The following is a 56,158-nucleotide window of genomic DNA, read 5'->3' as shown; positions in this document are numbered from 1 at the left end:
GGCCGTTCTTCGGCGTCTGGTCGAGCAGGCGGCGTACGCCGGGCAGGAAGCCCAGGTCGGCCATGTGGTCGGCCTCGTCGAGCACGGTGACCTCGACGGCGCCGAGGTCGCAGTGACCCTGCCCGATGAGGTCCTCGAGCCGGCCGGGGCAGGCGAGGACGATGTCGACGCCGCGCCGCAGGCCCTGGACCTGCGGGTTCTGGCCGACGCCGCCGAAGACGGTGCGCGTGGTCAGGCCGGCCGCCTGCGCGAGCGGGGCGAGGGACTCCTCGATCTGGCCGACCAGCTCACGGGTCGGGGCGAGCACCAGCGCCCGCGGGCGGCGCGGCTGGGCCCGACCGCCGGAGGCGACGAGGCGCGCGACGAGCGGCACGAGGAAGGCGTAGGTCTTGCCCGAGCCGGTGCGGCCGCGGCCGAGCACGTCGCGCCCGGCGAGCGAGTCCGGCAGCGTCGCGGCCTGGATCGGGGTGGGAGTGGTGATGCCGCGGGTCGCGAGGACGGCGGCGAGGTCAGCGGGCACGCCGAGGTCGGCGAAGCCCGCAGAGGGCATGGAGGACAAAGAGAATCGCTAACTGCTGGGGGTGTCTCGCCAGCATGAAGTCCGAGATGGCGCTGGAGCGGTGCTCCGCGCGGGCCCGAGGCAAGACAGGACGGGCTACGAAGACCATCCTACGGGGTCGGTCCGGAATTCAACGAAACGTCAGGACGCCGTCGTCGAGGGGGTCGTGGTTGATCGAGCGCGCGTCCTTGAGGAAGTTCTGCCGCAGCTTCCACGGCTCCCGGTCGCCCTGCTTCGGGAGCTCGTCGAGCGCGCGGAGGATGTAGCCCGAGCTGAACGTGATCAACCTCTCCTCGCCGACCGACGGGTCGCGCGGCGCCACGGCGCGGCGTACGCCGTGCTCGTCCATGTACGTGAGCAGCCGGCACACGAAGTCCGCGACGAGGTCGGCCTTCAGCGTCCACGAGGCGTTGGTGTAGCCGATCGTGAAGACGAAGTTCGGGACGTCGCTGAGCATCAGCGCCTTGTAGGTCAGCGTGTCCTGCATCTTGACCTCCGCGCCGTCGACGGTGAGGCGCATGCCGCCCATCGCCTTCAGCTTCAGGCCGGTGGCGGTCACGATGACGTCGGCCTCGAGCTCCTCGCCCGAGCGCAGCCGGATGCCGCGCTCGGTGAACGTCTCGACGTGGTCGGTGACCACCGACGCGGAGCCGGCGCGGAGCGCCTTGAACAGGTCGCCGTCCGGGACGAAGCACAGGCGCTGGTCCCACGGGTTGTACGCCGGCTTGAAGTGCGTGTCGACGTCGATGCCCGGCGGCAGCTGCTTGGCGACCGCCGCGCGGATCGCCTTCTTGGCCAGGTCCGGTCGGCGCTGGGCGAGCTGGAAGGTGAGGACCGCGAGCAGGATCGCCTTGGCGCGGACGATCCGGTAGCGCAGCGCGCTCGGCAGCCAGCGCAGGCGGGTGGCGATCGGGTCGCGGCCGGGCAGCGAGAGGACGTACGTCGGCGAGCGCTGGAGCATCGTCACGTGCTCCGCACCGGTGTTGGCCATGGCGGGCACCAGCGTCACCGCGGTCGCGCCCGAGCCGATCACCACGACCTTCTTGTCCGCGTGGTCGAGGTCCTCGGGCCAGTGCTGCGGGTGCACGACCGGACCGCGGAAGTCGGCCTGGCCGGGGAACTCCGGCGCGTAGCCCCCGTCGTAGTCGTAGTAGCCGCCGCAGGCCCAGAGCAAATTCGTGGTGAAGGTGAGCGTCTCGCCCTCGTGGTCGACCTCGACGGTCCACAGGTTGGTCGTGGAGTCCCAGCTGGCGCCGAGGACCCGGTGGCGGTAGCGGATCAGCCGGTCGACGCCGTACTCCCGCGAGACCGTGCGGAGGTACTCCAGGATCGACGCGCCGTCGGCGAGCGCGACGTCGCCCTCCCAGTGCCGCCACTTGAAGCCGAAGGTGAACATGTCGGAGTCGGAGCGGATGCCGGGGTAGCGGAACAGGTCCCAGGTGCCGCCGCTGACGTCGCGGGCCTCGAGCACCGCGACGGTGCGGCCGGGGTGCTCGGTGCGCAGGCGCGCGGCGGCGCCGATGCCCGAGAGCCCGGCTCCGACGATGAGGACGTCGACGTGCTCGGTCATGTCCGGCACCTTACTGAATATCTGTCAACAGGCATAGAGCTCGACGAATCTCGCCAGGATCCGCGTCGGGTGCTCGACGTGGCTGGCACGGGCCATCGCCTGGAGGTGCTCGGCCTCCGACGGGTCGAAGTAGCCGTGGTGGCGGTAGGTCTCGATGCGCAGGCAGATGCCCTCGACGTCGAGCTCGGGGTGGAACTGGGTGGCGTAGACGTGCTGCCCGATGCGGAAGGCCTGCACCGGGCAGGTCGCGCTGCCGGCCAGCCGGACCGCGCCGTCCGGGAGGCGGCTGATCGCCTCCTTGTGGCCGAGGAACGCGTCGAACTCCCGGGGCAGGACGCCGAGCAGCGGGTCGCGCACGCCCTCGTCGGTCAGGGTGACCGCGACCGCCGAGATCGGCTCGGACCACTGCCGGTCGACGACGCCGCCGGGCAGCCCGCCGAGCACGCCGATGCCGTAGCAGGCGCCGAGGAAGGGGAAGTCGCGCTCGACGACCTGGCGCGCGAGCGCGTGCAGCTCCGCCTCGGCGCGACGCTGGACCGGGCTCTTGACCTCCTCGGGGTCGCTGGCGTTGAACGGCCCGCCACCGAGGACGATTCCGGACCAGCGGTCGAGGTCGACCGGTCCCAGCGGACCGGCCTCGACCCGGACGCGCACGAGCTGGTGCTCCTCCAGCCCGGACCCGGCGAGCACGGCGGCGTACTCACTGTCCGCGGCGGCGTCCTCCGCGCGGGTGCCCAGGAAGAGGAACGGCTTCACTGGTCTCTGTCGGCTTGGACGGCGGCGCCGCTCTCGATCAGCGCGTCGATGTCGGCGACGCCCCACGCGGCGAGCGCCTCGCGGGTGCTGTCGCCGGCGCTCTCGGCGGGCCGGCCGATGGTGGCCTCCGTGCGGGAGAAGCGCGGCGCGGGCGCGGGCTGGAGGTAGCCGTCCTGGTGGACGAGGGTCCCGCGGGCCTTGATGTGCGGGTGCTCGGCGGCCTCGGTGAGGGGGATGATGCCCGCGACGCAGGCGTCGGTGCCCTCGAAGACCGCGACCCACTCGGCCTGGGTGCGCTGCTGGAACTTCTCGGTGATCAGCGCGCGGAGGGCGTCGGCCTGCGCGGGGTCCCAGCGGTCCGGGGCGGTGTCCGCGATGCCGAGAAGGTCGAGGAAGGCGTCGTAGAACTGCGGCTCGAGCGCGCCGACCGACATGTGCTTGCCGTCGGAGGTCTCGTAGACGTCGTAGTAGGGCACGCCGCCGTCGAGCATGTTGGAGGCGCGCTCCTCCTTGAACCCGCCGCTCGCCAGGAAGGCCGTGGTCATCGTGTTGAGGTGCGCGGTGCCGTCGACGATGGCGGCGTCGACGACCTGGCCCTGGCCGCTCGTCCTGGCCTCGAGCAGCGCGGCGAGGATGCCGATGACGAGGTAGGTCGACCCGCCGCCGAAGTCGCCGACCAGGTTGGCCGGGAAGTGCGGCCGGCTCTTGTCCTGGCCGAGCCCGTGGAGCGCGCCGGTGATCGCGATGTAGTTCATGTCGTGGCCGGCCGCCTGGGCGAACGGGCCGTCCTGGCCCCAGCCGGTCATCCGGCCGTAGACGAGGCGCTCGTTCCGCTTCCGGCAGTCCTCCGGCCCGAAGCCCAGCCGCTCGGCCACGCCGGGTCGCATGCCCTCGACGAGGACGTCGGCATCCTCGACGAGCCGCAGGACGGTCTCGACGGCCTCGGGCCGCTTGAGGTCGAGCGCCACGCTCGGCCGGCCTCGGTTGAGCAGCATGTGCGGCCCGCCGCCGGCCAGCGCCTGCCCGCCCGGCCGCTCGACCCGGATCACGTCCGCGCCCAGGTCGGCCAGGATCATGCACGCGTGCGGCCCCGGCCCGATCCCGGCGATCTCGACGACCTTCACGCCCCGCAGCGGCCCCGCGCCCTGGCCGAGTTCGATGCTCATGAGCCGATGATGACAGAACCGCTGTCAGCGTTCCTGTGGAGGGACGGTCGCGCCTCTGCGCGGGTTGGCGTGGACTGGAGAGGTGAAGCCGATCCCGCCCGAGCTGTTGCGCGGCCCGTTCACGCGGGCGCGTGCGCTGGAGCTCGGGGTGACGTCACGGATGCTCGAGGGCAGTCGCTTCGTGCGGGTCTTCCCGCGCGTCCACCGGTACGTCGCGCACGTGATGACCCGCGACGACTGGGTGACCGCCGCTGGCTCGTCGCTGCCCGACGATGCCCACCTCACGGGCCTCTCGCGACTCCAGCGACTCGGACTGGACCTCGGTCCCCGGTGGCCGATCCGCTTCGTGGTCGGCTCCGACCTGCACCTCGTGCTGCCCGGGATCTTCCTGCACCGCACGAAGCAGCTGGCCCCGGTCGACGCGACCGGCGTCGTACCGGCGGGCGCCTTCATCGCCTACTGCGCGCGGGCGCGGGTGATCGACGCGATCAAGGTCGGCGACTGGTTGCTGCAGGGAGGCCACCTGACCGTCGGCGCGGTCGAGGCCCTGGCGTTGTCGGCGACCTGGCGGGACGGCGCTCACGAGGCCTTGTGGGTGCTCGACCACCTGGACCCTCGGTCCCGGTCGCTCAAGGAGAGCGAGACCCGAGCGATCCTCTCGTTCGCCGGCCTCCCCCGCCCTGAGGTGAACGTCGCAGTTGACGTCGAGGAGAACGTCGAGGTGATCGGGGACCTCGTCTACCGCGCGCACGGCGGACTGGTCGTCGAGTACGAGGGCGCACAGCATCAGGAGGAGCGGACCGTCTACGTCGCGGACCTCGACCGATACGGACTGATGCGAGCGGCGGGCGTCCCGTACGTCCAGGTGACCAAGGAGAAGCTCCACCGTCCGAAGACACTGGTGGGCGAGGTGTACCGCGCGCTCCTCGCCCAGGGCTACCGCGGCCCGGTCCCACACTTCGGCGAGCACTGGCGAACCCTCTTCCTCCCGATCTCCACGGCCGTCGGTCCTCGGCGGAGCCGGCTCAGCGGGCGAGCGGTGGGTTAGCCACCTTCCTCGTGGCGCAGACGGTGGCTAGGTCACCGCCCGCGCAGGTCGACTCGCCCCGGCGGTGGGCTAGCCACCGTTCTGCCGGCACAAACGGTGGCCAAGTCACCGCCAGCCCACGCCGGCCCGCGTCACAGCACGCGCCGCAGGAACTGCCGGGTCCGCTCCTCACGGGGGGCGGTGAAGATCTCCGACGGCGGGCCCTGCTCGAGGATCCGGCCCTCGTGGAGGAAGCACACCGAGGTGGCGACGTCGCGAGCGAAGGCCATCTCGTGGGTGGCGATGACCATCGTGGTGCCGGCCTCGGCCTCGGCCCGCACGATCGACAGCACCTCCCCGACCAGCTCGGGGTCGAGGGCGGCGGTGATCTCGTCGAGGAGCAGCAGGGTCGGCGAGGTGCACAGCGCGCGGACCAGGGCGGCGCGCTGCTGCTGGCCACCGGACAGCCGGTCGGGGTGCTTGTGGGCGTGCTCGGCCAGCCCGAACCGCTCGAGCAGGTCGAGCGCGCGGGACTCGGCCGCGGCGCGGGAGACGCCGTGGACGCGGCGCGGCGCGAGCGTGCAGTTGTCGACGACCGTCATGTGCGGGAACAGGTTGTAGGCCTGGAAGACCATGCCCATCCGGGCCCGCACCTTGCGCGCGTCGACCCTCGGGTCGGAGATCTCGCGGCCCTCGAACTCGATCACGCCGTCGTCGATGTCCTCGAGCAGGTTCAGGCAGCGCAGCAGCGTGGACTTGCCCGAGCCGGACGAGCCGATCAGGCAGACCACGTCGTGCGGCTCGACGGACAGCGAGACGTCGTCGAGGACCACGCGGTCGCCGTACGACTTCCGGAGACCGGACACGGACAGGAGGCTCACCGGGCACCCGCCAGCTCACGTCGCCGCATCCGCGCGGTCAGCCAGTCGCACAGCCGGGCCAGCGGCACGGTCATCAGGATGAAGAAGCAGGCGACGACGACCAGCGGCGTGTAGTTGAAGTTGAAGTTGCCGTAGTCGCGCGCGACGAACACGGCCTCGAAGACGGCGGCCGCCGACGCGAGCGCGGTGTCCTTCTGGAGCGAGACGAAGTCGTTGAGCAGCGGCGGTACGACGCGGCGTACCCCCTGCGGGACCACGACGTGCCGCAGGGTCTGGCCGCGGGACAGGCCGAGGGCCTGCGCGCTCGCCCACTGTGACGGGTGGACGGACTCGATGCCCGAGCGGAACACCTCGGCGACGTACGCGCTGTAGGAGACGATCAAGGCCACCGTCGCCCAGAAGAACGTGCTGCTGGGCAGCCCCTGGAGCCGCAGCGCCGGCATGCCGAACGCGAGCAGGTAGACCAGCAGGATCGTCGGGATGCCGCGGACGACGTCGGTGTAGACGACCGCCGTGATCCGCAGCGGCGCGAGCCACGGCGAGCGGCTGACCCGGGCCAGCGCGATCAGCATCGCGAAGACCAGGATGAAGACCTCGGCGATGAGGAACATCTTCACGTTCAGCCAGAGCGCGTCCCAGATGCCCGGGAGCGCCTCACGCGCGTCGTCCCAGCTGAAGAAGAGCGCCTTGACGCTCGGCCAGCCCGGCGAGCCGGTGAGGACCAGCGCGCCGGTCACGAAGACGGCGACGGTCATCGCCGTCGCGATCAGCGCCGACCGCGTCTGCTCCCGCTTCCGGACCCGCCGGCGGTCGAGCTCGTGCTGGCTCGGTGACCAGTCGCTCACTGGAGCTCGGGCACGTCCACGACGTCGGAGAGCCACTGCTGCTCGATCTCGTCGAGCGTGCCGTCCTCGCGCAGCGCCGCGAGCGCCTGGTTCACGCACGGCACGAGCTCGCTGCCCTTCTCGAACAGCATGCCGAACTCCTCCTGCTCGCCGGTCTCCGGCTGGAACTGCCCGACCAGCACGCTCTTCGGGATCTCGACCGCGGAGATGTAGAAGGCCGTCGGCAGGTCCGCGAGGATCGCGTCGACCTGGTCGTTCTGGAGCGCCTGCTTGGCGACGTTGGTGTCCTCGAACACGACGGCGTCGGTGTCGGGCTGGATCACGTCGCGGATCGCGGTGAGCGAGGTGGTGCCGGTCTGGGCGCCCAGGCGCAGGCCCTGGAGGTCCTCGAGGCTGGTGGCCTCGGCACCGTCGGTGCCCTCGAGCGCGATCACCGCCTGCGACGCCTGGTAGTAGCCGTCGGAGAAGTCGACCGCCTCGGCACGCTTGGGGTTGATCGAGATCTGGTTGATGTCGAAGTCGAAGTTCTTCGGGCCCGGCGCGTACGACGAGTTGAACGGCACCTTGACCCACTCGACCTGGTCGGCGGAGAAGCCGAGCTGCTCGGCGACCGCGTAGGCGACGGCGGACTCGTAGCCCTTCCCGTTGGTCGGGTCGTTGTCGACGAACCAGGGCTCGTACGCCGGCGAGTCGGTGCCGACGGTCAGCTGACCGGCCGTGCGCAGCGGGAGCGTGTCCGTGGCGCAGGCGTCGGCGGACTCGGAGCCGGTGGGCGTGAGGTCATCCGCGGACGAGGACGAGTCCTCCTCCGGAGCACAGGCCGAGACGGCGAGGATCACGGGGACGACGGCCGCAGCCGCCAGGGTTCGACGCAGGCGCATGAAGGACAGGCTAGGGCCCACCGGCGGCGGCGTACCGTCGTTCCATGAGGAGAGCGGTGGTGGGCTCCATCACGGCGGGCGTGCTCCTGACCGCCGGCTGCTCCGACGCCCCGGTCGTCGACTCCAAGCAGCCGACGCCGACGACGTCCGCCCCGATGCCCACGTCCCCCTCGATGCCCACGTCCGCGGCGCCCACGATCGTCCCGAAGACCTTCGAGGCCGAGCGGGCGATGGCGACGGTGCGGCTGCTCGCCGGTCGCGGACCGCGCCTGGCCACCGAGCCGGAGTACGCCGCCGCCGCGGACCTCCTCCAGCCACGCCTCGAGAGCGCGGGGTACGACGTGCGCCGGCAGCGCTTCCGGGTGCCGGCCGGCGACTCGTGGGGCGTGCCGGCCGCGGCGGGCATGTCGTTCAACGTGGTCGCCGAGCCACCCGCCTTCGACCCCGAGCGACCCCACACGGTGGTCGGGGCGCACCTCGACACGATCGCGGTCTCCCCCGGCGCGGAGGACAACGCGTCCGGCGTCGCGGTGGTGATGGAGCTCGCGCGGGTGCTGGCGGGCGAGCCGCAGGTGGTGCTGGTGCTGTTCGGCGGCGAGGAGCCGCGCGGGGCCGGCGACCTCCACCACTTCGGGTCGAAGCGGTACGTCGAGGACGCGGGCGACGTGACCGCGATGGTCTCCCTCGACCGGGTGGGCGTCGGCACGCGCGTGCCGATCGGCTTCTTCCCCGGCACCGACCTGGGGCCGGCCGAGGACCTCGCGGCGGCCGCGAAGCGGGCGAAGGTGCCCGTGGTCGTCGCGGCCAACACGACCAGCGACCACGAGTCGTTCGCGGTCGCGGGGGTGCCCGCGGCCCGGCTGGGCAGCACCGACTACGACGAGTACCACTCCGCCGACGACCTGCCGCGGGTCGTCGACCCCGCTCAGCTCGGGCGCGTCGGGCGGGTGCTCATGGCCTGGCTCCGGGCGAGCTGAACTCCCGGAACCCGGCCAGCACCCGCTCCGCCTCGCTCACCGGCACGACCCGCGGCGCGTGGTCGCTTCCCATCCGATAGGGCACGAGCTCGGCCGACACCAGCCGGTCGTCCCAGAAGGTCGCCTCCAGCGCGAGCCCCTCGTTCGTCTCCGGGGTGGTCATGTCGAAGACGAAGTTCCCGAGCGAGTGGACGACCAGGGCGTCACCGATCAGCGACGCGCCCTGCACCCAGTGCGGGTGCCCGCCGACGACGAGGTCCGCGCCCGCGTCCACCAGCGCGCGGGCGACCCGCCGCTGCTCGGGCACGGGCTCGTAGGTGTACTGGTCGCCCCAGTGCGGCAGCACCACGACGACGTCGACCCGCCGGTCGAGGCGGCGCACGTCGCCGAGCACCCGGTCGAGCTCGCCGGCGTCGAGCGGTCCCGTCCGCGGCGGCATGCTCACCGACAGCGCACCCGGCTGCCCCGGGCCGGCCTCGTGCGTCTCACCGATCGCGTTGAACCCGGTGAAGCCGAAGCTGATCCCGTTGCGGCGTACGACGGCCGGCTCGCGCGCCACCCGCAGGTCCGGTCCCGCGCCGAACGTCGCGAACCCGGCCTCGCGCAGCAGCGACACCGTCGAGACGAGCGAGGCGTCGCCGTAGTCGCCGGTGTGGTTGTTGGCCAGGCTCAGCACGTCGAACCCCGCCTGCCGCAGGTCGCCGCGCACCGACGGTGGCGCGTGGAAGTGGTCGCCGGTGTCCTGGTCGGGGCTCGGCGGGCCGAGCGTGGCCAGGGTGCTCTCGAGGTTGCCGACGGTGATGTCGGCGGCCGCGAGTCGCTCGGCCATCGGCGCGAGCGCCGGCTGCCCGGTCACGCGGCGGCCGAGCATGATGTCGCCGACGATCGTCAGCGTGGTGACCTCACCCGCCGGCTCGCCGAGGTCCAGCGGGTCCGGGTCGGTGTTCGCGTCGACGACCGGGCGCCGGGGAGCCGGGTCGATCGTGTCCGCAGGCTCGATCGGAGCCGGTGTCGTCGAGCGGGGCGCCGCGGGTGTCGGTGGAGGGTCCGGCTCCGACGTGCAGGCGGTGAGCAGCCCGGCGACGACCACACCGGCCAGGCCGAGCACCCACTTCATCCCGTCACGGTAGCCGGGCGGGGTTGAATGGGCCGGTGATCCGCGACCTCACCGACGGCCAGGCCCGCGCCGCCTTCCCGCTCAAGTGGGACGTCGAGCCGGGCGTGATCCCGGCCTGGGTGGCCGAGATGGACTTCCGGCTCGCCGAGCCGATCGAGGAGGCGCTGGTCCGCAGCGTCCGGACCGGCGCGGTCGGCTATCCGCCGTACGGCGACGGCGGGCTGGGTACGGCGTTCTCCGGGTTCGCCGCGCGGCACTGGTCGTGGGACGTGCCGGCCGACGCGGTCGTCCCGGCCGGCTCGGTGATGGCCGGGATGCGGATCGCCCTCGAGGCGCTCTGTCCGCCGGGCCCGGTCGTGGTGCCGCTGCCCTGCTACCCGCCGTTCCGCGACGTGGTGGCCGTGACCGGCCGGGAGCTCGTCCCGGTGGCGCTCGACCCGGACGCGGCCGAGGCGACCCTCGACCTCGACGCGGTCGAGCGGGCCTTCGCAGCCGGCGCCCGCACCCTCCTGCTGTGCAACCCGCACAACCCGCTCGGCCGGGCCTGGACGCGCGACGAGCTGGCCGCGCTCGCCGAGGTGGCGCGCCGCCACGGCGTGCGCGTGGTCGCCGACGAGATCCACGGGCCGCTCACGCTGCCGGGCGCCACCTTCACGCCGTACCTCACGGTCGACGAGCGCGCGGTGCTGGTCACCAGCGCGTCGAAGTCGTTCAACATGCCCGGCACCCACAACGCTCACCTGGTGCTGCTCGACGAGGCCGACCGCGCGACCGCGCGGGCCCTTCCCATCCCGACGCAGAACGCGTGGTCGTCGCTCGGCATCGTCGCCGGCACCACGGCCTGGCGCGAGGGCGACGCCTGGCTGGCCGCGCTCGTCGATCGGCTCGACGGCAACCGCACGCTGCTCACCGAGCGGCTGGCCGAGCGGCTCCCGCAGGCGCGGATGCGGCCGCTCGAGGCGACCTACCTGGCCTGGCTCGACCTGCGGGCCTACCGCGTCGACCCGGCGGCGGCCGCGCTGCGGCACGGCCTGCGGCTCAGCCCCGGGTCGGACTACCAGCCCGGGCTCGACGGCCACGCCCGCCTCAACCTGGCCACCAGCCCGGAGCGGGTCGACCGCATGGTTCACCGGCTGGCCACCGCGCTGACGTCGCCCGACTCCTAGACTCGCGGGCGTGAAGGTCACGGTCATCGGTTGCGGCTACCTCGGCGCGACCCACGCAGCCAGCATGGCGGAGCTCGGGTACGACGTCCTCGGCGTCGAGATCGACCCGCAGAAGCGGGAGTCGCTGGCGGCGGGCAAGGTCCCGTTCTACGAGCCGGGGCTCGAGGACCTGCTCGCCAAGCACGTGGCCTCCGGCAAGCTGCGCTTCACCGACTCCTTCGCCGAGGCGGGCGCGTTCGGCGACCTCCACTTCGTCTGCGTCGGCACCCCGCAGCGCAGCGACGGGCTCGGCGCCGACGTGTCGTACGTCGACAGCGCGGTCGAGTCGCTGGCGCCGTACCTCTCCGAGACGGCGCTGGTCGTCGGCAAGTCCACCGTCCCGGTCGGCACGGCCGAGCGGCTGTCCGGGCTGCTGACCAATGGCGCCGAGCTGGCGTGGAACCCGGAGTTCCTGCGCGAGGGCTTCGCGGTCGAGGACACCCTCGAGCCGGACCGGCTGGTCTTCGGCGTCGCGTCGGAGCGTGCCGAGCGGGTGCTGCGGGAGTTCTACGTGCCGATCGTCGCGGCCGGCACGCCGGTCGTCGTCACCGACTTCGCCACGGCCGAGCTGGTGAAGGTGTCCGCGAACGCCTTCCTGGCCACGAAGATCTCCTTCATCAACGCGGTCGCCGAGGTGTGCGAGGCCGCCGGCGGCGACGTCGTCGACCTGGCCGACGCGATCGGCCACGACGACCGGATCGGGCGGAAGTTCCTCAACGCCGGCGTCGGCTTCGGCGGCGGCTGCCTGCCCAAGGACATCCGGGCCTTCCTGTCGCGGGCGGGCGAGCTGGGCGTCGAGGACACCATGTCGTTCCTGCGCCAGGTCGACGACATCAACCTGCGCCAGCGCAACCGGGTCGTGCAGATCGCGACCGCGATGCTCGGCGGCAGCGTCTCCCGCACCCGCATCGGCGTGTGGGGCGCGGCGTTCAAGCCGCACAGCGACGACGTGCGCGACTCTCCCGCCCTCGCCATCGCCGGCCAGCTCCACCTGCGCGGCGCCCGGGTCTCGGTCTACGACCCGAAGGCCAACGAGACCGCCCGCGCGATGTTCCCGACGCTCGACTACGCCGAGTCGGCGCTCGCCGCCGCCCGCGACGCCGACCTGATCCTGCACCTGACGGAGTGGCCGGAGTTCCGCGAGATCTCCCTCGACGAGCTGGGCGAGGTTGTGCGCCGCAAGCAGGTCATCGACGGCCGCAACCGCCTCGACCTCGACACCTGGCGCGCCGCCGGCTGGACGGTCCGCGCGCTCGGCCGCCGCTAGCCGCCGAGTCGGCGCTGTTTCAGCTGAAACAGCGCCGACTCGGCGTTTCAGAGCTCGAGGAGGCGCGGGGGCGTGAGGCCGTCCCAGCGCTGCTGGACGCGGGAGGGGTCGAGCAGGTACTCCAGGTCGACCTGCCAGGTGTGGCCGGACTCGTTGCGGCGCAGGAGGTAGCCGAAGCCGTGGGTGCGGTAGATCGCCCCGCCGGCGGCGGTGATCGCGGTGAGCAGCTGACGGTCGACGTACTTGCGCACGCTGCGGAAGCCGCCGACCTCGCGGAGCACGTCGCGGTCGACGAGCATGGTCCCGCCGGCGACGACGTTGGCGTAGAGCTCGGTGGGGTGGCCACGCTTGACGGTCACGTCGACCGGGGCGAGGTAGTGGAACTCGGGGGGCATCCCGGTCAGCTGGGCCCCGCTGTAGGCGCGGGCGCGGAGCAGGTCGGCGACGGCGTCGGGGGCGTACCAGTCGTCGTCGTCCATCTTCAGCAGTACGTCGCCGTCGGCGGCCGTCGCCGCCTGCTGCAGTACGTCGCCGAACAGCATGTCCTCGGGCGCCGGGACCACCTTCACCGGCAGGCCGGTGGCGTTGCGCACCGCCAGCGGGTCGACGTCGAAGCCGTGCGGCGCGAGGACCAGCTCCAGCTGCGAGACCCCGCGCTGCCGCGCGACCTGGGCGATCGCGAAGTCGAGCTGCTCGGGCCGGCGGGTGGCCAGCAGCACCGACACCGGCCGCTGCCAGCCGACCGAGCCGTGGGCGTCGATGGCCGCCCGGCGCAGCTCGATGCTGTGCTCCTCACGCGCGATCGGGTCGTCGAGGTCGACCTCGGCGAAGCCCTCGCCGACGAGCGGGACGCCGGCCATCGCCAGCCCCGCCACGGTCTCCGGGTCGGCGCCGGCCGGCACCCGCACCCCCTGGGCGTCCCGCAGCGAGGTGACCATCGCCGCGGAGGCCGGGCCCGGCGGCAGGTCGACGACACCCCGGTCCCAGGCGGGCCGGAAGCCGATCGGGTTCAGCACCCGCAGATCGAGTCCGGGCCGGGTGGCGACGACCGACGGCCACACCGCCTGCCGGCCGACCTCGGCGACGACCTCGGCCACCGGCGCCGGTCGCGCGAACCGCGCGACGAGGACCCAGCCGTCGCCGTCGCGGCGCGAGCGGACCGCGGTCAGCCGCGGCCACTCGGGGCGCGGCACGAGCGAGAGCGCGCCGGGGGCGGCGTCGAGGTGGATCGCGATCGCGGGCGCCCGCTCGTCCGCCGTGCCGGCGTACGCCCGGAGGTCGACGAGGTCGGCGAACCGCAGCTCACGCAAGGCGCGGCCTCCTGACGAGCGGCCGTGCGGCGGCGGGCAGCCAGGTGTGCAGGACGTGGTCGACCACATGGACGTCGGCCGGCGCCTCGATCCGGTGCAGCTCCTCGACCTCGTCGCCGCGCCCGCCGACCAGGGCCTGGTAGACCTCCCACTCGCGCTGCTTGCGCGGCGAGCGGTGCGCGTCCTCGAACGACGACGAGCTCCAGTGCGCGAACTCGTCGAGGTCGAGCCACTTCAGCTCGACGCACATGCCGTCGGGCATCACGATCCGCTCGGAGCCGGCGGGGAACTCGCGCACCTCCCACTCGAAGCCCTTCACGTAGGTGTACTCCGGGCCCATCGGGTAGATCCACGGCTCGAGGTAGCGCGTGCGCAGGTCGATCCACGCCACCGACTCGCTCTCGACGGTCACCGGGTGCCGCGGCACCAGCACCACCGCGCCGGTCCGCTCGAGCTGCCACGCCAGGTCGCGCAGCGCGAGCACGCCCTCCGGCGTGAGCACCATGTCGCCGTCCCACTTCATCGAGTACGCCGTCCGCACGTGCGCGAACGACCAGTTGTAGAAGTGGGTCAGCGAGTGCACGGAGTCCGGAGGCGTCGCGAGGTGCTCGGCGCCGGCACGGCTGACCGTGAAGGGGTACGACGTCAGCGTGAACCGGTCCGCGGCACCCGCCCGGTCCACGACCCGCTGCGCGACCTCGGGCGTCCCGTCGTCGGAGCCGTTGTCGACCAGCACCACGTGCTGGACGGCCTCGAGCATCGGCGGCAGCACCCACGGCAGGTTGCGCGCCTCGTTCTTCACCCGGAAGACGCAGGTGAGCCCGGGCGCGAGCGGCTGTCCGGCCTCCCACGGCCAGACGACGTCGTGGCTCACGGCTGCTTCCGCCGGCGGTTGCGCACCGCGACCACCGACGACTGGCTGATGCTCTCGGCCTCCTCGTAGAGGTCGAGGTACGCCGCCCGCAGCTGGTCGAGCGCCGGGCGGTCGTCGTCCGCCAGCGCGCGCTGGGTGGCGGCGCCGAGGTCGCGCAGCCGCGCGGGCACCGACAGCTCGTCCCAGGTGGTCGTCACGATCGGCCGGTCGGCGCGCAGGAAGTCGTGCACCGCGCGCTGGTCCTGCGCGGTCGCCGACCGCACCGCGTCGAGGTCGAGCGAGGCGATCGGGACCGTCCAGTCGGCGCGCAGGGCGGCGTGGTCGACCAGGTGCCGCGGGGTGTCGCGGGTCGCGCGCTCGATGTGGAGCATCGCGTTCACCCGCGCGGCCGTGCGCTCGGTGTCGTCGCCCGGCTCGGGCTCCGCGCCGACCACGAGGACGGGCACCACGGTCGCGCCGCAGCGCAGCGCGGCCCACTGCCAGAGGCCGAGGAACCAGGCCAGGCCCGGGTCAGCGACCACGAGCTCGGGCGTCTCCTCGAGCTGCCGGCGCAGCCAGGTCTGGAGCCGCTCGCGCGGCCCGTCGAGGACGGCGACCTTGCCGGCCTCGAGCCACGCGGCCGGGCGGCCGTCGTGGAGGGCGACGTCGCTGCGGTCGAGCAGGTCGGCGTGCAGCCGCGTCACCCACTCCGGCTCGGGCGCGCGGATCCCCAGCGCCTGCAGGGCTCCGGCGACCGTGCCGCTCCCGGACCCGAGCACGAGGACGATCCGGCGCACCATGTCCGGCACCCTAGTCAGCCTTCCGGCGCAGCAGCGACCCGAGGCCGCGCCGCTTCGGTTCCGGAGGGGCCGCGGGCTTCGGCTGCTGCGGCGCCTCGACCTTGCCGCCCAGCGCCCGCCAGGACTCGGCCGGGTCCTGGGCCACGCCCGCGGTGCCGCGCAGCCGGGGCCGCTTGATCGTCGCGCTCGGCTCGAACCCCGCGTCGCCGCCCTCGACCCACCACGAGCCGAAGAGCTCGTCGACCACGTCGTCGAGGTCCTCGCCCGGCTCGGCGACCTTGCGCGCCCGGGCGTACGCCGCAGTGCGCTCGACCCGCGCGGACGACCCGTCCGGCATCATCACCTGTCGCAGCCCGTGGTGGGTGCGCTCCAGGTGCAGCACCAGCGTCCCCAGGGTCTCGGGGGTCGGGGCCCAGGCGGCGCTGCCGAGCACCATCCGGAACTGCCCCGTGGGCGGCGGGAGCGACTCGGCGAGCGTCACGCGCGGCTCGCCGGCGTACGACGCCCGGAGCAGGCGCGCGGACTTCCGGGGGTCGTCGAGCGGGTGGATGCGCTCCTCGGAGATCCCCGACCAGTCGCCCAGCAGCGTCACCGCGAGGTCGGACAGCGACGACGCGAGCACCGAGTCGACCACGGCCTGCACGTCGCCGTGCGCCTCGCCGCGGGTGTCGAGCACGACCTCGAGGTAGGGCGTGCTGTAGAGCCGCCCGCGCCGCCGTTGCGGCTGGAGGTCGGGCACGCGGTCGGTGAGGAACGGCTGGTTGTAGTCGTTGACCTCGTCCTGCCGCTGCTGCTGGTGGGTGCGGCCGAGGTGCCAGGAGCGGGCCTCGCGGTCGGCGACGAAGACGGCACCGACCTGCGCGAGCCGGTAGCCGAGGTCGATGTCCTCGCCCAGCCGGAGCGTGGTGTCCATGCCGCCGCTCTCGTCGTAGAGCGTCCGGCGCAGCGAGGCGGTCGCGCCGACGTGGGTGCGCAGCGCGCGCGGACCGGCGGCACGCAGGTCCTCGGTCTTGTCCCAGACGTCCTCGACCCAGTGTCGCTCGCTCTCGACGTCCGCGAACACCTCGTGCAGCCGCCCGCGGGCGTCGGGGGCCCGGGCCAGCAGGGGCTGCGGGTCGACGAACCACTTGTGCCCGAGCACCACCGCGTGGTCGACCAGGTGGTGCCAGCGCAGCTGCGCCTCGACCTCCTCGGGCTCGACCAGCATGTCGGCGTCGAGCCAGTGGATCACCTGGCCCTCGGACGCGAGAACCCCGGTGTGGCAGGCGTTCGCGCGGCCCCAGCCCTCCTCGACACGGACGATCCGCGTGTGCTCGGGCCGGATCTCCGGCAGCTCCAGCGGCTCGCGCGGGTCGTCGTCGGCGACGACCACCTCGAGCAGGTACGCCGGGTACGTCTGGGACGCCAGCCCGGCGAGCACGTAGGGCAGCAGCCGCTGGGCGCCGTACGCCGGGATCACGACCGACACCGACAGCGACGGCTCCCAGGAGCCGAGGGCCGGGGCGTCCAGCGAGCCCCAGTCGTTGCGCTTCACGCGAGGCTGGGTCATGGGATCTCCCCCCTGATCTCTAGGAGCTCGCTGGGACGGAAGCCGCGCCACTGGGCGGCGAGGCTCTGGCGGGTGAGGAAGTAGCCCAGGCCGCTGTCCCAGGTGTGGCCGCCGGCGGTGCGGCGCAGGACGTAGCCGAGGCCCTGGGTGCGGTAGACCCGGCCGCCGGCCGCGCGCACGTCCTCGAGCAGCCGCGCGTCGACGTGCCGCGGCACCGACCGGAAGCCGCCGACCGCCCGCAGCAGCGCCCGGTCGATGCTCATCGTGCCGCCTGCGACGACGGCACCGAAGTTCTCGCTCGGGCCGCGGCGCCGCACCGTCGTGCGGATCGGCTCGAGGTAGACCAGCTCGGCGGGCATCCCGACGAGCTCGGCGCCGGAGTAGTGCCGGGCCAGCAGCAGGTCCGCGATCACGTCGGGGCCGTACCAGTCGTCGTCGTCCATCTTCACCACGACGTCGCCCGCGGCCGCATCGGTCGCCGCGCGCAGCACGTCGCCGAAGACCGTGTCCCGGTGCTGCGGCAGCACGGTCAGGGGCACGCCGCCGAGGTGCTCGCGCACGACCGCCGGGTCCGCCTCGAACCCGTGCGTCGCCAGCACCAGCTCCAGCTCGACCCCGCGCTGCCGGGCCACCTGCGCGAGCGCGAAGGGCAGCTGCTCGGGCCGTCGGGTCGCGAGCAGCACGCTCACCGAGGGGTACGCCGCCGTCCGGATGCCCGCGGCCGCGCCGGTGCGCTGGCGCCAGCCGAGGGAGGAGTGCTCGCGCAGGGCCGCCCGGCGGAGGCGGACGGAGTGCTCCTCGCGGCGCATGGGGTCGTCCAGATCCACCTCGGCGAACCCCTCACCGACCAGCGGCACGCCGGCCATCGCCAGCCCCGCGACCATCCGCGGGTCCGCGCCGGGACCCACGAGCACCGCCTGGGCGTCGCGGAGCCCGGCGACGAGGGCCGGTGTCGGCTCGCCGTCCGGGAGCGGGACCGGGCCGCGGTCCCAGTCGCGACGGAAGCCGACCGGGTTGAGCAGCGCCTCGTCGAGCGGGCCGAGCCCGGGGTCGACCACCGCCGGGGCGCGGCCGAGGACCTCGGACTCCTCGCCCCGGCCGATCGACGCCGGGACCTCGTCGGAGACCACGCTCGGGTCCATGGGACGCGGGATGCCCTCGACGACCAGCCCGTGGTGGCCGGAGACGACCGGCGTGCCGGTGTGCCGGGCCAGCTCGGCGAGCACCGCGGCTGCGGGTGCGGGCCGGCGGAAGGTCATCCGGGTGAGGGCTCCGCCGTCCGGGGTCTCGGCGTCGAGGCGCGCCAGCGGCGGCCACTCGGGACGCTGCACGGTCGTGACCGGGCCGTCGGCCTGCGCGAGGTGGCAGGCGACGTGCTTCGCCCGGCCCACGTCGGGCAGGTCGGAGACGGCCAGGCGGAGGGCGGTGGCGTCGGCGACGGCCAGCAGGACCGTGGCCCACCTGCGGTCGGGGACCTCCGCACCGGGTGCGGCGTACGCGACGCCCTCCGGCAGCGGGCCCGGGTCGGCGCCCAGCACGAGGGCCGGCGTCGCGAGGTCCCCGAGCACCGTCACTTCCTCGTGAGGACCGCGGCGCCCTTGTCGAGCGCGAGCAGCTCGAACTCGAAGCCGGGCAGGATCGGCCGCCACGACTCCACCACGTCCGCGTCGCCGGGGCGCGCGGTGTCGTCGACGAGGATCGTGCAGCGCTCGGCGAGCTTGTCGCGCAGCAGCGGGATCATCGGGTAGCGGGCCCGCGGGCCGGTGCCCTCCGGCGGGCCGTCGACCAGCACGAGGCCGATGTCGGTGAGGTCGGCGACCGCCGCCTCGTCGTACCAGGGCGTGTCGTGGCCCTCGAGCGACGTCGGCGCCAGCGGGGCGACCCGGACCTCGGCGTGCTCCGCGACGCCGTGGCGCTCCAGCATGCGGCGGGTGTGCGCGGCCCACTCGGCGTTGTGCTCGAGGGCGACGACCCGGGTCGGCAGGCCGTGCTCGCGGACGGCGAGCGCCATCACGACCGTCGAGACGCCGCTGCCGCCCTCGACCGCGACGGCCGGGCGCTCGGCGACGAGCCGGTCGACGAGCTCGACGAGCAGGTCGGCCGACGCGGTCCAGAGACCGAGCGCCGGGATGCCGGACCTGATCGGCACCATCGAGAAGAGGTTGACGATGTCCTGCGTGCGCTTGGCGTGGTGGTCGCGCTCCTTCTTCAGGTGCGCCACGGTCGCGACGCCCTTCGGGAGCTGCGGCCGCTGCGGCTGCCGCCGCTGCCGCTTCGCGAGCCTCTTCTCCAGCTGGTCGAAGCGCCGGTTGACGACCTCGACCAGCACGTACAGCGCGGCCGCGACCACGACGACCAGCCCGGAGAACGCGAGCCCGACGAGGACGCCGGTCGCGCCGTCGATCAGCCCGAAGAGGATGGGCACCGCCAGCAGGACGAGGGCCAGCACGGGGGCCAGGGACCGGGCACGCTGGAGCATGCCGGTCACTCTATGGTGTCCCCCGCGCAGGCCGAGTCGGCGCCGTCTCAGCTGAAACAGCGCCGACTCGGCATCAGCCGACCGACCTGGTCTGCGCCGCGATCACGTCGGCGAACCACGCGAAGGACCGCTTCGGGGTGCGGACCAGCGTGTCGTAGTCGACGTGCACGAGGCCGAAGCGCTGGCTGAAGCCCTCGGACCACTCGAAGTTGTCCAGGAGCGACCACGTGTAGTAGCCGCGGACGTCGACGCCGCGCTGGACGGCGGTGGCGACCGCGCGCAGGTGCGCGTCGAGGTAGTCGATGCGCGGCTGGTCGTCGACGACGCCGTTCTCGTCCGGGCCCATGTTGTAGGCGCAGCCGGACTCGGTGATGTAGATCGGCGGCAGCGCGGCGCGGTAGCGGGCGCGCAGCGTGATCAGCCACTCGCGCAGCGCGTCGGGGACGACCGGCCAGCCGAAGTCCGTGACGGGGTAGCCGACGAGCTCGCGGAACTCGAACGGCATGTCGGCGTCCTCGCGCGCGGCGCCGATCTTGAACGGGTTGTAGTAGTTGACGCCGTAGAAGTCGAGCGGCTGCCGGATCGTGGCCAGGTCGCCGTCGCGGACGATCGGGTCCAGCAGCGGCTGGAGGTCCTGCGGGTAGCGGCCGAGCAGCATCGGCTCGGTGAACATGCCGTTCCAGAGCGCGTCGAAGAGCTTCGTCGCGCCGACGTCCGCCTCGTCGTCGGAGGCCGGCCACATCGGGGCGTGGCTGTTCGCGCAGCCGACGCTGGCGGCCCCCGCGGCGCGCAGCGCGACCGCGGCCCGGCCGTGGCCGAGCAGCAGGTGGTGCGCGACCGGCAGCGAGTCGAACATCAGCTCCTTGCCCGGGGCGTGCACACCGAGCGCGTAGCCCATCATCATCACGACGTTCGGCTCGTTGACCGGGACCCAGTGCTCGACCCGGTCGGCGAACCTCTCACCGAGGATCGCGGCATAGTCGGCGAACCGGTCGACGGTGTCACGGCTCAGCCAGCCGCCGTCGTCCTCGAGCGCCTGCGGCAGGTCCCAGTGGTAGAGCGTGACCATCGGCTCGATGTCGTGGGCGAGCAGCTCGTCGACCAGCCGGTCGTAGAAGTCGAGCCCGGCCCGGTTGGCCTTCCCGGACCCGGTCGGCTGGATGCGCGGCCACGACACCGACAGCCGGTAGCCGCCGACCCCCAGCCGCGTCATCAGGGCCACGTCCTCGGCGTACCGGTGGTAGTGGTCGCACGCGACGTCGCCGGTGTCGCCGTTGCGGATCCGGCCCTCCTGGGCCGTGAAGGTGTCCCAGATGCTCGGGCCCTTCCCGTCCTCGGTCGCGGCGCCCTCGATCTGGTACGCCGCGGTGCTGGTGCCGAAACGGAAGCCGGGCGGCAGCTGGGGGAAGGCCACGGGCACAATCATGCAGATGAGCGTGGAGATCCGCCGGGGAACCGACCGTTACCTCACCCGGGGTGAGGGGTATTTCACCCGCCACTCCTTCTCCTTCGGCGGCCACTACGACCCGGAGAACGTCGCGCTCGGCCCGCTGGTGTGCCACGACGACCACCGGCTCAAGGCCGGGGCCGGCTTCCCCGACCACCCGCACGCCGACGTCGACATCGTCACGTGGGTGCTGTCGGGCTCGCTGCGGCACCACGACTCGGCGGGCCACGACGGGGTCGTGCGGCCGGGCGAGGTGCAGGTGCTGTCGGCCGGCTCGGGCGTGACGCACTCGGAGATCGCCGGGCCCGAGGGTCAGGTCCGGTTCGTGCAGGCCTGGCTGCGCTCCGAGGACGGCGGCACGCCGGCGTACTCGGTCACCCCGGTGACGCTGACTCCCGGCGAGCTGTCGGAGGTCGTCGCGCTCGGCGGCGCGCGGCTGCTCGTCGCGCGGCTCGGGACCGGGGACACCGTGACGCTCCCCGACGAGCCGCTCCAGCACGCGTTCGTCGCCGGGGGCGCGCTCACGCGGTCGTCGCTGGCCGAGCCGCTGGCCGACGGCGACGCGTTCCGCATCACCGACACGCCCGGGCTGTCCGTGACCGCGGCGGTGCCGACCGAGCTGATGGTCTGGGCCTTCGCGTGAGGCGCGCCCTGCTCCTGCCCGGCCGGGCCCACCCGGTCGAGATGCCGCTGCTGGCGTCGGCGCGTTCCTCGCGCGCCTGCCCGAGTAACGCGGGGTTAGACCGTCTGTGATCCCGTTCGAACAGGGTGCCCAGACGTCATAACCCCGCGTTACCCGGGACGCGTGGGGCGCTCAGCCGCGCCGGAGCACCTTGACGAAGAACCGCATCGCGGTGGTGTCGGTGCCGTCGGTCACGCGCAGCACGACCCGGTAGGTGCCGGGCTTGGCGAACGAGTGCCGCACCGACTTGCCGCGCAGGTGTCCGCACCGGTACGCCGGCCCGCGGCTTGCCGCCGCGGGTCCGGACCGTCACGTCGGAGACGCGGTCGGCGTCGCGGTCGGCATCGCGCGCTCGGCCCCGATCGTGTAGCCGCACCCGCTGGTGGCGGTGTCGGGCACGAGCAGCACGAGCGAGCGGGCACCCACCCGATGTTCGCCGGCGCCGACGGCACCTCCCGGGTGAAGAAGAACGTGAAGATCGCCTGCTCCGACGTGGTCGGGATCCTCGACGACTTCTCGACCGTCGACGAGTGCCGTCCGGTGCCGGGGTGAGGCTCCCGTGCTGACCCAACGACGACCGCCGGTCCGGGTTAGCCCCCGCCGGCGCCGCTCGGGTCGGCACAGATCACCGGGAGCGCTCCCGGGACGACCTCGACGACCGCGGGAGCGGCACCGACGCCGGGGAGCGGGCCGAGCGGCTCGCCGTCCGCGCCCACCGGGATGGGCGAGCGGGCGGTGCCGCGCACCTCGACCCGCTTGCCGGCCAGCACCGTCACCTCGTCCAGCGAGACGTGGCCGCCGTCGTACACCTTCGGCAGCGAGCGCATCAGCGCCAGCCGGCCGGCCGCCTCGATCACGACCACGTCCAGCACGCCGTCCTCGACCGAGGCGGAGGGCGCGATCCGCATGCCCTGGCCGTAGTACGCCGAGTTCGCGACCACGACCGTGGCGGCGGCGTACTCGTGCTCGATGCCGTCGACCGCGACCCGGTACCTCCCGGGCTGGTAGGTCGCCAGCGCGCGGAGCGCGGCGTACGGGTACTGGACCCGGCGCGGCACCCACCGCGCCCGGCCGACGATCTCCGCGGCGCGGGCGTCGACGCCCGCGTAGACCGAGCCCGCGACCAGCCGCCGCTCGCCGCCGATCGTGACCGCGAGCAGGTCGAGGTGTCTCGCGGCGCCGGTCAGCAGCAGTGCGGCCTGCTCCTCGGCGGTGCCCGGCAGCCCGAGCATCCGGGCGAAGTCGTTGCCGCGGCCGGCCGGCAGGACGCCGAGCGTCCCGCCGCGCGCGGAGACCAGGCCGGCCAGCGAGGAGAGCATGCCGTCGCCGCCCACGGAGACCACGACGTCGCCGCGGCCGACGGCCTCGTCGACCAGCCGCACCATCGCGTGGGGGCCGGGTGAGTACGTGACGTCGACGGTGGCGCCCGCCTCGCGCAGCAGCCGGGCGACCGGCACGACCGCACCGGGGGCGGCCCCGCCGCCCGAGGCCGGGTTCACCAGGAACGCGAAGGCTCTGCTGCTCTTCGGGGAGCTCACGGGATCAGCACCCCCGGGTTGAGGATGCCGGTCGGGTCGAGGTCGGCCTTGACCGCGCGCAGGACCGAGACGCCGAGTGGACCGACCTCCTGCGCGAACCACGGCTTGTGGTCGGTGCCGACCGCGTGGTGGTGGGTGATGGTGGCGCCGGCGGCGATCATCGCGTCGCTCGCGGCGGCCTTCGCCTTCTCCCACTGGGCCAGGCCGTCGGCCGCCTCCTTCGCCGCGACGGTGAAGTAGAGCGAGCAGCCGGTCTCGTACACGTGCGAGATGTGGCAGAGCACGATCGACGGGTCGCCGAGCGCGCCGGTGAGCGCGGCCTTCACGTCGCCGTAGAGCCGCGGGACGTTCGACCAGAACGTCGCCGTCTCCAGCGTCTCGACGAGGACGCCGGCGTCGAGCATCGAGTCGCGGAGGTACGGCGCGTCGAACCGCCCGTGCGACCACCGCTCCCCCGGCGCGGTGCCGGCGCCCTCGCCGCCGAGGCCGGCGAGCACGGCGGTGACCGCGGCGCGCTTGGCCTCGACCGCGGGCGGGTCGCCCTCGTAGCCGGTGATCATCAGGCACCCGTGCCCGCCAGGACCAGCGGAGCCCGCGCCGCCGACGGCACCCGGGTCGGCGAGGTTGATCGCGGTCTCGGACTCGTCGGAGAGGCGGAGCACGGTCGGCAGCAGCCCGGACTGCGCGAGCGTGCGCATCGCGGCGGCGCCGTCGGCGAAGGACGGCCAGTGCCAGCCCTCGTAGACCTTCACCTCGGGGAGCCGGCGCACCCGGACGGTGACGGAGGTGATCACGCCGAAGGTGCCCTCGGAGCCGAGGAACAGCTGGCGCAGGTCGGGGCCGGCGGCGTTCGCGGGCGCGCTGCCCAGGTCGACCCGCCCGCGCGGAGTGGCGACGGTGAGGCCGACGACGAGCGCGTCGAAGCGGCCGTAGCCGGCGCTGGACTGACCACTGGAGCGGGTGGCGGCGAAGCCGCCGATCGAAGCGTGCTCGAAGGACTGCGGGTAGTGACCGAGCGTCACGCCCTCGGCCGCGAGCAGCGCCTCGGCCTCGGGGCCGCGCAGCCCGGGCTCGAGCACGGCGGTCATCGAGACGTGGTCGACCGAGACGAGCCGCTTCATCCGGACGAGGTCGAGGCTGAGCACGCCGGCGTACCCCTGCCGGGCGGCGACCAGCCCGCCGGTCACCGAGGTGCCCCCGCCGAACGGCACGACCGCGAGATGGTGCTCGACCGCGAGCGCGAGGACGGCGGCGACCTCGTCGTGCGAGCCCGGCCGGACGACGGCGTCGGGCGCGTCGGTCAGGTCGCCGGCGCGCGCCTTGAGCAGGTCGGGGGTCGACTTGCCGCGGGTGCGGACCCGGCGCGTCTCGTCGTCGGTGCGGACGTTCTCCTCGCCGACGGCCCCGGCGAGCGCGGCCAGCAGGTCGGCCGCGAGGGCGGGAGGAGCGAGCGTCGGGGCCTCGACCGCGGGGCGGTCGTCGAGGCCGAAGACCAGCTCGACCAGGCCGCGGGCCTCGGCGGGCAGGGACTGGGCGCGGGCCGGGTCGCCCCAGCGCGAGGGGTGCATCTCGACGGGCATGCGTTACACTGTGACATATGACGTCACTTCGTCACAACACCCCCTCCGACGAGCCGAGCCCGCGCGACGCCTACCTCGACGCGGCCCGGGACTGCATCCTCGACGTGGGCTGGCGGCGTACGACGCTGACCGAGGTCGCCCGGCGCGCCGGGGTCTCTCGGATGACGATCTACCGCACCTGGGCGGACATGCCGCAGCTGCTCGGCGACCTGATGACCCGCGAGTGGGCCGGCGTGGTCGCCGACTCGCTCGCCGAGGAGGACCGGGAGGCGCCGACGATCGAGCGCCTCGTCGGCGACATCGTCGGGACCGTCCGCCGGCTGCGCGAGAACGAGCTGTTCGTGCGGATCGTCGACCTCGACCCGGAGCTGGTCCTGCCCTACCTGTTCTCGCGCCGCGGCCGCTCGCAGGACCTGATCCTCGAGCTCACCGTCAACGCCTTGCGCGAGGCCCAGGCCGAGGGCGCGGCCCGCGCCGGCAACCCGGTCGCGATGGCCCGCGCGATGCTGCTCGCCGCCCACGGCTTCGTGCTGTCCGCGCACACCATGGTCGACGACGACGTGTCGGCCGACGACCTCGACGCCGAGCTCGCGCTCGCCCTGACCCGGAGCCTGGTGCCGTGAGCCCGCGCATCACGCCGGGCCTGCGCGACGCGCCCACCGCCGTCGACGTCGTGGTCATCGGCCTGGGCATCACCGGCGCCGGGGTCGCGCTGGACGCGGTCACCCGCGGCCTCACCGTGCTCGCCGTCGACGCCCACGACCTCGCGTTCGGCACGTCGCGGTGGTCCTCGAAGATGGTGCACGGCGGACTGCGCTACCTGGCCAAGGGCCAGGTCGGCGTCGCCCACGAGAGCGCGGTCGAGCGCGGCATCCTGATGGAGGTCACCGCTCCGCACCTGACCCGGCCGATGCCGATGCTGGTGCCGCTCGCGTCCAGCGTCAGCCGCCTCCAGACCGCCGTCACCCGCGCCGGCCTGCTCGCGGGCGACCTGCTCCGCCGCAGCGCGGGCACCGACGCCAGCACACTGCCCAAGCCGCGCCACCTCACCGTCACCGAGGCCCTCCGCCTGGTGCCGGCGCTGCGCCCCGGCGGGCTGCGCGGGGCGATCATCGGCTGGGACGGCCAGCTCGAGGACGACGCCCGACTGGTCACGACGGTCGCCCGCACGGCCGCGTCGTACGGCGCCCAGGTGCGCACCCGCGCCCGGGTGCTGTCCGCCACCGGCACGTCGGTCGAGCTGCGCGACGAGCTGACCGGCGACACCCGTACCGTGACCGCCCGCGCGGTCGTCAACGCCACCGGCGTCTGGGCCGACACCCTCGTCGAGGGCATCACGCTCCGGCCGAGCCGCGGCGCCCACCTCGTGCTCCGGCAGCAGTCGCTGCCGGGCCTCACCGTCGCGGTGTTCTGTCCCGTGCCCGGCGAGACCAACCGCTTCGTGATGGTCCTGCCCCAGCCCGACGGCACCGTCTACGTCGGCCTCACCGACGAGCCCGTCGAGGGCGACGTCCCCGACGTGCCCGAGCCGTCGGACCCGGAGATCGGGTTCCTGCTCGACGTGGTGTCGGCCGCGTTCTCCCACCAGCTGCACCGCGGCGACGTCGTCGGGGCGTACGCCGGCCTGCGACCGCTGCTGCACAGCAACGACGGCTCGACGGCCGACCTCTCCCGCAAGCACGCGGTGCTCACCAGCTCGACCGGCGTCATCACGGTGGTCGGCGGCAAGCTCACGACCTACCGGCGGATGGCCGAGGACGCGGTCGACGCCGCGGTCGACGCCGCCGGCCTCCCCGCGTCCGCGTGCCGCACCCGGTCGCTGCCGCTGCTCGGCGCCGCCTCCCGCGAGGAGCTCGCCGCGCTGGAGCTGCCCCCGCGGCTGGTCCGGCGGTTCGGCACCGACGCCGCGCTGGTCCTCGACAACGCCCGCGAGGTGACCGGCCTCGACGACGAGGCGCTGCTCGCGCCGGTCGCCGAGGGGGTGCCGGTCACGCTGGCGGAGCTGGTCTTCGGCGTCACCCACGAGGGCGCGGCCGACGTCGACGACCTGCTCGACCGGCGCACCCGGGTCGGGCTGGTCCCGGCCGACCGCGCGCTCGCCGTACCCGCGGCGGAGCAGGCGCTCGCGCTGGCGATGAGTTAGGGCGTCGACGCCGGTCGGTGTCCGCATGCAGACTGGAGCGGTCATGACGACCACGAGCGGGCCGAGCGAGCTGGACGACTTCCCCACGCTCACGCAGCGCTACCAGCGTGAGCTGCTGGCGCACTGCTACCGGATGTCGGGCAGCGTCCAGGAGGCCGAGGACCTGGTGCAGGAGACGTTCCTGCGCGCCTGGAGGGCCGCCGGTACGTTCGAGGGCCGCTCCTCGGTCCGCACCTGGCTCTACCGGATCGCGACCAACGTCTGCCTGACCAACCTCGAGGGCCGCCCGCGCCGTCCGCTGCCCGCGGGCATCGGCACGCCGGAGGCCATGGCCGGCGACGCGCTCGAGACCGACCACGAGATCGCCTGGCTCGAGCCCGTGCCCGACGCCGCCGTCGTGGTCGCCGAGCGCGACTCGATCCGGCTCGCGTTCGTCGCCGCGCTCCAGCACCTGCCGGCGCGCCAGCGCGCGGTGCTGATCATGCGCGACGTGCTGCGCTGGACGGCGGCCGAGGTCGCCGAGGCGCTCGACACCACCACCGCCGCCGTGAACTCCGCCCTCCAGCGCGCCCACGCCCAGATGGCCGAGCGCGGGCTCACCGAGGACACCGTCTGCAACGAGCTCACGCCCGCGCAGGAGCAGCTGCTGGAGCGGTACGTCGACGCCTTCTGGCGCAAGGACGTCGCCTCGATCGTCAGCCTGCTCACCGCCGAGGCGACGTGGGACATGCCACCGTTCACGAGCTGGTTCCGCGGCGCTGCGAACATCGGCTGGCTGATCGGCAACGAGTGCCCGGGCGGCGTCAACGACATGCCGATGCTGCCCACGCAGGCCAACGGTCAGCCGGCGTACGGCCTCTACATGCGGACACCCGAGGGCGACTTCACGCCGTTCCAGCTCCAGGTGCTGGAGCTCGACGGCGACCGGGTCCGCCACGTCACGGCGTTCTTCGACCAGACGCTGTTCGAGAGGTTCGGGCTGCCCCTGCGGCTGCCCGCCGACCACGAGCCGGCCACGGACCGGGCGTGACGGTCACGCTCGGCGGGTCCGTCGGGCTGCTCGACCAGGCACTCGCCTACACCTGCGCACGGCTGTCCGCCGTCCGCGACGACCAGCTCGACCGCCGTACGCCGTGCGCCGCCTGGGACCTCGCCGACCTGCTCGCCCACATGGAGGACGCGCTCGACGCGTTCACCGAGGCCGCGGGCGGCGCGGTCGGGGTCCACGGCGCACCCGACGCGGCCGCGCCGGTCCCGGCCCTCCAGGCCAAGGCGCGGGCGCTGTGCGAGGTGTGGACGCGGCCCTCCCCCGGCGACGTGGTGCTCGAGGCCCGGTCGGGCCGGCTCGACCTGGACGCCCCGCTGCTGGTCGCGACCGCGGCGCTCGAGATCGCCGTGCACGGCTGGGACGTGGGCCGGGCGACCGGCTTCCCCGAGCCGCTGCCCGACCCCGTGGCCAGCGGGCTGCTGCCGATGGCCGGGGTGGTCGTCGGGCCGGCCGACCGCGGGGTGCGGTTCGCGGCCCCGCGACCGGTCGCTCCGGACGCCTCCGCCGGGGCGCGCCTGCTGGCCTTCCTCGGGAGGGGCTGACCGGGCGCCTCCGACCTGACTGGACCGCTGCCGCGGGTTCGTCGCATTCCGCGCCCTGCTCCTCGCTCCGTTCCTAGGGTGGTGCGCATGCTGCCGCCGCCGGCGGATCTCGCCGAGGCCTCCGTCCGGGACGACCTCGACCCCTCGCAGGTCGAGCTCCACCGCGCGTTCGCCCGGACCCGGGCCGGGCAGGTCACCGGCGCCCTCGCGGATCTCGCGGACGCCCGGGCCCGGCACTGGGACGAGCTCGACGCGCTGCACCGCGCCGCCTTGGTCACCATGACGATCGACTGCCGCCTCGCGCGGGGCGAGCTCGACCTGGCGCACGCCGAGGGCGAGGCGCTCCGGCCGATGCTGGAGGAGCCGGGCCTGGCCGGCGCCGCCGCCCACTTCGGCCGCGGCGAGCTGGCGGCCGCGGAGGGCGACGCCGAGACCGCGGCGGGCCACTACGCCCGCGTGGGCGTCCTGACCACGCACCGCGACGACCCCTCCGTGCTGCCCTGGCGCGCGACCGCCGCCCTCGCCTCGGTCCGGATGGGCCGCCGCGCGGAGGCCGTGGTGCTGGCCCGCGAGCACCTGGTCCTCGCCCGCGAGGCGCGCGCGCCGTACGCCGTGGCCGTGGGGCTGCGCACCCTCGCCACCGTCGACGTGCACGCCGACCGGGTCGGCACCCTGCGCGAGGCGCGGGCCGCGCTGGGCGTCACGCCGGCCTCCCGGCTGGTCGCGCAGATCGACACCGACCTCGCCGGCCTGCTCCTCCTCTCCGCCAAGTCGGGAGGAGGCGACGAGGACGCCCGCGAGGCCCTGCAGTTGCTCCGCGCGGCCGAGGACTACGCCGGTCGCGAGGAGCTGTGGCCGCTCCGGGCACGGGTACGCCGCCTGCTCGACCGGATGGGCGAGCCCGCCCGGCCCGTGCTCGGTGAGGCGCTCGCCGCGCTGACCGCGGCCGAGCGCCGGGTGGCGCGGCTGGCCGCGAGCGGCCTCACCAACCGCGAGATCGCCGACGAGCTGGTCGTCACCGTCAAGGCCGTCGAATGGCACCTCTCGCACATCTACCGCAAGCTCGGCATCCGCTCACGGGGCGCGCTCGCCGGCAGCCTCGGCACGGCCTAGTCGAGCGGGTGCGCGAGCTCGTCCTGCGGCAGCCGCGAGGCCACGATCGCGACGACCGCCGCGATCGCCGGGACGATGCCGGCGATGAGGAACGTGGCCCGCAGGCCGATCGCCTCCGACACCGGCCCGGCGATGGCCATCGAGACCGGCATCAGGCTGATCGAGACGAAGAAGTCGAGCGAGGCGACCCGGCCGAGCAGGTGCGGGGGCACCCGGCGCTGGAGAAGCGTGCCCCAGACGACCATCGGCGCCGAGAACAGCACGCCCAGCACGAACGAGGCCGCGACGACGTGCCAGACCTCGGTCGCGACGCCCATGGCCACCAACGGCAGCGACCCGAAGCCCCACATCAGGATCATCGCGGTGAGGTAGCGGCGCGGCATCCGGCGCGACGCCACGATCAGCGAGCCGACGGCGCCCCCGACGCCGGACGCGGCGAGCGCCATGGCGTGGTCGCCCGGCCCGCCGCCGAGCCGGTCCTTGATGAGGAACGGCACCAGCACCTCGAGCGGCCCCATCATCACGAAGACCATCACCGAGCCGAACAGCAGCGTCACCAGCAGCCACGGCGTCCGCCACATGTAGGCGAAGCCCTCGCGCAGGTCGTGCAGCACCGACGACCGGCCGCCGTCGGCCGCACGGCGCACCGCCGTCAGCGGCACCGTCGCCAGGGCCAGCAGCCCCGCGAGCGACGACACGGCCGCGACGCTCAGCGCGGCGCCCGGCGAGGCGGCCCCCACCACCACGCCGGCGACCGCCGGGCCGAGGGCCTGGCCGATCGTCGGGCGGATCATGCCCTCGAAGCCGTTGACCTGGAGCAGGTCCTCCTCGGGCACCAGCGCCGGCAGCCACGCGGAGTACGCCGGGTAGTAGAACGCCATCGCCGCGCCGATGAGGAAGCCGACGGCCCCCAGGTGCCAGACCACGGTCAGGTCGGCGATCGACAGCATCGCCACCGTGCCCATGCAGAGGAACTCGATCGCGGCGACGCCGAGGAGGATGACCTTCTGCGGCACCCGGTCGGCGACCACGCCGCCGAGCAGCGCCGGGAGGATCACGCCGATCGCGCTGGCGGTCGCGACCACGGACAGCTGGCGGGGGCCACCCCCGATCCGGATGACCTCCCAGACCAGGCCGACCATCCACACACCGCCGGCGAAGGTGGCGAGCACGAGCGCGACGGCGAGCCGCCGGTAGGCCGAGTGGCGGAACGGGTGGAGCGCGCGCGGCAGCCTCCGGCCGGTCTGCGGCTCCCGGACCTCGGTCATCACTCCTCCTCCGCACCAGTCTGGAGGGAACGACCGACATCGCCCACCGATTTCATCGGCCCGTGGGGCGACCTCGATCAGGGTTGGTCAGGGTCGGGCGGAGTCCGGGTCGAGCCAGCGCAGCCAGCCCCCGTGGCCGTGCGCGAGCGCCACCGCCCGGCCGTCCACGCCGAGCACGAACCCGCGGCCGGCGTCCGGCAGCGCGGCGGTCGCGGTGACCGCCGGCAGCACCTGCGGCGCCTCGTTGCTCACCCAGTGGCAGCGGCCGTCGGCGACGAGGCCGGCCATCAGGTCCTGGAAGCGGTCCCGCTCACCCGGCGAGAGGTACGCCGCCACCGCACTGTGGAACACCACGACCGTCCCCGTGGCGACCGGCCTGGTCGACCAGGGCGGGCAGCTCGTCGAGGAGGTCGCCGCGCACCAGCCGGGGCGGGTCCTCCCGGGCGACCTCGGGCACCGTGGCGGGCAGGGGCGCCGGGCCGGAGACGTCGGCCGACAGGAGCGGGCCGGTCCCGACGGGCTCGCCGCCCCACGCGTAGGAGTACCGGCCCGGGAACAGGTTGAGCCCCGCGCTGGCGCCGACCTCGATCAGCGCCAGCGGCCCGGGGAACGTCGCGAAGGCCGGCACCAGGGTCGCCAGCCGGCCGACCTCGTTGGTCTGCGTCGACCGCGCCAGGATCGTCGCCACGACGGTGCCGTCGTCGCCGAGCAGGGCAGCCCGCAGCCCGTCGTACGGCCCGGGCGCGGGCACCCCGTGCCACCGGGCGGCGGCGAAGACGATGTTGGGCTGCTGCTTGGGCAGCGGCAGCCGCTCGAGCCAGGCGAGCACCTCGGGGTCCTCCGCGACCCGCGTCGCCCAGTCGTCGAAGCACGGCGAGTAGTCGCGCGCGTCGAGGGCGAACTCGCGGTACTGCTGCACGGCCACGGCGGTGAGGTCCACGACGCCATTGTCGATTCCAGCCCGCGGACGTCCTCGGATGGGTCACCATTCTCGGCATGAGGACCTTCGGGGGGCGAAGGGCGGTGGCGCGCGCCGCCGTCGCGGCGATCGTCCCCCTCGCGCTCCCCCTCGGGCTCCTCGGCGCCTGCTCGGGCGCCCTCGACCGGGCCCACACGGTGCAGACCCACCTCAACCGGATCGACGAGGTGACCGGCGCGAAGGTCGCCACCCCGTCCCCCGATACCGGCGCCGCGATCACGGTGACCTACGACGACGCCGACACGGTGCGCGAGCTGGCTCGGCTGATCGCGGAGGTCGACCGGGTCGCGGACGAGCAGGACTACCCGTCGTACCGGCTGGACCTGGTGCCGGCCGGGAACGACGCCGACCGGCTGGTGGTCGACGACGCCTTCGCCGGCAGCCCCGACCAGGCCGACGTGCTGGGCAACTGGCTCGCGACGACCGCGGCGCTGCTGGGCGACGTGCGCTACCGCTTCGAGTCCGGCGAGGAGTCGATCGACCTCGACTCCGGCGCCGGCATCCTGCACGACGTCGGGGAGGCCGGCCGGATCGGCTACGGCTTCGACGGCACCGTGTGGCGGTTCCGCTCCGGCGACACCACGTTCGTCGTCGCCGGTCGCGTGTCTCCGGCCGACGTCGCGCTCTTCCAGGGCACGCAGCGCACGGTCGCCTCCGGGGTGCTTCCCGCCCCCGCGTCGACCTGGCGGCTCGAACGCCGCGACGGGCACGTGCTGCTCGACCTCCGCGTCTCCTTCGCGGGCGGACCCGTCGAGCCGGAGCGGCTGACGGTCGACCGGTACGGCGACGCCGTCGCGCGGCTCGCCGGGGCCGCGATGGGCGCGGTCGGCGTCGCCGGGCTGCCGGTCACCATGCGGCTCGTCAACCCGGTGCCCGACGCCGACGACGTGTTCGGCTTCTGGTCCTCCGACGACCGGCCGGTGCGCGGGCGCGACCCGCTGGTGCGGGGCTGGGACCTCTGGCTGGTCCGGCTCGCCCGGGCCGAGGCCTCGCTCTAGCCCGCCGGCAGGGCGACGTACGTCGTCTCGAGGTACTCCTCGATGCCCTCGAAGCCGCCCTCGCGGCCGAACCCGCTCTGCTTCACTCCGCCGAAGGGCGCGGCCGGGTTGGAGATCAGGCCGGAGTTGATGCCGACCATGCCGAAGTCGAGCGCCTCCGCGATCCGGATCGTCCGGGCCAGGTCGCGCGTGTAGACGTACGACGCGAGGCCGTACTGCGTCGCGTTGGCCTGGCGGACCGCCTCGTCCTCGGTCTCGAAGGTCGTGATCGGGGCGACCGGCCCGAAGATCTCCTGCGTGTTGATCTCGGAGTCGGCCGGGACGTCGAGCAGGACGGTCGGCGGGTAGAAGTAGCCCGGGCCGTCGGGTGCGGTGCCGCCGGTGACGACGCGGGCACCGTCGTGGATCGCGTCGGTGACCAGCTGGCTGACGCCCTCGACGGCCTTCTCGTCGATCAGCGGGCCGACGTCGACGCCGTCGTCCTGGCCGCGGCCGACGGTCAGCCCGCCCATCCGCCGGCCGAGCTTGTCGGCGAACTCCTCGGCCACCGAGCTGTGCACGAGGAACCGGTTGGCGGCGGTGCAGGCCTCGCCCATGTTGCGCATCTTCGCGATCATCGCGCCGTCGACGGCGGCGTCGACGTCCGCGTCCTCGAAGACGAGGAACGGCGCGTTGCCACCGAGCTCCATGCTCAGCCGCTGGAGCTGGTCGGCGGACTGGCGGACCAGGATCTTCCCGACGCCGGTCGAGCCGGTGAAGCTGACCTTGCGCAGCCGGTCGTCGGCCTGGAGCGCCTCGCTGAACTCGCCGGTGCGGCTGGTGGTCACGACGTTGAGCACGCCCGCGGGGAGACCGGCCTCCGCGAGCAGCGCGGCGAGCGCCAGCATCGTCAGCGGGGTCTGGCTCGCGGGCTTCACGACCATCGTGCAGCCGGCGGCGATCGCCGGTCCGATCTTGCGGGTGCCCATCGCCAGGGGGAAGTTCCACGGCGTGATGAACAGGCACGGCCCGACCGGCTTCTTGATCGTCAGCAGCCGGGAGCCGCCCGCGGGGGCCTGCATCCAGCGCCCGTGGATCCGGACGGCCTCCTCGGAGTACCAGCGGAAGAACTCCGCGCCGTACGCCACCTCGCCCCGCGCCTCGGCGACGGTCTTGCCCATCTCGAGGCTCATCAGGTGCGCGAAGTCGTCGGCGCGGGCGGTGATCGCCTCGAACGCCGAACGCAGGATCTCGCCTCGCTGCCGCGCCGGCGTCCGCGCCCAGTCGGCCTGCGCCTCGACCGCCGCGTCCAGCGCGTCTATGGCGTCGCCGACCGAGCCGTCCGCGACGTCGGTGAGCACGGAGCCGTCGGCGGGGTCGATCACGTCGAGGCGCTTGTCGCCCTCGGCCTCGCGCCAGGTGCCGCCGATGTAGAGCCCGCGCTGGTCCGGGCCGAGCAGGTCGAGTCCGTTCATGGGCCCATCTTGCACCCCCGGACCCAGGGCCCGTATCCCGGGAAACGATGACAGGTCACCGCCGATCTGCGACGCTAGAGAGGTCGACTTCGGAGGGAGCACTAAGATGTCGGCAAGAACCCCTTGCTGACCCCATGCAGCGAGGGGTTCGCCCTTTCCGGGCCGCTCCGGCGCACCCCCCTCGTGGCCGGCGCGGCAGCTCCCGGGACGGGGCGAGGGCCCCGGCGTCGCGCCGGGGCCCTCGCGTCGTGTCAGCGGTGCCCGAGGAGGTCGCGGAGCAACCGTCTCGAGGCCACCGTCACGGCACGTCGTACTTCAGCGTGAACGAGCCGGAGCCCGAGTACGCGTAGACGTCCCAGCGGTAGGTGCCCGCCGTCGCCGCGTAGGTGATGTTCTCCGTCGAGGTCGCGCTCTCGCTCGCCGCGACGTCGACCCACGCTCCGCTGCTGTTGAGCTTCTGCAGGTAGAGGTCGAGGTCCACGCCGGACGGGCCGGTCAGGCAGCCGACGATCGAGCCGGACGTCGTCACCGAGAAGCCGGAGGACGAGGGCTTGTACGTCGAGGTGCCGGAGGTCGCCGAGCCCGTCGCCGTCACCTCGGTGCAGGTGCCGCCGCCACCGCCGGCGCCGCAGGTCGGCTCCCCGCTCTGCGCCGGGACCGAGATCGCGTCCCACGCCGCCTTCACCCGGTTGAACGTGGTGCAGTCGGTGCTGCCGTAGAGGTTCTTGGCGGCGGTCAGCGTGCCCACGCGGGCCTTGCCGTGCGTCCAGTAGGTCGTCTTCAGCAGCAGGGCGTTGTAGAAGATCTTGCCCGCGGTCTGGATGCCGACGCCGGTGACCGTCGACCCGTTGCAGGTGGGCGAGGCCGGGGAGCCGCCCGAACCCGCGGAGCCCTGGGAGAGCAGGTAGAACCAGTGGTTCAACGGGCCGGCGGCCGCGTGCACCTCGGTGTTCTTGATGTTCGAGGACCAGCAGTTCGGGTCCCCGGCCAGGCTCGGGTTGTACATGTAGCGGATCGGCCCGTCACCGACGAGGTCGGCCTCCTCGCCGACCGTGAAGTCCGCCGGGTCGTTGGGGTTGGCGGCGTACGCCTCGGTGAGGGCACCGAAGATGTCGCCGGTCGCCTCGTTCATGCCGCCGGTCTCGTTGTCACCGGTCGACGCACCCGGCGTGGTCTGGAAGACGCCGTGGCCGTTCTCGTGGGCGACGATGTCGATCGCGGTGAGCTGGCGCGCGTTGTCCTGGCTGTGGCCGAAGTTGACCAGCGTGCCGTCGTAGTAGGCGTTGACGTCGTTGAGGCCGACCCGCGCCGGGTAGTTGGTGCCGTTGCCCTTGACGCCGCTGCGGCCGAGCCAGGCCGACAGCATGTCGACCTCCTTGTCGGTGCCGTAGAGGACGTCGACGCACGCGGTCTCGAGGTTGGTGCCCGAGCCGTTGCCCCACACGTCGTCGGGGCCGGTGAAGATCGTGCCGGCCTGGTTGGCGCAGGAGACGCCGGACCGGGCGGTGTCGACCATGCGGTAGGTCGAGCCGCTCAGCGAGGTCCCGATGGTGACGCCCGGGTAGTAGTAGCCGGTGCCGCTGCCGTGGGAGACGAGGTCCCAGCTGCCGATGACCTTGCCGGTGACGGCGTCGGTGTAGACGGTCAGCTTGGTCGGCTGGCCGTCCGACGCGCCGGTGACCCGGGTCGCCCAGGCCAGGCGCGGCCGGTGCTGGGCGTGGACGACCAGCTCGGGCTTGGAGGTCCGGAGGACGGTGTCGACCCGCGCCTGCGCGGTGCGCTCGGCGGCGCCGGCGCGGACCTGCGGGGTGACCGAGGCCAGCCGGATCGGGGCCTTCAGCGTGGCGCTGCGGCCGGTGACCTTGCCGGAGTCGTCGAGGGAGAGCACGACGTCACCGCCGATGACCGGGAGTCCGCGGTAGGTGCGGTCGTAGGCGACGTACGCCGTGCCGGCGGTGCCCCGGATGGTGCTGACGCGCTGGAAGGCGTCCTGCCTGCTGGTGCCGAAGGAGGCGCGGCGGTCGGCGAGGTACGCCGCAGCCGCGCGGTTCGCCTCCTGCTTGCTGGTGCCGGTGGCCTGGTGGGCCGTGGCTGATGCGGTGGGTGCCGCGGTGGGTGCCGCGGTGGAGGCCGCGATGGAGGCGGGGGCCTGGGCCCCGAGCGCGAGTGCGCCCGAGACCCCGGCCACCAGAGCCGCCCCGAGCAGCGAACTGGTCGTCATGGAGGTGGTGCTCCTTCAAGGGGATGGTGGTGAGAAGCACGAACCTAGGAACCCCCCACCGGGAGGGGTAGCGGGGAAACCCTTGCTGCCCCCTCCGTTGAGTTGGGCCCCGTTCCCCGTTGAGTCGGGCCTCGTTCCCGGCCGGCCCGGGACTTCGGCCCATCTCACGGGCGACTATGGCCCAACTCGACGGTCACTCGGGGGGTGAGGGGACCAGCAGGGTGGCGAGCTGGGTGCGGGAGCGGACGTCCATCTTCCGGTAGATCCGGGTGAGGGTGGCCTCGACGGTCTTCACGCTGACGAACGTGCGCTCGGCGATCTCCCGGTTGCTCGCGCCCTGGCAGACCAGGCGGGCGATTCGGGCCTCGGTGTCGGTGAGCCGGCCGAGGAGCGGGTCGTCGGTGGCGGCGGCGGGCTCGGGTGCGCGCTCGGCGCGGACCTGGTCCAGCCAGGACCGGGCGTGGAGCTCGGCGAAGCAGGCCTCCGCCTGCGCCAGCGCGAACCGCGACGCGGCGGCCCGGCGACTGCGCCGCTCGACGTGGGCGCGGGTGAGCAGGGTGCGGCCGAGGTCGAGGCGCATGCCGAGGTCGGCGCAGACCTTCGCCGCCCGGTCGAGCAGGTGGTCGGCCCCGTCGGCGTCGCCGCGGGCGCTGAGCAGCTCCGCCTCGGCCCGGTCCAGCTGCGCGCTCACCCCGTCGGTGCCCGACCGGCCGTCGAGCGTGCGGCGCGCGCTCGCGACCAGTCGCTCGGCCGGGTCGAGCGAGCCGAGGGCGACCAGGGCCGAGACCAGCTCGGGCTGCCAGCGGTTCACGGTCGGGTCGCCGATGTCGTGCGCGGCCTCGATGTCGCGGATCCGGGTGAGCGCGGCCCGTGCCTCGACCGCGTGGCCGGCCCGGAGCTCGGCCTGGCCGAGCAGCAGCAGGTGACGCTGGAGGTACCGCGTGTCGCCGCGCTCCTCCGCCGCGACCGCGCCCCGCCCGGCGAGGGTGCGGGCGGCGTCGAGGTCGCCCCCGGCGAGCTCGGCGAGGCCGGTGATGAACCAGCCGGTGTGGGCGTCGAGGCCGAACTCCTCGCCGATCCGGGCGGCGCGGTCGGCGTACGCCGTCGCCTCGCGGCAGCGCCCCAGCCGCACCCCGACCTCGACCAGGCAGCGCAGCACGTGGACCTGGTCGCTGCCCGCGCCGCGCTCCACCCGGGCGAGCATCGAGAGGAACGCCGCCCAGGCCTCCTCGAGCCGGTCGTCGTAGAACGCGAACCGCGCGGCCATGTACGCCGGGGAGGTGTGCATGAGCCCGGGGGCGGCGGCGTCGCTGAGCGCGAGCGCGGCGGCGAGGTGCTCGTCGTGCCGGCCGGTGCCGGTCCAGCGCGTCGAGACGGCGAGCGTGGTGAGGGCCGCGGCCTCACCGGCCCGGTCGCCGGCCCGGTGCAGCAGCGCGACCGCCTGCTCGGCGCGGCTCACCGCCTGGTCGGGGCGCGACTCCATCAGCGCGACGCGGGCCCGCTGGAGCAGCACCATCGCGACGAGCTCGTCGTCGTCGCCGGCGTCGGACAGCGCCGCGGTCAGCACCTCGTCGAGCGCGGCCACCCCGGAGCCGGCGAGCTCCGGCAGCGCGAGCCGCACCCGCACGGTCTGGGCCGGGGTCGCCGGCAGCTCGAGGAAGTCGGCGAGCGCGCGGTGCACGAGCTCGACGTGGTTGCCGGGCGCGCCGGTCTCGACCGCGGTCGCCAGCCACTCGGCGCGCTCGGCGGCCAGCGCCAGCGGACACCGGTCCGCGGCCAGGAGGTAGAGCTCGGTCGCGAGCTCGCGCGCCCCGGCGCTCGCGCAGCCCTGGGCGGCCACGCCGAGCTCGCGCGCCAGGTCCGCGTCCGGCCGGGGGTCGGCCAGCGCGCGGTGGCGGGCCCGCTCGGCGGCGGTCGTGACGACGTCGGCGAGGTCGCGGTGCAGCTCCGCGCGGCGGGACGCGGGGACGGTGTCGGTCACGACCCGCCGCAGCGCCGGCGGCGTGAACCGCACGCCGTCGTCGACGCGCCCGACGAGTCCGGCGGCAGCGGCCTCGCGCAGCTCGGCGGCGGCGTCGAGCCGCCCGGCGCTCTCGAGGTGTCGCACGGTGGGCCGGTGCAGCAGCGCGGCCATCGCGAGCGTGTCGTGGACGCCCGCGTCCTGCGCGAGGTACCGGTCGTGGAGCACCCGCGCGATCGTCGGCGGCAGCGGCGTCGGCCCCCCGAGCAGCGAGGGCTGCTCGGCCAGCGCGCCGCCGAGCGCGAGCGCCACCGACGGCAGGCCGCCGGACTCGACGTGCACGCGCTGGGCGATGTGGGCCGGGATGCCGTGGCGGCCGAGGAGGTCGATGGTGTCCGCCACGTCGAGGGGAGGTACGTCGAGGTGGTGCAGGTCGGACAGGTCCACCCCGGTCCCGGAGCCCGCGCCGACGGTGGCGACCAGGCCGACCCGCCCGGGGTTGCGGCGCCGGCCGTAGCCGATCACGCAGGCCGACTCCGGATCGACCCACTGCACGTCGTCGAGCAGGATCAGCACCGGCCGCTGGGCGGCGAGCTCGGCGAGCAGCGACCGGAACTCCACGCACAGCTCGGAGCGCAGCGCGTCGGCGGGCGCACCGGCGACCAGCCGCTGGGCCGGTCGCACCGGGCCGGTGCCGAGCTGGTCGAGCAGGTCCTGCAGGGCCGTGAACGGGAGTGACCGCTCCGCCGGCGTACCGGCCGCGCGGAGAACGAGCGTCGGTCCGCCGAGGCAGCCGGCGGCGCCGTCCTCGAGGGCGTCGAGGAGCGCGCTCTTGCCGATGCCGGTGGGTCCGTGGAGGGCGACCGACAGTCCCCGGCCGAGGAGGTCCCTCACCTCCTCGAGCAGGGCGAGACGACCCGTCACCCGAGACATGGGACGTCCAGCGTAAGCGCTCGGACCAGGTCCCGACAGCCCCTTGCGCCGGGGTGGAACCAGGAGTTTCCTCGGAGCAGGAGGTCACCATGGCGGACAAGGGTGGAAGCAACCGGAGAGCGTCAGGCCAAGATCTGGGGGCGAGCAGCCCGGACCGGATCCGCAACGTGGTGCTGGTCGGGCCGGCCGGGTCCGGCAAGACCACCCTCACCGAGACCCTGCTCGCCGCTTCGGGCGCGATCCCCCGCGCCGGCTCGGTCCGCGACGGCACGACCGTCGCGGACTTCGAGGAGTCCGAGCACGTCCACGGGCGGACGATCTCCCTCGCGGTCGCACCCCTCGTGCACGAGGGCGTCAAGGTCAACCTCATCGACACCCCCGGGTACGCCGACTTCGTCGGTGAGCTCCGCGCGGGGCTGCGCGCCGCCGACTGCGCGCTGTTCGTCGTAGCGGCCAACGAGGGCGTCGACGACGCCACCCGGTCGCTCTGGCGCGAGTGCGCCGCCGTCGGGATGCCGCGCGTCGTCGCGATCACCAAGCTCGACCAGGCCCGCGCCGACTACGACGGCGTGCTGCGCCAGGCCCAGGACGCGTTCGGCGAGGCCATGGGCGGCAAGGTCGTCCCGCTCTACGTGCCGGTCCGCTCGGGCGCCGACATCACCTGCCTCACCGGGCTGCTCGCGCCGAGCGACGCCGCCGAGGCGACCGGCCTGCGCGGCGAGCTGATCGAGGCCGTCATCGAGGAGTCCGAGGACGAGACCCTCATGGAGCGGTACGTCGGCGGGGAGGAGGTCGACGAGAAGGTGCTCGTCGACGACCTCGAGCGCGCGGTGGCGCGGGCGACCTTCCACCCCGTCGTACCGGCCTGCTCGGTGACCGGCGTCGGCTGCTCCGAGCTGCTCGACCTGATCGTCCGCGGCTTCCCGTCGCCGGCCGAGCACCCCGCGCCCGACGTGTTCCTGCCGTCCGGAGCCTCGGCCGACCCGATCACCTGCGACCCCGCGGGCCCACTGGTGGCCGAGGTCGTGAAGACCACGAGCGACCCCTACGTCGGCCGGCTCAGCCTGGTCCGCGTCTTCTCCGGCACGCTCGACCCCGACCAGCCGGTGCACGTGTCGGGGCACTTCACGTCATTCTTCGGCACGGGCTCGGGCCACGAGGACCACGACGAGGACGAGAAGGTCGGCACGCTGTCCCACCCGTTCGGCAAGCAGCTCTGCCCCGCCGACCAGGTGGTCGCGGGGGACATCTGCGCGATCGGGCGCCTCAGCCGCGCCGAGACCGGCGACACCCTCTCCGGCGTCGACGAGCCGCGGGTGCTGAAGCCGTGGTCGATGCCCGAGCCCCTGCTGCCGGTGGCGATCGTCGCGCGGACCAAGCAGGACGAGGACAAGCTCTCGCAGGCGCTCTCCCGGCTCGCGGCCGAGGACCCGTCGCTGCGCATCGAGAACAACGCCGAGACCCACCAGCTCGTGCTCTGGTGCATGGGTGAGTCGCACGCCGAGGTGACGATCGAGCGGCTCACCGAGCGCTACTCCGTGCACGTCGACCAGGTGCCGTTCATCGTGTCGCTGCGCGAGACCTTCGCGGGCAGGGCCAACGGGCTGGGCCGGCACGTCAAGCAGTCCGGCGGCCACGGGCAGTACGCCGTGTGCACGATCGAGGTCGAGCCGCTGCCCGAGGGCTCGGGGTTCGAGTTCGTGGACAAGGTCGTGGGCGGCGCGGTGCCGCGGCAGTTCATCCCGAGCGTCGAGAAGGGCGTCCGCACCCAGATGGAGAAGGGCTGCCGGCTCGGCCACCCGATGGTCGACCTGCGCGTGACGCTGCTCGACGGCAAGGCGCACAGCGTCGACTCCTCCGACATGGCCTTCCAGACCGCCGGGGCGCTCGCGCTGCGCGAGGCCGCCGCGGCCACGACCGTCACGATGCTCGAGCCCTACGACAACGTCCAGGTCGTCGTGCCCGACGAGCTCGTCGGCCCGGTGATGAGCGACCTGTCCTCACGCCGCGGCCGGCTGCTGGGCACCGACAAGGTCGGCGAGGACCGCACCCAGGTGCTGGCCGAGGTGCCGCAGACCGAGCTGGTCCGCTACGCCGTCGACCTGCGCTCCGCCACCCACGGCGCGGGCGTCTTCACCCGGTCGTTCGCCCACTACGAGGCAATGCCCGAGGACGTGGCGAAGGGCGTGCCGAAGCGGGACCATGCGTCCTGACTAGGCCCCGCGCAGGAAGGCCTCCAGGATGGGGCCGGCGGTGCCGGACCCGGACGAGCCCACGTCGACGAACACCGCGACCGCGAGGTCGCCCTGCGCCGCGATCATCCATGCGTGCGTGAGGACGTCGCCGTCGCGCTCGAACTCCGCGGTGCCGGTCTTCGCGATCACCGGCGGGCCCGGGACGTCGAGGAGTCCGGTGCCGCTGCCCGAGGTCACGACCCCGCGCAGCAACGACCGCAGCTGCCCGGCCTCCTGCTTGGTCAGCGGCTCCGCCTCGTCGGGGACCTCGACGTCGACCGACCTCACCAGCCGCGGCACGACGGTGCGGCCGGCCTGCACGGACGCGATCACGGTCGCCATCGCCATCGGCGAGGCGAGCACGGTGCCCTGGCCGATCAGGTCGGCCGCGGCCTCGGTCTCGGACGCGGGCGGCTCCACGGTGCCGAAGTACGCCGGGAAGCCCAGGTCGTGGTCGACCCCCAGGCCGAGGGTGGCGGCCGCGGCGGCGAGGTCGCCGTCATCGAGCTCGCCCCGCTGGGAGATCACCGCGGTGTTGCACGAGTTCGCGATCGCCGTCCGCAGCGGGATGTCGCCGAGTGCACCGCTGGGGTAGTCGTCGTAGTTCTCGAACCGCTTGCCGTCGACCACGACCGACGACGTGCACGGCACCGGGGAGTCCGGCGTCAGCCCGGCCCGCAGCAGGGCCAGGCTGCTGACCGTCTTGAACGTCGAGCCGGGCGCGATCTGCCCGTAGGTGGCGGTGTTGTAGCCGTCGGTGCCCGGGCCGTTCGCGGCCGCGAGGATCGCCCCGGTCGACGGCTTGATCGCGACGAGCGCGCTCGACGGGCCGACGCCCGCGAGCAGCCGCTCGGCGAGCGACTGGAGCCGCTCGTCCATGGTCAGCTCGAGCGCCGGGCCGGGCTGGGCCGCGACCCGGAACAGCTCCCTCTCGCTGCCGTCCCCGGCCACCGCGTTGACCACGGCGCCGTCGACCCCGCTCAGCTGCTCGTCGTAGCGCGCCTGGAGCCCGGAGAGCCCGGCGGTGTCCCCGACCTGGTAGCGGTCCGGGTCCTCCTCGATCATCTCGGCCGTCACGGGCCCGACGGTGCCGAGGATCGGCGCCGCGAACTCGCGCGACGGCGCCAGCGGGATGTCGTCCTGGACCGCGAGGGCGCCCGCGATGGCGTCGTACCGCCGCGCGAGGTCGACCGGCACGTCGTCCTTGCGGAACACGATCGCCTCGACGAAGGCCCGGTCGCCCGCCGCCTCGACCTGCTTGACGTACGGCGCGACGTCGATGCCGACCAGGCGGGCGAGCGCCTCGGCCGACCGCCCGGCGCGGGCCTTCGCGACCTGCGAGCGGTCGATGCCGAACCGGACGACCGGGCGCTCGGTCACCAGCGCGACGCCACCGGCGCCCATGATCGGCCCGCGGACACCGCCGATCGGGGTGACGTCGAGCGTGCTGCGCCTCCTCAGGTGCGGCTCGATGAGCGCGCGGTCCCAGGCGACCTCCCACGCCTCCGCCCCCTCGCTGAGGGACACGTCGGTGGTGTAGGTCCACTCGTCGCCCGCGAGCGGCCAGGTCCACCGCAGCTCCGCGGTCGCCGAGCCGTCGGCCTCGTCGGCGTCGCTCGCGGTGACGACCGGCTCCACGTCCCCGAGGCCGGCGACGACCTCCGCCAGCTCCGCGGTCGGGTCACCCGGGCCGTCGGTGAAGGTCAGGGCCGACAGGTCGCCGGACTCGAAGCCCGCGGCCAGCGCGTCGACCGCCTCCTGCGGGTCCGGGCCGGTCACCTCGTCGGCGGCGTCGCACGCCGTCAGGCCCGCGGTGGCGAGGACGAGGGCGGCGGCCGGGAGGAGGGAGCGCACGCCTCGGTTCTACCAGTGACCTGAGCGGGGCAGGCCGGCTCCGGCCGGTTGAGCCGGGAGTTGTGACGAGGTGAGTCGGGGGTTCGAACCACCGAACTCCCGACTCGACCGGTCAGAACCCCCGATTCAACGACTCTTGTGGCGAGGCTTCCTCTGCCGAGCATCGGCGCGGGGGCCGCCGCTGTCGCGCTGGAGCTCGATCAGCTTGCCGGAGATGCGGGTCTGGCGCAGGGCGTCCCAGACCTCGCCGGGCAGCTCGGCCGGGAGCTCGACGAGCGAGAAGTCCGGCCGGATCTGGATGTGGCCGAAGTCCGCGCGGCGCAGGCCGCCCTCGTTGGCGATCGCGCCGACGATCTGGCGCGGCTCGACCTTGTGGCGCTTGCCCACGTTGATCCGGTACGTCGCCATCGGCTGGTCGCTGCCCCCGCGGGGCGCGCGGCTGGCCGAGCGCTCCGGGCGGTCGCGCTCCTCGCGCGGCGCGCGGACCGGCTTCTCGGCGGCGGGGTCGAGCAGCAGCGGGGTCTCGCCCTGGGCGACCACGGCGAGCGCGGCCGCGACGTCGACCTCGGGCACGTCGTGCTCACGCACGTAGTGGCCGATGATGTCGCGGAACCGCTCGATCCGGGTGGTCTGCGTCAGCGCCTCGGTGATCGCGTCGTCGAAGCGCGAGAGCCGGGTGGCGTTGACGTCCTCCGCGCTCGGCAGCTGCATCTGGGTCAACGGCTGCCGGGTGGCCTTCTCGATGTGCTTGAGGAGGTAGCGCTCGCGCGGGGTCACGAACGAGATCGCGTCGCCGCTGCGGCCGGCGCGGCCGGTGCGGCCGATCCGGTGGACGTAGGACTCGGTGTCGGTGGGGATGTCGTAGTTGACGACGTGGCTGATCCGCTCCACGTCGAGGCCGCGGGCGGCGACGTCGGTGGCGACCAGGATGTCGAGCTTGCCCGACTTGAGCTGGTTGACCGTGCGCTCGCGCTGGGCCTGCGCGACGTCGCCGTTGATCGCGGCCGCGGAGAGACCGCGGGCGCGGAGCTTCTCGGCGAGCGTCTCGGTCTCGTTCTTGGTGCGGACGAAGACGATCATCCCCTCGAAGTTCTCGACCTCGAGGATGCGGGTGAGGGCGTCGACCTTCTGCGGGTAGCTCACCATCAGGTAGCGCTGAGTGATGTTCGAGGCGGTCGCGGTCTTGTTCTTGACCGTGATCTCCTGCGGATCGCGGAGGTAGCTCTTCGAGATCCGGCGGATCTGGGCGGGCATCGTCGCCGAGAACAGCGCGACGTTCTTGTCCTCGGGGGTGTCGGCGAGGATCGTCTCGACGTCCTCGGCGAAGCCCATGTTGAGCATCTCGTCGGCCTCGTCGAGCACGAGGAACCGCAGCTCGCTCAGGTCGAGGGTGCCCTTGTCGAGGTGGTCCATGATCCGGCCCGGGGTGCCGACCACGACGTGCACGCCGCGGCGCAGCGCGCTGAGCTGCACGCCGTACCCCTGTCCGCCGTAGACGGGCAGGACGTGCACGCCCTTGATGTGCGCGGCGTAGCGCTCGAACGCCTCGCACACCTGGAGCGCGAGCTCGCGGGTCGGCGCCAACACCAGGGCCTGCGGCGACTTCTGGGTGAGGTCGAGGCGGCTCAGGATCGGCAGCGCGAACGCCGCGGTCTTGCCGGTGCCGGTCTGCGCTAGCCCCACGACGTCGCGGCCCTCGAGCAGCGGCGGGATCGTGGCGGCCTGGATGGCCGACGGCGTCTCGTAGCCGACGTCGTCGAGAGCCTTCAGCACCTTGGCGTCGAGCCCGAGGTCGGCGAAGGTCACGGTGTCCGCGCTGGTGTCCGTGGTCTCGTCTGTCTCGCTCACCGTTCAACGGTAGTGGCTGTGCGGTGAGGCACCACCTTCGCGGTCGCGGTGGGCTCGCTCACGCCACGGTCACGGACTTCGCCAGGTTGCGGGGGACCATCGCGACCGCCGCACCTCGCGCAGACGGGCAGAGATCCAGGATTCACGCTCAATGGAGCGCGACGGCCCCGCGTGCGTCCCGACAGCGCCCGAAGTGGGGGAAGTCACGCCACTTCGGCGGCTTCTTGGCGGTCTCGGTGGATGTGGGATACCGTAGGTGAACAGAAGGTGAACGAAAGGCGTCCGACAATGAACTCGCTGACCAACACTCGGTCCGGCCTGATGCTGACCTGGGTCGCCGTGACGGACGTACGCGGCGGAGAGCGCCTCGAGGCCCGGTGGACCGTGGCCCCGCAGACCCACGCCCCGCACGCGACGCACGCCGCCTGACCCAGCCCCTCGCACGAGCTCCGCAGCCCCGCTCGACCCCGCTCCGACCCCGCCGGCCCCGGTGCCGCGGGGTCGACGCATGTCCAGACCATTTTCTGGCTACCGGGAATGAACCGGACCGCAGTCCGGTTCAGGTGATCAAAGGTTCAACAACCCCACACACCCGACCAGGAGCTTTCGATGTCGTTCTTCAACCGCGAGTCCAACGAGCAGTTCGACGCCCCCACCACCGCCGTCGAGGACATCTCCGGCGACTACACGATCGACCCGACCCACACGCGCATCGGCTTCAGCGCCCGGCACGCGATGGTCACGACCGTCCGCGGCCAGTTCAAGGAGTTCGCCGGCACCGCCCACGTCGACGCCGCCAACCCGGAGAACTCGCGGGTCAACCTCACCGTCCAGACCGCGAGCATCGACACCGGTGTGGCCGACCGCGACGCCCACCTGAAGTCCGCCGACTTCTTCAGCGCCGACGAGAACAAGGAGATCACCTTCTCCTCCACCAAGGTCGAGCGCGACGGCGAGGACTGGGTCGTCACCGGCGACCTGACCATCAACGGCGTGACCAAGTCGGTCACCGTCCCGTTCGAGTTCACCGGCTCGGCCCAGGACCCGTTCGGCAACCTCCGCATCGGCTTCGAGGGTGGCGCCACCATCAACCGCAAGGACTACGGCGTCACCTGGAACGCCGCGCTCGAGACCGGCGGCGTGCTCGTCTCCGACAAGGTCAAGCTCGAGTTCGACGTCTCGGCGATCCGCAACGCCTGATCGGCCGAACGCCACCCAGCAACACCAGCAACACCAGCAGGAGCCGACGGGGCCGCCGAATATTCGGGCGGCCCCGTCGGCCATTTGGTGCTTCGATGACGCCGTGTCGACGTACCTCTCCCTCCCCGACGGCCTCTCCCACCGGCCGCTCGTGCTCTCCGACGCCCGCGCCGTCTACGAGGTGATGGCCGCCCAGGAGCAGCACGACCTCGGTGAGGTCGCGGTCGAGGAGGCCGACATCGTGGCCGACTGGCAACGGCCGTCGCACGACCTCGCCGCCCACTCCCTCGGCGTCCTCGACGGCGACCGCCTGGTGGCGTACGCCGAGTACATGGGCGACACCCGGGGCGACGCCGCCGTGCACCCCGACCACCGGGGCCGCGGCATCGGCACGGCGCTCGCCCGGTGGATGCAGGACAACGCCCGGGCGGACGGCGCCTCGGTCGTCGGCATGCCCGCGCCGGTCGGCTCCGACGGCGACCGGCTGCTGGAGGAGCTCGGCTACGGGGTGCGCTGGACCAGCTGGGAGCTGGTGCTGGCCGAAGGGGTGGCGGTCCCGCACCGCGAGGTCCCGGCCGGCTACACGATCCGCGCGGCGACACCGGCGGACCACGAGGCCTGCTGGGTGGTGCTCGAGGACGCCTTCCTCGAGTGGTCCGAGCGCGCACGGGAGCCCTTCGACGACTTCGCCGCCCGCACCATCGGGCGGCCCGGCTTCCAGCCGTGGCACCTGCGCCTGGTCGCGGACGCGACCGGCGCGGTCGTGGGGGTCAGCTACGTCCACCCGTTCGGGACCATGGGCTACGTCGACCGCATCGCGACCCGGACGGACCAGCGCGGCCGGGGCATCGCCCAGGCGATGCTCGTCGACGCGTTCGCCACGGCTCGCGAGCACGGCTGCACCACGTTCGGGCTCAACACCGACTCCCGCACCGGCGCCCTCGGCCTCTACGAGAAGGTCGGCATGCACGTCACCCGCACCTGGGTGAACCGGGCCATCTCGCTCGACCCGGACATCAGCGGATCGGCGCGCCGGACACCGACCGCGCGATGACCAGCCGCTGGATCTCCGAGGTGCCCTCGAAGATCGTGTAGATCTTCGCGTCGCGGGCCATCCGCTCCACCGGGTACTCGCGGGTGAAGCCGTTGCCGCCGAGGATCTGCATCGCCTCGCCGGTCACCTTCACAGCGGTCTCGCCGGCGAACAGCTTCGACATCGAGCCCTCGGCGTTCTCGAACGCCTTGCCCTGCCGGGCCATCCACGCCGCCCGCCACACCAGCAGGCGCGAGGCCTCGATCGCGGTCGCCATGTCGGCGAGCTTGAAGGCGATGCCCTGGTTCTCGATGATCGGCTTGCCGAACTGCTCGCGGGTCTTGGCGTAGTCGAGCGCGATCTCGTACGCCGCCCGCGCGATGCCGATGGCCTGCGCGCCGACCGCGGGCCGGGTGCGCTCGAAGGTCGCCATGGACGCGTTGCCGCGGGCGCCGCCGCCCTCCCGGGCGCGGGCCAGGCGCGCGTCGAGCCTCTCCTTGCCGCCCAGCAGGCAGCGGCCGGGGACGCGGACCTGGTCGAGGACGACCTCGGCGGTGTGCGAGGCGCGGATGCCGTGCTTGTGGAACTTCTGGCCCTGGCTGAGGCCCTTCGTGCCGGGCGGCACGACGAACGAGGCCTGGCCGCGGGTGCGGAGCTCGGGGTCGACGACCGCCGTGACGACGTGGACGTCCGCGATGCCGCCGTTCGTGGCCCAGGTCTTGGTGCCGGTGAGCACCCACTCGTCGGTCTTCTCGTCGTAGGTCGCGCGCGTGCGCATCGAGCCGACGTCGGAGCCGGCGTCGGGCTCGGAGGAGCAGAACGCGCCGAGCTTGAGGTCGCCCGGCGTGCCGTACATCGCCGGCACCCACTCCGCCACCTGCTCGTCGGTGCCGTTCGCGCGGACCCCGGCCGCGGCCAGCGACGTCCCGACGATCGAGAGCCCGATGCCGGCGTCGCCCCAGAACAGCTCCTCCATCGTGATCGGGAAGCCGAGCCCGGTCTCGTCCAGGGCCTGGGTGACGATGAAGTCGACGGAGTAGATGCCCGCCTTCGCGGCCTCCTCGACCACGGGCCAGGGGAACTCCTCCCTCTCGTCCCACTCGGCGGCGGCCGGGCGGATCACGTCGGCGGCGAAGCCGTGCAGCCAGTCGCGGAGGTCGCGGTGGTCCGGGTCCAGCTCGAAGGAGGGAGTCGTCACGGTGCGCAGGCTACCCACGAGTCCGGCTCCGATGCGCTCAGCGGTGCGCGATGGCCGTGAACGCGTGCGTCGCGGCCTCGGCGATCTCGTCCGGGGTGGCCGCCAGGGTGCCGTCCAGCCACCCGGTCACGAGCTGCGCGACGCCGCCGATGAACAGCAGGCCGGCCATCTCCCGCTCCTGCGCCGTCCACGCCTGCTCGGGGTAGAGCTCGGCGGCCTCCTCGGCCGCCAGGTGGGCGAACAGCCGCATCAGCTCCGCGCGCCTCGGTCGGACGCCGTCCAGCGCGACCGACTCGACGATCGCCACCCGGCCCTTGCGGGGGTCGTCGGTGAGGATCTCGACGAACGTGCGGACCGCGGCGCGGATCCGGTCCGCCGGGCGACCGCCACCGACGACCTGCTCTCGGTGCTGTGCCACATCGAGTCCGACGAGGGCGAGCGGTTCAGCGACGAGGACGTCGTCAACCACATGATCCTCTTGATGATGGCCGCCCACGACACCTCGACGTACACGCTGTCGGTGATGCTCGAGAAGCTGGGCCAACACCCCGAGTGGCGGGAGCGCTGTCGAGAGGAGGCACGGGAGCTCCGGGACCGCGTCGGCCCCACGCCCGGCCTCGACGATCTCCAGTCGCTGGAGGCCGTCGACCTGGTGATGAAGGAGTGCCTGCGACTGCGGGCGCCCGTGCCGGTCGTGCTGCGCAAGACCGTCAAGGACACCGTGGTCGAGGGCGTACGGATCCCGCGGGGCACCTTCGTGACGGTCGCCCCGCAGTTCAGCCACCTGATGCCGGAGTACTGGACGGACCCCGAGGCGTTCGACCCCGAGCGGTTCAACGCCGAGCGGCGCGAGGACAAGTCGCACCGCGACGCGTGGGAGCCCTTCGGCGGCGGCGTCCACAAGTGCCTGGGCATGCACTTCGCCGGCGCCGAGGTGAAGGCGTTCCTCCAGCACTTCCTGCTCGACTTCGACTGGTCGGTCGACCCGTCGTACGTCGCCCCGCTCAACAACCACTCGCTGCCCTTCCCGAAGGACGGGCAGCCGATCGCGCTGCGGCGGCAGGACACTAGACCCGCGCCGCGGATCAGGCCCGAACCGGGCCTCCGGGTCCGGAGGAGGTTGAGCAGGAACGCGAGCAGGGCGATGTAGACCTTGGTCTCGGTGGCCGGTCCACCGGTCGCCTCCGTCCGCACAGACCTCGCCGGGCGGGGGTACTCCTGTCCGGTACGTCCCGCCCGGCGGGGGGCTCAGGGCGATGCGACGGGCGGTGCGAGAGCTGCGCCCGAGAGGTGACAGGAAGGCCGTGAATGCCCTGAGCCCGCCCGGGGACGGGGCGGGCTCAGGACAGCTCACTGGTGATCAGCCGTCAGCTGACGGGTGCGATCTGCTTGCTCGTGCGAGCCCGGACGCAGAGCAGCGTGTGGTAGACGTCGTTGAAGCCGGCGCCGTCCCACCAGTACTTGAACGCGCGCTGCTTGGGCCGCGGGTCCATGCCGAGGTACCAGACGTGGCTCGGGTCGGTGACCGAGAAGCCGGCCACCATGCCCTTGTACATCTGGTAGTTCTGGCCGGACGCACCGTCGTCACAGGTGAGACGGCGCTCCTGGGTCCGGAGCACGTTCATGAGCTCCTGCTGACCGGCGTAGCCCGGCCGGTACTCCATCGGGAGCGTGTGCGAGTGCGGGCCGTTGCCGTCCTCGCTCACCGTCGTACGCAGGCAGCGCAGGTACACCGAGATGTCGACCGACGTGGCCTCCTCGACGAGGAAGGACCACTCCCATCCGCGGTTGTTCGCGGTCGGCCAGCTCTTGAAGATGCGGGCCTTGTGGTCGTAGTCGTGACTGGTGATGTTGAAGCCCGGCGCGACGGCGTAGGCATCCGCTCCGCAGGCGTTCTCGTGCTTCCAGTTGCGCGGGCCCGAGGCCAGCGTGTCGTGGTCGAAGGAGCCCTGGGCCGAGACCCGGACCTGGTGCGAGTGCAGGAACGCCTGCTCGACGTTCCCGCGGATGCAGGTGACGAACAGCTTGATCTGGGCGATGCCGTCGGCGTAGTTGCGGGCGCGGAAGTGCCACATCCTCCGGTCGGCGGCGTCGCCGTAGGAGGCGGTGAAGTACACGTCGCGCTCGTCGCCGTTGGTCTCCGGCGGGTTGGCCTGCTCGACGTTGTCGACGCGCCACATGCCGTCAAGGGCGATGTCGCCGGGGTTGCAGTAGAGGTGCTCGTGCAGGTTGCCTTCGGGGTACTCCCCGACCAGGTCGACGTGCTTCTCGACCTTGTACATGTAGACCTCGTGCTGCTTCATCTGAGCAGCCGACGCGGGGCTGGCCATGGCCGCCACGATCGCCAGGGGGGCGAGCAGGGCGGCGACGGCGGCACCGACGAGGAGGGTTCGGGACCGATCTCGAGTCGTCATGATGACGATCTCCTTGCATTGACAGGAAATAGGGCGGTGAGCACGTCTTCCCGAGATCGTTCCTACCGGTCGCCACTGACCCGGTCCCGTCAGGTTAGGTCGCCGCCGAGGGGTCGACCACCGAAACGAGTGCTGGTCTACGCCACTGGACTACCGCACAGGACTGGACCAGGACGGCTCCCTCCGTCACCGCTCCTCGGTCGTGTCCCGCTCGGGGTCGCCGTCGGCGAGGACGCCGTAGAGGCGCCGCCGCGTGTCGACCAGGATGTCCACCGCCGCACGGCGCTGGGAGTCGCTGCCGGACGTGATGATCTGCCAGGCCGCGCCCATGACCTGACCGATCTCGCCCTTGAAGTCGCCTAGCTCGTTGCCCTCCTCGTCGGCCTCGGGCGCCTCGAACGGCGTCCAGACCGCGCTCAGCTCGTCGGCGTGCTCCTCGACGTACCGCTCGCCGGCCTCGGTCAGGCGGAGGTGGCGCCGGCCGCCCTGCTCGACGGTGCGGACCAGGCCCTCGTCCTCGAGCTGCTGGACGGTCGGGTAGACCGAGCCGGGGCTCGGGCGCCAGGCGCCGTTGCTGCGGTCGGCGATCTGCTGGATGACCTGGTAGCCGTTGATCTCCTCACCGTTCGACGTCGCGGTGCGGACCACGTCCAGGATGGCGGAGCGGACGTCGCCGCGGCGGACCCGCGGCCCGCGCTGGCGGTCGCCCTGGGCGAGCCCGAACAGGCCCGCGACCCAGGGCGGGGGCCCGGAGTGCCCGAAGCCGGGGCCGCCCCACGGCCCGCCCCACGGCCCGCCCCGTCGTCCGTGCTGGTTCCACTGCTGCTCGGCGTGCTGGGCCCACTGCCGGCTGAATCCTCGGTGTCCCATGTCAGGACTCCTCTCCACGGTGTCTGAGTATCGCAACTGTTTCGCGATATATCGCGACGGTACGCCGAGATGGGGTGGTGGGCAAGGCGCGATACGCCACGCGGAGCAGCTACCGCGCCAGCCACGCCGCGTAGGCGTCGAAGGTGTAGGGCCGGCCGAGGAACTCGGCGACGAGGTCGGCGGCGTCGCGAGCACCACCGGGGGCGAGGACCAGGTCGCGGTAGCGGCCCGCCACGTCGGGCGCGAACAGGTCGGCGGGGTCGAAGGCGGAGAAGAGGTCCTTCGCGATCACCAGCGACCACATGTAGGTGTAGTACGCCGACGAGTAGCCGGACAGGTGCCCGAAGCTGGCGAACATGTGGGTGCCGTCGATGTAGGGGAACGGCGCGTACCTCTCCTGCAGCGAGCGCATCTCCGCGGTGAGGTCGGCCGGCCGGGAGGTGTGGAACCAGTAGGACATCGCGGCGTAGAACATCTGCGTCCGCGCGTGGTAGCCCTTGCCGAAGTCGTCGGCCGCGCGCATCCGCGCCACCAGCTCGGCGGGGATCGGCGATCCGGAGGAGGACACCGCGAAGGTCTGGAGCACGTCCGCGTCCCAGGCCCACTCCTCGAGCATCTGGCTCGGCGCCTCGACGAAGTCCCACTCGGTGGCGACGCCGGCGAAGCGGGTCCACTCCCCTGCACCCGCGAGCACGTGGTGCACCAGGTGGCCGAACTCGTGGAAGAGCGTGACCACGTGGTCGTGCTCCATGAGGCCGCGCGAGAAGTTGCAGACCAGCACGCCCTCGGCGAGCTGCCGGCCGGCCAGCCCGTCGGCGAGCGTGAACTGCGCCGCGTGCTTGTACTTCCCCTCCCGCGGGTGGAGGTCGAGGTAGATCCGGCCGATCCGCTCGCCGTCGCGGAGGACGTCGTACGCCGTGACGTCGTCGTGCCACACCGGGGCGTCCGCCACCTCGGCGTACTCCAGGCCGAACAGGCGGGCGGTCACGTCCAGGAGGCCCTGACGCACGCGGGTGAAGTCGAAGTAGGTGCGCACCTGCTGGGCGTCGACGTCGTGCCGCTCCTGCCGCACGAGCTCCTCGTAGTAGAGGGAGTCGGCGGTCGTGATCGACGCGGCGCCGGGGACGTCGCGGCGGTAGCGCTCCAGCAGCAGCTCCAGGTCGCGGGCCATCGGGGCCTCGGCCGCGGCCGCGATCCGGTCGATGAACTCCGGGATCGCCGGGCCGGTGCCGATCATCTTCACGTCGGCGTCGTAGGACGCCCAGTCGTCGTAGCCGACCAGCGTCGCGAGCTCGTGGCGCAGCGCGAACATCTCGTGGAGCCGCGGCTCGTTCTCCGGCCAGCCCCGGTCGAGGAAGGCCACCGTCACCTGCCGGCGTACGTCGGCGTCGTGGGCGAACATCCGGACCGGCACCGAGTCCGGATAGTCGGTGGTCACCGTGACGAGCCCGTCCTCACCGGCCGGATGCGCGTCCAGCCAGTCCTCGGGCATCCCGGCCAGCCGATCCGGTGTGACCCGCACCGTGCGGACGTCGTCGCGGACGGTGCGGCCGAAGTCCTGGCCGACCTCGGTCAGCCGCTCGTTGATCCGCGCCAGCCGCGCGCGGGCCTCGTCGTCGAGGTCGACGCCGGCGCGGCGGAAGTCGTCGAGGGTCTTGGTCAGCAGTCGCGCCGCGGTGGGGTCGAGGCCGGCCGGGTCCGCGGCCGCGAACACCTCGTAGAGCGCCCGGTCCTGGCGCAGCTCGGTGACGAACCGGTCCACCTCGACCTCGGCCTGCTCGCACGTCGTCCGCACCGGCTCGTCCGGGTGCACGTTGGCGAGCAGCGACGACACGGCCGCGACGTTCGACAGGTGCCGCGACACCTCGTCCCACTGCCGCAGCAGCTCGAGGGTCGTCGCCGGCGGCGCCGACCGCAGCACCTCGACCAGCTCGCGCGCGGCGGCCAGCCCGTCGCGGGCCCGGGCCTCCGCCCAGCCCTGCGCGTCGGCGGCGGACGGGAGCGCGAGCGGCGTCATGGCGCCAGACTGCCACGCCTCCGGGAGAGGTACGCGCGCTCGGCCGGGTTGTCGGTCGCACCGATCGCCGCGTCGTACGCCGCCCGCGCCTCCGCGCTGCGCCCCAGGCGCCGCAGCAGGTCGGCGCGCGTCGCGTGCCAGGCGTGGTAGGTCGTCAGGCTCGGCTGGATCTCGGGGAGCCGGTCCACCTCGGCCAGCGCGACCGCCGGCCCGTCGAGCTCGGCCACCGCGACCGCGCGGTTGAGCGCGACGACCGGGCTGGGCGCCACCGCGTACAGCTGGCCGTAGAGAGCGGCGATCTGGCTCCAGTCGGTCGCGCCCGCATCGGGGGCGTCGGTGTGGACGGCGTTGATCGCGGCGAGCAGCTGGTACTGGCCCGGGCGCCCGGTCGCGGGGCACTCGCGGACCAGGTAGACCACCGCGAGCACGGCGCCCAGCCGGCCGGTGAGGTCGGCGGCCTCGGGGACCCGGTACGGGATGTGGGCGTCCTTGATCTTCTTCTTCGCGCGGGTGATGCGCTGGGCCATGGTCGTCTCGGGCACGAGGAAGGCCTGCGCGATCTCGGCGACCGTCAGGCCGCCCAGGAGCCGCAGGGTCAGGGCCACGCGGGCCTCGGGGGCGAGGGCCGGGTGGCAGCAGGTGAAGATCAGCCGGAGCCGGTCGTCCTCGACGATGCCGGTCGGCTCGTGAGGGGTGTCGTCTCCGTGGAGCTCCGGGGAGATCATGAGTGCCGCCTGGTGCTTGGCGTCGCGGTGCGACTCACGGCGGATCCGGTCGATGGCCCGGTTGCCCGCGGTCGTGGTCAGCCAGCCGCCCGGGTTGGGCGGCACGCCGTCGGCGGGCCACCGCTCCAGGGCGGCGAGCAGCGCCTCACCGGCCGCCTCCTCGGCGATGTCGATGTCTCCGAAGCGGCGGACCAGGGAGGCCACGACCCGGCCGTACTCCTCGCGGTAGATCCGCTCGACGGCCGCGTGCGCCGGTGGGAGCTCGGGGCTCACTCGCCCTGGAAGGGCCGGACCTCGACCTTGCCGGCGCAGGCCTGCGAGCCCTCGGCGGCCCACCGGTGCGCCGCCTCCAGGTCGGGCAGCTCGAAGATCCAGAAGCCGCCGAGCCACTCCTTCGACTCGGCGAACGGGCCGTCCGTCACGACGGTCTCGCCGCCGGTGCTGTCGACGGTGGTGGCGGTCTCGCGGGGCATCAGGCCACCGGCGAAGACCCAGATGCCGGCGTCCTGCGCCTTCTGGTTGAACCGCTCGACCGCCTCGAAGATCGGCTGGATCTCCTCCGGGCTCGACGGCATCTCCTCGCCCTCGACGTGGTGCACGGACAGCATGTACTGGGTCATCTCGCTCCTCCTGGTGGGCCCCGGGTGGGCCGTCACCCTCTCCACGAACGGGCCGGCGCCGATACGACACCCTCCCCGAAATTGTCACGGCTGCCTACGGTGTGGGACATGTCGCCGCCCGGCTTCCGACTGTCCTCCACCGTCCTCGGCACCACCGACCCGCGCGGGCTCGCGGCGTTCTACCGGGACCTGCTCGGCTGGGCGATCGTGCGCGAGAGCCCCGAGTGGGTGGTGCTGAAGCCGGCCGACGGTACGGCGGGGCTGTCGTTCCAGCTCGAGGAGTCGCACGTGCCGCCGACCTGGCCGAGCGGCCCCGGCGTGCAGCAGATGCAGTCGCACCTGGACATCGCCGTCGACGACCTCGAGGCCGGCGTGCACCGGGCCACCGGACTGGGCGCGAGCCTGGCGGCGTACCAGCCCCAGGACGACGTACGCGTGCTCGTCGACCCGGCCGGGCATCCCTTCTGCCTGTCGCTCCGGTGCACTAGCGTCCTGCCATGACGGGGACGGACTGGGGCGCGCTCTACCGGGACAACGTCGCGGCCCTGTCGACCCTGGCCGAAGACCTCTCCGAGGAGGAGCTGTCGAGGACCGTGCCGGGCTCGCCGGCGTGGACCGTGCACGACGTGCTGGCGCACCTGGCCGGCGGGCCGGCGGACGTCGCCACCGGCCGCATGGACGGCGCCCCCGGACCGGAGTGGACCACGCGGCACGTCAGCGAGCGCGTCGGGTTCCCGGTGCCGGACCTGGTCGCGGAGATGCAGGCCCACCAGGACGCGATCGCGGCCTCGACCGTGGACAATCCGCGGCCCGCGATCGTCTGGGACATCGCGGTCCACCACGCCGACCTGCGCGAGGCGCTCGGCCTGCCGGCCCTCGCGCCGCACCTGTGGGAGCCGGTGCTCGCCGGCGTCGCGCCGCTGCGGTTCGGCGCCGCGGGCGTCCCGGAGGAGGTGGACGGGTACGAGCTCTTCCGCGGGATCTTCTCCCGCCGGTC

At 73.4% G+C, this 56,158-nt stretch carries 52 protein-coding genes (2 of these 52 only partly in view); 19 read left to right on the top strand and 33 right to left on the bottom strand.

The annotated features are described in order from the left end of the window. The 4 genes from ACYQ0U_RS05600 to ACYQ0U_RS05585 all read right to left on the bottom strand — a co-directional run. On the bottom strand, positions 1 to 550 hold the 5' portion of the coding sequence (locus ACYQ0U_RS05600) for a DEAD/DEAH box helicase (protein WP_459970308.1). Its footprint begins 911 nt before the window's first position; 550 of the gene's 1,461 nt are visible here — the first part of the coding sequence; the start codon lies at positions 548 to 550; the stop codon falls past the left edge of the window. A gap of 139 nt (positions 551 to 689) precedes the next feature. Further along, the gene (locus tag ACYQ0U_RS05595) at positions 690 to 2,129 is read right to left on the bottom strand and encodes a flavin-containing monooxygenase (RefSeq protein ID WP_459970306.1); all 1,440 of its coding nucleotides are present in this window, start codon (positions 2,127 to 2,129) and stop codon (positions 690 to 692) included. Between the two features lie 24 nt (positions 2,130 to 2,153). After that, positions 2,154 to 2,885 (bottom strand): glutamine amidotransferase, encoded by a 732-nt coding sequence (locus tag ACYQ0U_RS05590; protein ID WP_459970304.1) that lies wholly within the window; start codon positions 2,883 to 2,885, stop codon positions 2,154 to 2,156. Further along, positions 2,882 to 4,051: a CaiB/BaiF CoA transferase family protein gene (locus tag ACYQ0U_RS05585; RefSeq protein WP_459970302.1), complete on the bottom strand. Its 1,170-nt coding sequence runs from the start codon at positions 4,049 to 4,051 to the stop codon at positions 2,882 to 2,884. Before ACYQ0U_RS05585 ends, ACYQ0U_RS05590 begins: the two co-directional genes overlap by 4 nt. Before the next feature lie 82 nt (positions 4,052 to 4,133). Between ACYQ0U_RS05585 and ACYQ0U_RS05580 the strand changes: the two genes are divergently transcribed. Next, positions 4,134 to 5,099, top strand: coding sequence for a hypothetical protein (locus tag ACYQ0U_RS05580; protein ID WP_459970300.1), 966 nt, complete (start codon positions 4,134 to 4,136; stop codon positions 5,097 to 5,099). Between the two features lie 131 nt (positions 5,100 to 5,230). Here ACYQ0U_RS05580 and ACYQ0U_RS05575 read toward each other — a convergent pair whose 3' ends face one another. Genes ACYQ0U_RS05575 through ACYQ0U_RS05565 form a run of 3 tightly spaced genes read right to left on the bottom strand, consistent with a single transcriptional unit; the run spans position 5,231 to position 7,685 of the window. Continuing rightward, a complete protein-coding gene (locus tag ACYQ0U_RS05575; RefSeq protein WP_459970298.1) occupies positions 5,231 to 5,944 on the bottom strand; it encodes an amino acid ABC transporter ATP-binding protein in 714 nt (237 codons plus the stop codon). An 11-nt stretch (positions 5,945 to 5,955) separates the two neighbouring features. Further along, positions 5,956 to 6,804: an amino acid ABC transporter permease gene (locus ACYQ0U_RS05570; RefSeq protein ID WP_459970296.1), complete on the bottom strand. Its 849-nt coding sequence runs from the start codon at positions 6,802 to 6,804 to the stop codon at positions 5,956 to 5,958. Beyond that, the gene (locus ACYQ0U_RS05565; RefSeq protein WP_459970294.1) at positions 6,801 to 7,685 is read right to left on the bottom strand and encodes an ABC transporter substrate-binding protein; all 885 of its coding nucleotides are present in this window, start codon (positions 7,683 to 7,685) and stop codon (positions 6,801 to 6,803) included. The genes ACYQ0U_RS05570 and ACYQ0U_RS05565 overlap by 4 nt, the downstream gene beginning before the upstream one ends. A gap of 44 nt (positions 7,686 to 7,729) precedes the next feature. Between ACYQ0U_RS05565 and ACYQ0U_RS05560 the strand changes: the two genes are divergently transcribed. Then, positions 7,730 to 8,662: a M28 family metallopeptidase gene (locus tag ACYQ0U_RS05560; RefSeq protein ID WP_459970291.1), complete on the top strand. Its 933-nt coding sequence runs from the start codon at positions 7,730 to 7,732 to the stop codon at positions 8,660 to 8,662. On the opposite strand, the gene ACYQ0U_RS05555 is transcribed toward ACYQ0U_RS05560, so the two are convergent. Then, the gene (locus tag ACYQ0U_RS05555; protein WP_459970289.1) at positions 8,637 to 9,779 is read right to left on the bottom strand and encodes a CapA family protein; all 1,143 of its coding nucleotides are present in this window, start codon (positions 9,777 to 9,779) and stop codon (positions 8,637 to 8,639) included. The two genes, ACYQ0U_RS05560 and ACYQ0U_RS05555, sit on opposite strands and share 26 nt — an antisense overlap. A 35-nt stretch (positions 9,780 to 9,814) precedes the next feature. Between ACYQ0U_RS05555 and ACYQ0U_RS05550 the strand changes: the two genes are divergently transcribed. Together ACYQ0U_RS05550 and ACYQ0U_RS05545 are read left to right on the top strand one after the other, a co-directional pair. Continuing rightward, the gene (locus ACYQ0U_RS05550) at positions 9,815 to 10,945 is read left to right on the top strand and encodes a MalY/PatB family protein (RefSeq protein WP_459970287.1); all 1,131 of its coding nucleotides are present in this window, start codon (positions 9,815 to 9,817) and stop codon (positions 10,943 to 10,945) included. Between the two features lie 10 nt (positions 10,946 to 10,955). After that, positions 10,956 to 12,251, top strand: coding sequence for a UDP-glucose dehydrogenase family protein (locus ACYQ0U_RS05545; protein ID WP_459970286.1), 1,296 nt, complete (start codon positions 10,956 to 10,958; stop codon positions 12,249 to 12,251). Positions 12,252 to 12,298: 47 nt separating this feature from the next. Here ACYQ0U_RS05545 and ACYQ0U_RS05540 read toward each other — a convergent pair whose 3' ends face one another. From ACYQ0U_RS05540 to ACYQ0U_RS05510, 7 genes are all read right to left on the bottom strand, one after another. Beyond that, positions 12,299 to 13,561, bottom strand: a complete 1,263-nt coding sequence (locus ACYQ0U_RS05540) for a glycosyltransferase family 2 protein (protein ID WP_459970284.1) — start codon at positions 13,559 to 13,561, stop codon at positions 12,299 to 12,301. Continuing rightward, positions 13,554 to 14,435 (bottom strand): hypothetical protein, encoded by an 882-nt coding sequence (locus ACYQ0U_RS05535; RefSeq protein WP_459970283.1) that lies wholly within the window; start codon positions 14,433 to 14,435, stop codon positions 13,554 to 13,556. The genes ACYQ0U_RS05540 and ACYQ0U_RS05535 overlap by 8 nt, the downstream gene beginning before the upstream one ends. After that, positions 14,432 to 15,214 carry a sulfotransferase family protein gene (locus tag ACYQ0U_RS05530; RefSeq protein WP_459970281.1) on the bottom strand — a complete coding sequence of 261 codons (783 nt, stop codon included), beginning with the start codon at positions 15,212 to 15,214 and terminating at the stop codon, positions 14,432 to 14,434. Before ACYQ0U_RS05530 ends, ACYQ0U_RS05535 begins: the two co-directional genes overlap by 4 nt. Positions 15,215 to 15,224: 10 nt before the next feature. Continuing rightward, entirely contained in the window at positions 15,225 to 16,763 is a 1,539-nt protein-coding gene (locus ACYQ0U_RS05525; RefSeq protein WP_459970280.1) for a glycosyltransferase family 2 protein, read from the bottom strand. Beyond that, a complete protein-coding gene (locus ACYQ0U_RS05520; RefSeq protein ID WP_459970279.1) occupies positions 16,760 to 18,331 on the bottom strand; it encodes a glycosyltransferase family 2 protein in 1,572 nt (523 codons plus the stop codon). Before ACYQ0U_RS05520 ends, ACYQ0U_RS05525 begins: the two co-directional genes overlap by 4 nt. Positions 18,332 to 18,333: 2 nt before the next feature. Then, positions 18,334 to 19,242: a class I SAM-dependent methyltransferase gene (locus tag ACYQ0U_RS05515; RefSeq protein WP_459970278.1), complete on the bottom strand. Its 909-nt coding sequence runs from the start codon at positions 19,240 to 19,242 to the stop codon at positions 18,334 to 18,336. A gap of 73 nt (positions 19,243 to 19,315) precedes the next feature. Then, positions 19,316 to 20,668: a GH1 family beta-glucosidase gene (locus ACYQ0U_RS05510; RefSeq protein ID WP_459970277.1), complete on the bottom strand. Its 1,353-nt coding sequence runs from the start codon at positions 20,666 to 20,668 to the stop codon at positions 19,316 to 19,318. 4 nt (positions 20,669 to 20,672) lie between these two features. Between ACYQ0U_RS05510 and ACYQ0U_RS05505 the strand changes: the two genes are divergently transcribed. Next, entirely contained in the window at positions 20,673 to 21,332 is a 660-nt protein-coding gene (locus ACYQ0U_RS05505; RefSeq protein ID WP_459970276.1) for a pirin family protein, read from the top strand. Positions 21,333 to 21,503: 171 nt separating this feature from the next. Here ACYQ0U_RS05505 and ACYQ0U_RS05500 read toward each other — a convergent pair whose 3' ends face one another. Next, positions 21,504 to 21,614: a hypothetical protein gene (locus ACYQ0U_RS05500; RefSeq protein WP_459970275.1), complete on the bottom strand. Its 111-nt coding sequence runs from the start codon at positions 21,612 to 21,614 to the stop codon at positions 21,504 to 21,506. Positions 21,615 to 21,800: 186 nt separating this feature from the next. On the opposite strand from ACYQ0U_RS05500, the gene ACYQ0U_RS05495 reads away from it, so the two are divergent. Continuing rightward, positions 21,801 to 21,923: a hypothetical protein gene (locus ACYQ0U_RS05495; RefSeq protein ID WP_459970274.1), complete on the top strand. Its 123-nt coding sequence runs from the start codon at positions 21,801 to 21,803 to the stop codon at positions 21,921 to 21,923. Positions 21,924 to 21,961: 38 nt separating this feature from the next. Here ACYQ0U_RS05495 and ACYQ0U_RS05490 read toward each other — a convergent pair whose 3' ends face one another. Beyond that, complete coding sequence (locus tag ACYQ0U_RS05490) at positions 21,962 to 22,909, bottom strand: diacylglycerol/lipid kinase family protein (RefSeq protein ID WP_459970273.1); 948 nt, start codon at positions 22,907 to 22,909, stop codon at positions 21,962 to 21,964. Beyond that, the gene (locus ACYQ0U_RS05485; RefSeq protein WP_459970272.1) at positions 22,906 to 24,489 is read right to left on the bottom strand and encodes an FAD-binding oxidoreductase; all 1,584 of its coding nucleotides are present in this window, start codon (positions 24,487 to 24,489) and stop codon (positions 22,906 to 22,908) included. Before ACYQ0U_RS05485 ends, ACYQ0U_RS05490 begins: the two co-directional genes overlap by 4 nt. Positions 24,490 to 24,506: 17 nt before the next feature. On the opposite strand from ACYQ0U_RS05485, the gene ACYQ0U_RS05480 reads away from it, so the two are divergent. The 5 genes from ACYQ0U_RS05480 (at position 24,507) to ACYQ0U_RS05460 (ending at position 29,335) form a co-directional block, all read left to right on the top strand. Then, positions 24,507 to 25,112 carry a TetR/AcrR family transcriptional regulator gene (locus ACYQ0U_RS05480; RefSeq protein ID WP_459970271.1) on the top strand — a complete coding sequence of 202 codons (606 nt, stop codon included), beginning with the start codon at positions 24,507 to 24,509 and terminating at the stop codon, positions 25,110 to 25,112. Then, entirely contained in the window at positions 25,109 to 26,632 is a 1,524-nt protein-coding gene (locus ACYQ0U_RS05475; protein ID WP_459970270.1) for a glycerol-3-phosphate dehydrogenase/oxidase, read from the top strand. Before ACYQ0U_RS05480 ends, ACYQ0U_RS05475 begins: the two co-directional genes overlap by 4 nt. A 43-nt stretch (positions 26,633 to 26,675) precedes the next feature. Then, positions 26,676 to 27,662 carry a sigma-70 family RNA polymerase sigma factor gene (locus ACYQ0U_RS05470; protein ID WP_459970269.1) on the top strand — a complete coding sequence of 329 codons (987 nt, stop codon included), beginning with the start codon at positions 26,676 to 26,678 and terminating at the stop codon, positions 27,660 to 27,662. Continuing rightward, on the top strand, positions 27,659 to 28,222 hold the full coding sequence (locus tag ACYQ0U_RS05465; RefSeq protein ID WP_459970268.1) for a TIGR03086 family metal-binding protein: 564 nt from the start codon (positions 27,659 to 27,661) through the stop codon (positions 28,220 to 28,222). Before ACYQ0U_RS05470 ends, ACYQ0U_RS05465 begins: the two co-directional genes overlap by 4 nt. An 87-nt stretch (positions 28,223 to 28,309) precedes the next feature. Continuing rightward, positions 28,310 to 29,335: a LuxR C-terminal-related transcriptional regulator gene (locus tag ACYQ0U_RS05460; RefSeq protein ID WP_459970267.1), complete on the top strand. Its 1,026-nt coding sequence runs from the start codon at positions 28,310 to 28,312 to the stop codon at positions 29,333 to 29,335. On the opposite strand, the gene ACYQ0U_RS05455 is transcribed toward ACYQ0U_RS05460, so the two are convergent. The 3 genes from ACYQ0U_RS05455 to ACYQ0U_RS05445 form a co-directional block, all read right to left on the bottom strand. Further along, the gene (locus ACYQ0U_RS05455) at positions 29,332 to 30,603 is read right to left on the bottom strand and encodes an MFS transporter (RefSeq protein ID WP_459970266.1); all 1,272 of its coding nucleotides are present in this window, start codon (positions 30,601 to 30,603) and stop codon (positions 29,332 to 29,334) included. The two genes, ACYQ0U_RS05460 and ACYQ0U_RS05455, sit on opposite strands and share 4 nt — an antisense overlap. 87 nt (positions 30,604 to 30,690) lie before the next feature. Then, entirely contained in the window at positions 30,691 to 30,957 is a 267-nt protein-coding gene (locus ACYQ0U_RS05450; RefSeq protein WP_459970264.1) for a DUF2332 family protein, read from the bottom strand. Then, a complete protein-coding gene (locus ACYQ0U_RS05445; RefSeq protein ID WP_459970263.1) occupies positions 30,914 to 31,543 on the bottom strand; it encodes a DUF2332 family protein in 630 nt (209 codons plus the stop codon). Before ACYQ0U_RS05445 ends, ACYQ0U_RS05450 begins: the two co-directional genes overlap by 44 nt. A 56-nt stretch (positions 31,544 to 31,599) precedes the next feature. Here ACYQ0U_RS05445 and ACYQ0U_RS05440 point away from each other — a divergent pair, with 56 nt between their 5' ends. Then, complete coding sequence (locus ACYQ0U_RS05440; RefSeq protein ID WP_459970262.1) at positions 31,600 to 32,580, top strand: hypothetical protein; 981 nt, start codon at positions 31,600 to 31,602, stop codon at positions 32,578 to 32,580. Here ACYQ0U_RS05440 and ACYQ0U_RS05435 read toward each other — a convergent pair. The 3 genes from ACYQ0U_RS05435 to ACYQ0U_RS05425 all read right to left on the bottom strand — a co-directional run bounded on the left by ACYQ0U_RS05435 (position 32,577) and on the right by ACYQ0U_RS05425 (position 39,139). After that, positions 32,577 to 34,034 (bottom strand): NAD-dependent succinate-semialdehyde dehydrogenase, encoded by a 1,458-nt coding sequence (locus tag ACYQ0U_RS05435; RefSeq protein WP_459970260.1) that lies wholly within the window; start codon positions 34,032 to 34,034, stop codon positions 32,577 to 32,579. The two genes, ACYQ0U_RS05440 and ACYQ0U_RS05435, sit on opposite strands and share 4 nt — an antisense overlap. 298 nt (positions 34,035 to 34,332) lie before the next feature. Further along, positions 34,333 to 36,255 (bottom strand): M4 family metallopeptidase, encoded by a 1,923-nt coding sequence (locus ACYQ0U_RS05430; RefSeq protein WP_459970258.1) that lies wholly within the window; start codon positions 36,253 to 36,255, stop codon positions 34,333 to 34,335. Between the two features lie 193 nt (positions 36,256 to 36,448). After that, positions 36,449 to 39,139 (bottom strand): helix-turn-helix transcriptional regulator, encoded by a 2,691-nt coding sequence (locus tag ACYQ0U_RS05425; RefSeq protein WP_459970256.1) that lies wholly within the window; start codon positions 39,137 to 39,139, stop codon positions 36,449 to 36,451. 98 nt (positions 39,140 to 39,237) lie between these two features. On the opposite strand from ACYQ0U_RS05425, the gene ACYQ0U_RS05420 reads away from it, so the two are divergent. Beyond that, complete coding sequence (locus tag ACYQ0U_RS05420; RefSeq protein WP_459970254.1) at positions 39,238 to 41,361, top strand: elongation factor G-like protein EF-G2; 2,124 nt, start codon at positions 39,238 to 39,240, stop codon at positions 41,359 to 41,361. Here the strand turns inward: ACYQ0U_RS05420 and ACYQ0U_RS05415 are convergent, their stop codons facing one another. Further along, on the bottom strand, positions 41,362 to 43,236 hold the full coding sequence (locus ACYQ0U_RS05415) for a penicillin-binding transpeptidase domain-containing protein (RefSeq protein ID WP_459970252.1): 1,875 nt from the start codon (positions 43,234 to 43,236) through the stop codon (positions 41,362 to 41,364). A 126-nt stretch (positions 43,237 to 43,362) separates the two neighbouring features. Further along, entirely contained in the window at positions 43,363 to 45,084 is a 1,722-nt protein-coding gene (locus ACYQ0U_RS05410) for a DEAD/DEAH box helicase (RefSeq protein WP_459970250.1), read from the bottom strand. Between the two features lie 288 nt (positions 45,085 to 45,372). Between ACYQ0U_RS05410 and ACYQ0U_RS05405 the strand changes: the two genes are divergently transcribed. The 3 genes from ACYQ0U_RS05405 (at position 45,373) to ACYQ0U_RS05395 (ending at position 47,338) form a co-directional block, all read left to right on the top strand. After that, positions 45,373 to 45,513 carry a hypothetical protein gene (locus ACYQ0U_RS05405; protein ID WP_459970246.1) on the top strand — a complete coding sequence of 47 codons (141 nt, stop codon included), beginning with the start codon at positions 45,373 to 45,375 and terminating at the stop codon, positions 45,511 to 45,513. A 180-nt stretch (positions 45,514 to 45,693) separates the two neighbouring features. Continuing rightward, positions 45,694 to 46,284, top strand: a complete 591-nt coding sequence (locus ACYQ0U_RS05400) for a YceI family protein (protein ID WP_459970244.1) — start codon at positions 45,694 to 45,696, stop codon at positions 46,282 to 46,284. A gap of 103 nt (positions 46,285 to 46,387) precedes the next feature. Continuing rightward, positions 46,388 to 47,338, top strand: a complete 951-nt coding sequence (locus ACYQ0U_RS05395; protein ID WP_459970242.1) for a GNAT family N-acetyltransferase — start codon at positions 46,388 to 46,390, stop codon at positions 47,336 to 47,338. Here the strand turns inward: ACYQ0U_RS05395 and ACYQ0U_RS05390 are convergent. Further along, positions 47,301 to 48,515 (bottom strand): acyl-CoA dehydrogenase family protein, encoded by a 1,215-nt coding sequence (locus tag ACYQ0U_RS05390; RefSeq protein ID WP_459970240.1) that lies wholly within the window; start codon positions 48,513 to 48,515, stop codon positions 47,301 to 47,303. The genes ACYQ0U_RS05395 and ACYQ0U_RS05390 overlap by 38 nt on opposite strands. 37 nt (positions 48,516 to 48,552) lie before the next feature. Next, complete coding sequence (locus ACYQ0U_RS05385) at positions 48,553 to 48,933, bottom strand: hypothetical protein (protein WP_459970236.1); 381 nt, start codon at positions 48,931 to 48,933, stop codon at positions 48,553 to 48,555. Between ACYQ0U_RS05385 and ACYQ0U_RS05380 the strand changes: the two genes are divergently transcribed. Beyond that, the gene (locus ACYQ0U_RS05380; RefSeq protein WP_459970233.1) at positions 48,922 to 49,665 is read left to right on the top strand and encodes a cytochrome P450; all 744 of its coding nucleotides are present in this window, start codon (positions 48,922 to 48,924) and stop codon (positions 49,663 to 49,665) included. The genes ACYQ0U_RS05385 and ACYQ0U_RS05380 overlap by 12 nt on opposite strands. Positions 49,666 to 49,882: 217 nt before the next feature. Here the strand turns inward: ACYQ0U_RS05380 and ACYQ0U_RS05375 are convergent, their stop codons facing one another. The 5 genes from ACYQ0U_RS05375 to ACYQ0U_RS05355 form a co-directional block, all read right to left on the bottom strand. Continuing rightward, complete coding sequence (locus tag ACYQ0U_RS05375) at positions 49,883 to 50,929, bottom strand: hypothetical protein (RefSeq protein ID WP_459970231.1); 1,047 nt, start codon at positions 50,927 to 50,929, stop codon at positions 49,883 to 49,885. A gap of 186 nt (positions 50,930 to 51,115) precedes the next feature. Further along, entirely contained in the window at positions 51,116 to 51,799 is a 684-nt protein-coding gene (locus tag ACYQ0U_RS05370; protein ID WP_459970229.1) for a PadR family transcriptional regulator, read from the bottom strand. A gap of 109 nt (positions 51,800 to 51,908) precedes the next feature. After that, on the bottom strand, positions 51,909 to 53,816 hold the full coding sequence (locus tag ACYQ0U_RS05365) for a M3 family metallopeptidase (protein WP_459970226.1): 1,908 nt from the start codon (positions 53,814 to 53,816) through the stop codon (positions 51,909 to 51,911). Beyond that, on the bottom strand, positions 53,813 to 54,814 hold the full coding sequence (locus ACYQ0U_RS05360; protein ID WP_459970224.1) for an RNA polymerase sigma factor: 1,002 nt from the start codon (positions 54,812 to 54,814) through the stop codon (positions 53,813 to 53,815). Before ACYQ0U_RS05360 ends, ACYQ0U_RS05365 begins: the two co-directional genes overlap by 4 nt. Next, the gene (locus tag ACYQ0U_RS05355) at positions 54,811 to 55,161 is read right to left on the bottom strand and encodes a YciI family protein (RefSeq protein ID WP_459970222.1); all 351 of its coding nucleotides are present in this window, start codon (positions 55,159 to 55,161) and stop codon (positions 54,811 to 54,813) included. Before ACYQ0U_RS05355 ends, ACYQ0U_RS05360 begins: the two co-directional genes overlap by 4 nt. Before the next feature lie 108 nt (positions 55,162 to 55,269). On the opposite strand from ACYQ0U_RS05355, the gene ACYQ0U_RS05350 reads away from it, so the two are divergent. Next, complete coding sequence (locus tag ACYQ0U_RS05350) at positions 55,270 to 55,662, top strand: VOC family protein (RefSeq protein ID WP_459970219.1); 393 nt, start codon at positions 55,270 to 55,272, stop codon at positions 55,660 to 55,662. Further along, positions 55,659 to 56,158: the 5' portion of a maleylpyruvate isomerase N-terminal domain-containing protein gene (locus ACYQ0U_RS05345; protein WP_459970216.1), read on the top strand. The gene runs 100 nt beyond the window's last position; 500 of the gene's 600 nt are visible here — the first part of the coding sequence; its start codon is at positions 55,659 to 55,661; its stop codon lies beyond the right edge, outside the window. Before ACYQ0U_RS05350 ends, ACYQ0U_RS05345 begins: the two co-directional genes overlap by 4 nt.

The organism is Nocardioides pyridinolyticus (genome assembly GCF_054653575.1).
This window is presented reverse-complemented; position numbering and strand designations above follow the sequence as displayed.

Bases quoted from the DNA above. Each gene is read 5' to 3' on its own strand.
- ACYQ0U_RS05595 (WP_459970306.1), bottom strand. From the start codon at position 2,129: ATGACCGAGCACGTCGACGTCCTCATCGTCGGAGCCGGGCTCTCGGGC.
- ACYQ0U_RS05585 (WP_459970302.1), bottom strand. From the start codon at position 4,051: ATGAGCATCGAACTCGGCCAGGGCGCGGGGCCGCTGCGGGGCGTGAAG.
- ACYQ0U_RS05565 (WP_459970294.1), bottom strand. From the start codon at position 7,685: ATGCGCCTGCGTCGAACCCTGGCGGCTGCGGCCGTCGTCCCCGTGATC.
- ACYQ0U_RS05560 (WP_459970291.1), top strand. From the start codon at position 7,730: ATGAGGAGAGCGGTGGTGGGCTCCATCACGGCGGGCGTGCTCCTGACC.
- ACYQ0U_RS05555 (WP_459970289.1), bottom strand. From the start codon at position 9,779: ATGAAGTGGGTGCTCGGCCTGGCCGGTGTGGTCGTCGCCGGGCTGCTC.
- ACYQ0U_RS05530 (WP_459970281.1), bottom strand. From the start codon at position 15,214: ATGGTGCGCCGGATCGTCCTCGTGCTCGGGTCCGGGAGCGGCACGGTC.
- ACYQ0U_RS05525 (WP_459970280.1), bottom strand. From the start codon at position 16,763: ATGACCCAGCCTCGCGTGAAGCGCAACGACTGGGGCTCGCTGGACGCC.
- ACYQ0U_RS05515 (WP_459970278.1), bottom strand. From the start codon at position 19,242: ATGCTCCAGCGTGCCCGGTCCCTGGCCCCCGTGCTGGCCCTCGTCCTG.
- ACYQ0U_RS05510 (WP_459970277.1), bottom strand. From the start codon at position 20,668: ATGATTGTGCCCGTGGCCTTCCCCCAGCTGCCGCCCGGCTTCCGTTTC.
- ACYQ0U_RS05505 (WP_459970276.1), top strand. From the start codon at position 20,673: ATGAGCGTGGAGATCCGCCGGGGAACCGACCGTTACCTCACCCGGGGT.
- ACYQ0U_RS05495 (WP_459970274.1), top strand. From the start codon at position 21,801: ATGTTCGCCGGCGCCGACGGCACCTCCCGGGTGAAGAAGAACGTGAAG.
- ACYQ0U_RS05485 (WP_459970272.1), bottom strand. From the start codon at position 24,489: ATGCCCGTCGAGATGCACCCCTCGCGCTGGGGCGACCCGGCCCGCGCC.
- ACYQ0U_RS05480 (WP_459970271.1), top strand. From the start codon at position 24,507: ATGACGTCACTTCGTCACAACACCCCCTCCGACGAGCCGAGCCCGCGC.
- ACYQ0U_RS05470 (WP_459970269.1), top strand. From the start codon at position 26,676: ATGACGACCACGAGCGGGCCGAGCGAGCTGGACGACTTCCCCACGCTC.
- ACYQ0U_RS05460 (WP_459970267.1), top strand. From the start codon at position 28,310: ATGCTGCCGCCGCCGGCGGATCTCGCCGAGGCCTCCGTCCGGGACGAC.
- ACYQ0U_RS05455 (WP_459970266.1), bottom strand. From the start codon at position 30,603: ATGACCGAGGTCCGGGAGCCGCAGACCGGCCGGAGGCTGCCGCGCGCG.
- ACYQ0U_RS05440 (WP_459970262.1), top strand. From the start codon at position 31,600: ATGAGGACCTTCGGGGGGCGAAGGGCGGTGGCGCGCGCCGCCGTCGCG.
- ACYQ0U_RS05435 (WP_459970260.1), bottom strand. From the start codon at position 34,034: ATGAACGGACTCGACCTGCTCGGCCCGGACCAGCGCGGGCTCTACATC.
- ACYQ0U_RS05430 (WP_459970258.1), bottom strand. From the start codon at position 36,255: ATGACGACCAGTTCGCTGCTCGGGGCGGCTCTGGTGGCCGGGGTCTCG.
- ACYQ0U_RS05420 (WP_459970254.1), top strand. From the start codon at position 39,238: ATGGCGGACAAGGGTGGAAGCAACCGGAGAGCGTCAGGCCAAGATCTG.
- ACYQ0U_RS05405 (WP_459970246.1), top strand. From the start codon at position 45,373: ATGAACTCGCTGACCAACACTCGGTCCGGCCTGATGCTGACCTGGGTC.
- ACYQ0U_RS05400 (WP_459970244.1), top strand. From the start codon at position 45,694: ATGTCGTTCTTCAACCGCGAGTCCAACGAGCAGTTCGACGCCCCCACC.
- ACYQ0U_RS05375 (WP_459970231.1), bottom strand. From the start codon at position 50,929: ATGACGACTCGAGATCGGTCCCGAACCCTCCTCGTCGGTGCCGCCGTC.
- ACYQ0U_RS05370 (WP_459970229.1), bottom strand. From the start codon at position 51,799: ATGGGACACCGAGGATTCAGCCGGCAGTGGGCCCAGCACGCCGAGCAG.
- ACYQ0U_RS05365 (WP_459970226.1), bottom strand. From the start codon at position 53,816: ATGACGCCGCTCGCGCTCCCGTCCGCCGCCGACGCGCAGGGCTGGGCG.
- ACYQ0U_RS05355 (WP_459970222.1), bottom strand. From the start codon at position 55,161: ATGACCCAGTACATGCTGTCCGTGCACCACGTCGAGGGCGAGGAGATG.
- ACYQ0U_RS05350 (WP_459970219.1), top strand. From the start codon at position 55,270: ATGTCGCCGCCCGGCTTCCGACTGTCCTCCACCGTCCTCGGCACCACC.